This window comes from Blastococcus sp. SYSU DS0753 (genome assembly GCF_054051175.1).
The window spans coordinates 56,834-113,131 of the sequence record NZ_JBJHAT010000010.1 but is presented as its reverse complement, the minus strand read 5'-3'; the positions used below and the strand labels follow the sequence as shown (position 1 = coordinate 113,131).

The window sequence follows — 56,298 nt, the reverse complement described above, 5'->3', positions numbered from 1 at the left end:
GGTTGTACGGCGTCCTCTACGCCTACTACGTCCGGCTCATCGCCCCCAACGACTTCGACTTCACGGCGGCCGTGGAGGGACTGGTCACCGCGGTGGTCGGGGGATCCACGATGTTCCTCGGGCCGCTGCTGGGCAGCGGGTTCCAGACGATCGTCCCCGAGCTCCAGCGGGCGGTCGGCGTGGAGGCCGGCTGGATCCGGCCGTTCCTCGCCAGCCTGCTCCTGCTGGTCGTCATCCTCTTCCTGCCCGGTGGCCTGGCCAGCCTGATCCCGCGCCGGACCCGGATGCCCTCCGGCGGGGACGACGACGACGCCACCGGCCTCGCTGCTCGCCGCCACCCGGCGGCCGGGGAGCCGGTGGTCACCCTCGCCGGCCTGGGCAAGGAGTACGGCGGGGTGCACGCCGTCCGGGGCGTGGACCTGGAGATCCGCGCCGGCGAGGTCGTCGGCCTGATCGGCCCCAACGGAGCCGGCAAGACGACGCTGGTGAACATGATCAGCGGGCTGGTCCCACCCAGCTCCGGCAGTGCGACGGTGCTCGGGACGACGATCGGCGCCACGCCGGTGCACCGGATCGCGGCAGCGGGCGTGAGCCGCACCTTCCAGCACTCGAAGCTGTTCAACCGGCTGTCGGCGCTGGAGAACGTGCTGGTCGGGGCGCACCTGGTCAGCCGGCCGACCTTCCTGCGGCGGCTGCTCTGGCTGCCGTCGGCGCGGCGGGACGAGCGGGCCGCGCTGCGCCAGGCGGCCCGCTGCCTGGAGCGCGTCGGGCTCACCGAGCTCGCCGCCAGCCGGGCGGAGGCGCTCTCCTACGGCGACCAGCGCAGGCTCGAGATCGCCCGTGCGCTCGCCTCCGATCCCTCCCTGCTGATCCTCGACGAGCCGGCCGCGGGGATGAACCGCGTCGAGGCGGAGCGGCTGTCCGAGCTGATCCGGTCGCTGGCGCGGGACGGGCTGACCATCCTGTTCATCGAGCACAACGTCGGCATGGTCCTGAAGACCTGCACCCGGGTCGTGGTCCTCAACTTCGGCGAGGTGATCGCCAGCGGCGCGCCGGACCAGGTCGCGGCCGACCCGGTGGTCATCGAGGCATACCTGGGCTCGGCCGGGGACGACGACGGTGGTGGCTCGATCGCCGATGGCACCCAGGTGGACCCGACCGCGGCAGGCGACGACGCCGTGCCACCGGACGCCGTCGCCAACGTGCGACCAGGCGCCGCCGGCACCCTGGACACGCCCGACACCACCCCGGGGGATGCGAGATGAGCGATCCGATCCTCGCCGTCGAGGACCTGCGGGTGACCTACGGACGGGTCGAGGCCGTCCGGGGCGTCAGCTTCCGAGCCGAGCGGGGCTCGCTGGTGACCCTCGTCGGGGCGAACGGGGCGGGCAAGTCCTCGGTCATCAACGCCGTCTCCGGCATGCTGCGGCCGGCAGGTGGGCGGATCACGTTCGAGGGCCAGGACATCACCCGCACCCCGGCGCACAAGCTGGTGGGGCGGGGCCTCGTGCAGGTGCCCGAGGGCCGGCAGATCCTCGCCACGCTCACCATCGAGGAGAACCTCCAGATGGGCACGTGGCACTCCGGGGCCAGCGGCGCGCGCTCCGTCGACGCGATGTACGACCGGTTCCCGGTGCTGGCCGAGCGCCGGGCGCTGCCGGCCGGAGCGCTCTCCGGCGGCGAGCAGCAGATGCTCGCCATCGCCCGTGCCCTGGTGGCCGGGCCGACGGTCATGCTCATGGACGAGCCGTCGATGGGGCTGGCGCCCAAGATCGTCGACGAGGTCTTCCGCGTCATCGAGGAGATCCGCGCCTCGGGCACCACGGTGGTGCTGGTGGAGCAGAACGCCCGCCGGGCGCTGCGCGCCGCCGACCACGGGTACGTGCTCCAGAGCGGGGAGGTGGTGCACTCGGGGCCGGCCGACGAGCTGCTCGCCGACGAGCGGATCGTGCAGGCGTACCTCGGGGTCGAGAGCGGCGGCTGACGGCCGACGCGCTGGAACGGCCCCCGTGCCGGGTCCCGCCGCGAGCGCAGCGAGTGGTGGGGAGCAGGTGACGTCCTGGAACGGCCCCCGTGCCGGGTCCCGCCGTGAGCGCAGCGAGTGGTGGGGAGCAGGTGACGTCCTGGAACGGCCCCCGTGCCGGGTCCCGCCGCGAGCGCAGCGAGTGGTGGGGAGCACGGGGGTCCTCCTAGGGTCGGGGCGTGACCGACTGCCTGTTCTGCCGCATGGTCGCCGGCGAGATCCCCGCCGACGTCGTCCACGAGACCGACCGGGTGCTCGCCTTCCGCGACATCAACCCGCAGGCCCCGACCCACGTGCTCGTCATCCCCAAGGAGCACCACGCGACTGTCGGTGCTCTGGTGACGGCCGACCCGGCCCTGCTCGGCGAGGTGGTCGCCGGGGCGCACGCGGTGGCCACCCGGGAGGGCCTGGTGACCGACGGCGGTGCCGCACCCGGCTACCGCCTCGTCACCAACACCGGTCCGCAGGCCGGGCAGAGCGTCCACCACGTCCACCTGCACGTCCTGGGTGGCCGCGACCTCGGCTGGCCGCCCGGCTGAGCAGCCGCCCTCCCGGACGGCCGTCGCTGCGGCCCGCGGGGTGGGCTGAGAGGGTGAGGGCATGGCCGATCCCACCGCACCCCTCCGCGTCGAGCGCGACGGTGACGTCGCCGTCGTCGTCCTGGACAACCCGCCGCTGAACCTGTTCGACGCCGCGACCTTCGACGCGATGGAGACGGTGGCGGGCGAGCTGGTCGCGCTGACCGATCCGTCCCGGGCCGACCGGGCCCGTGCGGTGCTGGTCGAGGCGCGCGGCAAGGTCGTCTCGGGCGGGGTGGACGTCACCTATTTCCGCGACATCGCCGAGGGGCCGGAGCCGGCGGAGCGCGGCGGTGAGCTGTGGGCCCGGCTGTTGCGCGTGGCCAACGCCTTCGAGGACCTGCCGGTGCCCACCGTCTTCGCCGCCCACGGGCTCTGCCTGACCGCGGCCTTCGAGCTGGCGCTCTCCTGCGACATCCTGCTGGCGGCGGAGAAGGCGTCGTTCGGGCTCGTGGAGATCGTCGTCGGGCTCACCCCGTCGATGGGCGGCCCGCAGCGGCTGGCCGAGCGGGCGGGGCCGGCCCGGGCCAAGGAGCTGATCTACACGGGGGAGCGCTACCCGGCCGCCGTCCTGGAGCGCTGGAACGTCGTCAACCGGGTGCTGCCCGACGAGGGCTTCGCCGAGGCGGCGCGGGAGTACGCCCGCCGCGTCGCGGCCGGCCCCACCGTGGCGCACGCGGCGACCAAGCGACTGGCCACCGTCGCCGTCCGCGAGGGCGCCCGCGCCGCCGACGCCCTGGTGCCGGAGATCTCCGGTCCGCTCTTCGCCACCGAGGACCTCCGCGGCGCCGTCGCCTCGTTCCTCACCGAGGGCCCGGGCAAGGCGACCTACCGGGGGCGCTGACCCCTTCGGGCGAGCCGGGGTTCGGGGGTCCGGGCGCGGGTAGAGTCGAACGGTCACCAGTGCGGGTCCCCCCGCACTTCGCCGTCGCAGGAAGGCAGGGTCGAGGGTTCTTGCCCGACACCTCCCCGAACGTCCCCGTGCCAGGTGCTCCCACGTCGCGTGAGGCCTCGGCGCAGGCCGCCACGGCGGACGGCACGCTCGTCGCTCCGTCCGCCGCGCCCGCCGGTACGCCGGCAGGCGCCGTCCCCCCGCCCGTGCGGGCCACCATCGCCGTGCCCGACGGCGTGTCCATGGTCTCCCTGCTCGGCTCGGGCGACGAGCTGCTCCGGCTCGTGGAGGCAGAGCTCGCCGCCGACGTGCACGTGCGCGGCAACGAGATCGCCGTCACCGGGCAGCCGGCCGACAACGCCTTCGCCGTCCGGGTCTTCGACGAGCTGATCGCCCTGCTCGGCACGGGCCAGGTGCTCCGGCCCGACTCGGTGCGCCGGGTCATCGGCATGCTCAAGGCCGGCGGCGCCGAGCGCCCCGCCGACGTGCTGAGCCTGGACATCATCAGCCGGCGCGGCCGCACCATCCGGCCGAAGACGCTGAACCAGAAGCGCTACGTCGACGCGATCGACGAGCACACGATCGTCTTCGGCATCGGCCCGGCGGGTACCGGCAAGACCTACCTGGCGATGGCCAAGGCGGTGCAGGCCCTCACGACCAAGCAGGTCAACCGGATCATCCTGACCCGCCCCGCCGTCGAAGCGGGTGAGCGGCTGGGCTACCTGCCCGGCACGCTCTCGGAGAAGATCGACCCCTACCTGCGGCCGCTGTACGACGCGCTGCACGACATGGTCGACCCGGAGTCGATCCCGCGGCTGATGCAGGCGGGCACGATCGAGGTCGCCCCGCTGGCCTACATGCGTGGCCGGACGCTGAACGACGCGTTCGTCATCCTCGACGAGGCCCAGAACACCACCGCCGAGCAGATGAAGATGTTCCTCACCCGGCTCGGCTTCGGTTCCAAGATCGTCGTCACCGGTGACGTCACGCAGGTCGACCTGCCCGGTGGTGCGCAGAGCGGGCTGAAGATCGTCCGCGAGATCCTCGACGGCATCGAGGACGTGCACTTCGCCAACCTGAGCAGCTCCGACGTCGTCCGCCACCGGCTGGTCGGCAACATCGTCGACGCGTACGAGCGCTGGGACGCGACCCGTCAGTCACCCACCAGCCGATCGGCCGCCGGCGCGCCACCGGTCCGCACCTCCCGACCGCGCCGGCAGGGGAGCTGACCGCCGTGCCCGTCGAGGTGTCCAACGAGTCCGAGATCGCCGTGGACGAGGCCGAGCTGGCCGGTGTCTGCCGCTTCGTGCTCGGCGAGATGAAGATCAACCAGATGGCCGAGCTCTCGGTGCTCTGCGTCGACCCCGACTACATGAGCAGCCTGCACGAGCGGTGGATGGGCGAGAAGGGCCCCACCGACGTGCTGGCCTTCCCGATGGACGAGTTCGACGGCGGCCGGCCCGACGACCCCGAGCCGGGGCCCGCGCTGCTCGGCGACATCGTGCTGTGCCCCGCGGTCGCCGTCCGTCAGGCCCGGGCCGCCGGGCACTCGATGGACGACGAGCTGGTGCTGCTGGCCACCCACGGCGTTCTCCACCTGTTGGGCTACGACCACATGGAGCCCGACGAGGAGAAGGAGATGTTCGGCCTCCAGACGAAGCTCATCGACGCCTGGCGGGCGGCCCCCCGTGAGCCGGTGACGGGCGCGCCGACGGGTCAGGAGACCGGTTCCCGATGAGTACCGGCGCGATCACCACCCTGGTGATCGCCATCTGCCTGGTTCCGCTCGCCGGCCTGTTCGGCGCGATGGAGGCGGCTCTCCAGCGGGTCTCCAAGGCCCGCGTCGAGGAGCTGCGCCGGGACGGGGTGAAGCGCGCGGCGGCGCTGGAGGAGATCGTCGCCGAGCGGGCGCGGCACGTCTCGCTGCTCCTGCTGCTGCGGATCGTCTGCGAGATGGTCTCCGCGGTCATCGTGGCGCTGCTCTTCTTCGACCTGTGGGACAGCACGCTGCAGGCGGTCCTGGCCGCCGCAGGGGTCATGACGGTGGTCAGCTACGTGCTCGTCGGCGTCGGGCCGCGCACCCTCGGCCGCCAGCACGCCTACGGGACGGCGCTGGCCTCCGCCGGGGTCGTCCGGCTGCTGGGCCGGGTGCTCGGGCCCGTGGCGAGCCTGCTGATCCTGGTCGGCAACGCGATCACCCCCGGGCGCGGCTTCCGGGACGGCCCGTTCTCCTCGGAGGTCGAGCTGCGCGAGCTGGTCGACATGGCCGAGGAGCGCGGTGTCGTCGAGTCCGGCGAGCGCAACATGATCCACTCGGTGTTCGAGCTGGGCGACACGATCGCCCGCGAGGTCATGGTCCCGCGCACCGACGTCGTCTGGATAGAGCGCACCAAGACGGTGCGCCAGGCGCTGGCGCTGGCGCTGCGCAGCGGCTTCAGCCGGATCCCGGTGATCGGCGAGAACGTCGACGACGTGGTCGGCGTGGTCTACCTCAAGGACCTGGTCCGCCGGTCGCAGAACCTGCCGGACCGCAGCGGGCCCAAGGTCGAGGAGCTCATGCGCCCGCCGACGTTCGTGCCGGAGTCCAAGCCGGTCGACGAGCTGCTGCGGGACATGCAGGCGCAGCGCATCCACATCGCGATCGTGGTCGACGAGTACGGCGGGTTCGCCGGCCTGGTCACCATCGAGGACATCCTGGAGGAGATCGTCGGGGAGATCGCCGACGAGCACGACGCCTTCCAGCGGCCGGAGATCGAGCAGCTGGAGGACGGCTCGGCGCGGGTCACCGCCCGGCTGCCGGTGCAGGACCTCGCCCAGGTGTTCCCCGGGGTGGAGCTGCCCGAGGACGACGACGTGGAGACCGTCGGCGGGCTGCTCGCCCGCGAGCTGGGGCGGGTGCCGATCGAGGGGGCGGCGGCCGAGGTCGGGGGACTGCGGCTGGTCGCCGAGAGCACCGGTGGGCGGCGCAACCGCATCGACACCCTGCTGGTCTGCCGGCTGCCCGAGCCGTCGGAGGACGGCGAGGAGGCCGCCGACGAGCAGCAGCCCTCGGGGGCCACCCGGGCGGAACAGCCGGCGGGCGTGGTGGAAGGCTGAGGAAGGACCCTCCCACCCCCCACTGCTCGCAGGCTCGCACCGGGCGCCTGTGAGAGGGCCGGACCGACCGGTAGGAGACTGATTCGGTGGCTGATCTGCACCCCGAGGACGCGAAGCTCGTCACGCTCGCCCGGTCGGCGCGGGCGCGCGCCGGTGCGACCGAGGGCGCCGCGGTGCGCGACACCGACGGCCGAACCTACGTCGCGGCGAGCGTGGCGCTGCCCTCCCTGACCCTCACCGCGCTCCAGGCCGCCGTCGCGGCCGCCGTCTCCAGCGGGGTCGAGGGGCTGGAGGCCGCCGTCGTCGTCTCCGCGGCCGAGGCCGTGGAGCCGGCCGGGCTGGCCGCCGTCCGCGACCTCGCCGCCGGCGCCCCCGTGCACCTGGCCGGCCCCGACGGCATCCTGCGCAGCTCGGTCTAGCGGGTCAGCGGGATCCCGAGCGCGTCGGCGAACGCCGCCGGGTCGCGCACCCACAGGGTGAGCGCCTGCTCGCCGTCGTCGCCCAGGTACCGGACGGCGATCCGGTTGCGCCCCGGCCACCACCCGCCGCGCTTCTCCGGCCGGGGCCAGTCCGCCGGAGCGGGGCCGACGCGTACCTCCTGCACCAGCGCGGACGGGACGACGGCTTCCGGATCGGTGCGGCTCCCGGCCACGTCGAACGACAGCCCGTGGTCGGAGACGGTCACCCGGCGGGTGTTCAGCAGGTACACCGCCAGGCCGGCGAGGAGCGCCAGCGGCAGCTCCTCGCGGACGGCCGGCCAGCCGCCGACCCAGCCGAACAGGCCGAGCCACAGGACGACGACGAGCACGGCGGCGCCGGCCGCGAACGGACCTCCGGGCCGGTACTGCCAGTAGCGCAGCGGCGCGGGGACGACGGTCGCCGAGCGCTTCGGGCCCCAGCCGGCCACGAACCGGTGGCCGCGCACCTGCTCGACGTGCAGCCGCCGGACGCGGTCCGCCGCCGCCCGGGGTGGGCGCGACCGGTTCCGCTGACGTCCTGGCACGCCCCCGATCATCCCAGCCGGCCGATCGTGCGCGTCCGCGGTGTGCCGGCCGGACGCTGGCAGGTTTCTTGCGCACGCAGTCGTTCCCGCCGCTTCCGCCGCGGGCGGGGAGCGCCGAGGGTCGACGGTGTGGCGACGCTGCTCTTCCTGCTCCTGCTGGTGCTCGTCCTGCGGTCGCTGGGGCAGCCGGCGGGCGGGGACCGCCGGGAGCCGGCGGACTCCTGGTCCGCGGCGGGCCGGCGGCTGGCCGGGGACGTCCTGGCGGGCGTGCGCGTCCTCGGCCGGCTCGACGCCGCCCGCCGTGACCGGATCGGCCGCCCCTGGTCCTGACGGGGCATCCCGGGGATCGCGGCGCCGCGCGTCGGACTCCGCCGCGCGGCGTTGTCGGTCGCCGGTGGGAGACTTGCCCGCGTGACCGACCCTGACCAGCCGTACCGCAGTGGCTTCGTCGCGCTGGTCGGGCGTCCCAACGCCGGCAAGACCACGCTGACCAACGCGATGGTCGGCGAGAAGGTCGGCATCGTCAGCAACCGCCCGCAGACCACCCGGCACGCCATCCGCGGCGTCGTCCACCGGCCCGGCGGCCAGGTCGTGCTGGTCGACACCCCGGGCCTGCACAAGCCCAAGAGCCTGCTCGGCCGCCGGCTCAACGACGTCGTCCGCGACACCCTCTCCGACGTCGACGTGGTCGTCTTCTGCGTCCCGGCCGACCAGCCCGTCGGCACCGGGGACCGGTTCATCGCCCGCCAGCTGCAGGAGGTGAAGGCCCCGATCGTGCTCGTGGTGACGAAGACCGACGCCACGGGCAAGAAGCAGGTCGCCGAGCAGCTCATGGCGGCCAGCCAGCTGGTCGAGGCCGCTGAGGTGGTGCCCGTGAGCGCGGTGAAGGGCGAACAGGTCGAGCTCCTGGAGGACCTGCTGATCGGCCTGCTGCCCGAGGGGCCGCCGCTGTACCCGGAGGAGCAGACCACCGACGAGGACACCGAGCGCCAGCTGGCCGAGCTGGTCCGGGAAGCCGCTCTGGAGAAGGTGTTCCAAGAGGTGCCGCACTCCCTGGCGGTGACGATCGAGGAGCTGCACCGCCGCCCCGACCCGAAGTCCCCCGGGCGCGAGCTGGTCGAGGTGCACGCTCTGCTGCACTGCGAGCGGCCCAGCCAGAAGCCCATGCTGCTGGGCAAGGGTGGCTCGATCATCAAGGCGATCGGCACCGAGGCCCGCCAGGGCATGGAGACGCTGCTGGACGCCCGCGTGCACCTGGAGCTGCACGTCACCGTCCTCGGGGAGTGGCAGGACGACCCGAAGAAGCTCAACCGGCTGGGGTACTGAGCATGAGCGCGCACACCCCGAAGGCGCTCTACCGGGACGAGGGCATCGTCCTGCGCACCCAGAAGCTGGGTGAGGCCGACCGGATCGTCACCGTGCTCACCCGCCGGCACGGCAAGGTGCGGGCGGTGGCCAAGGGCGTGCGCCGCACCAAGAGCAAGTTCGGTGCCCGCCTCGAGCCGTTCACCCACGTCGACCTGCAGCTCTACACCGGCCGCAACCTCGACATCGTCAGCCAGGCCGAGTCGATCCGGTCCTACGGCCAGGAGGTCGTGGCCGACTACCCGGCCTATACCGCCGGCACCGCCGTCCTGGAGACGGCCGACCGGCTCACCGCGGAGGAGAAGGAGCCCTCGCTGCGGCTGTTCCTGCTGGTGGTGGGCGCGCTGCGGGCGCTGGGGGAGCGGGCGCACCCCGCGCCGCTGGTGCTCGACGCGTTCCTGCTGCGGGCGATGTCGGTGGCCGGGTGGGAGCCCGCGCTCGCGGAGTGCGCCCGCTGCGGCGAGGCCGGACCGCACCGGCACTTCTCGGTGCCCGCCGGCGGCACCGTCTGCCCGGCCTGCCGGCCCACCGGCTCGGCGATGCCCAGCCCGGTCACCATCGAGCTGCTCGACGCGCTGCTCACCGGCGACTGGACCCGGGCCGAGGCCAGCCAGGGCATCAACCGGCGGGAGGGCAGCGGGCTGGTCGCCGCGCTGCTGCAGTGGCACCTGGAGCGCGGGCTGCGCTCGCTGCCGTTGGTGGACCGGACCGAGTCGGCGCCCCGCCGGGAGATGAGCCTGCTGCATGAGGCGTGAGGTGAAGGCGCCGAATCCGCACCCGTCCGGCGCGCGCCCGCCGCAGCTGCCGAAGGACAAGGTCCCGCGGCACATCGCACTCGTCATGGACGGCAACGGCCGGTGGGCCAAGCAGCGCGGGCTGCCCCGCACCGCCGGGCACGAGGCGGGGGAGTCCTCGCTCTTCGACTGCGTGGAGGGCGCGATCGAGCTGGGGGTGAAGGCGATCAGCGCCTACGCCTTCTCCACCGAGAACTGGCGGCGCAGCCCCGAGGAGGTCCGCTTCCTCATGGGCTTCAACCGCGACGTGATCCGCCGGCGCCGCGACGAGATGCACGAGCTCGGGGTGCGGGTGCGCTGGGCGGGGCGGCGTCCGCGGCTGTGGCGCAGCGTCATCAAGGAGCTCGAGATCGCCGAGGAGCTCACGCAGGACAACGACGTCCTGACCCTGACCATGTGCGTCAACTACGGCGGCCGCGCCGAGATCGCCGACGCCGCCGCGGCGATCGGCCGCGAGGTCGCGGCCGGGCGGCTCAACCCCGACAAGATCGACGAGTCCACCGTCGCCCGGTTCCTCGACGAGCCGGACATGGAGGACGTCGACCTGTTCGTGCGCAGCTCGGGGGAGAACCGCACCAGCAACTTCCTGCTGTGGCAGTCGGCCTACGCCGAGTTCGTCTTCCTCGACACGCTGTGGCCCGACTTCGACCGCCGGCACCTGTGGGCCGCGTGCGAGGAGTTCGCCTCCCGGCAGCGCCGATTCGGTTCCGCCTGACGCCATGCGGCCGTACCGTTTCCGCTCAGCCGGGCAGCCCGCCGGCCGCGGCGCCGAGCGGAAGCGGAGACGATGACCCACCCCTCGACCGGTGACCAGCCCGCCGGCCCACCCGACCCGGCCGGCCGGCCGGGACCCGGTCCGGCCGACGGCTCCGGGGCGACGGCCTGGACGCCGCCGACCGGGCCCTTCCCGGCCGCCCCGGTGCCGGGCGAGAGCGGCGGGTGGCCGCCGCCCTACGGGCACCAGCCCCCGGGCCAGCATCCGCCCCCGGGCCAGCAGCACTGGCACGGCGGGCCACCACCGTCCGGACCACCGCCCTACGGCCCGCCCCCGTACGGCGGGCCCGGCGTGCCGCCGGCCGACCGCCCGCGGAAGCGCACGCTGCTCCCGTGGCTGATCGGTGCCGCGGTGCTGCTGATCGCCGGTCTCGGCTTCCTGCTGGTCGTCCTGCTGCGCGGGGACGACGCCGAACGGCGCAGCGCCGAGCAGCCGGCGGGCGGGACCAGCGGGCCTGCCACGCAGCCGAGCCGGTCCCCGTCGGCGCCCCTCGGCGGAACGGGTCAGCTGCCCGGGGGCGCGCGGGGAGCCGAGCCCGTTCCCGGGCAGGAGGGCCGGTACGCCGGCTCGGGCGACGTCGCCCTCGCCTGGGTGGAGGCGATGGGCCAGGGCGACTTCCAGAACGCGTTCGACCTCTCCTGCGTGGAGGTCCAGGAGGGGGCGGTCGACGCCGCGGCCGGTGGTGACCCGGCGCAGGTGCTGGGTGACTACTTCTACCGCGTCACCCTCGGCGGCCAGGGCTTCACCAGCGGGACCTTCGACGGGGTCGAGCACCAGGCGGGGTCCGCCACCGACATGGCCTCGTTCACCCTGGAGCTCGACGACGGCGAACCCTTCCTCCTGCTGGTCCACGTCGGCGCCGACGGGACGGCCTGCGACTTCCGCTGACCGGCGGGGTGCCGACCCGGCGGGACGATGACGGAGGATGCCGGGCGTGGACCGGACGGGGGAGCGCGCATGTTCGCGGTGACACGGCTGCGGGTGGCCGCGGACGAGGCGGGCGCGCTCGCCGACGCGGTGGCCGGGCTGCTGGCGGCGCTCGCGGCCCGGCCCGGCTTCCGCGGCGGCGAGCTGGGCCGGGCCGCCGACGACCCGACCCTCTGGGCGCTGGTGACCCGCTGGGACGGGGTCGGCGCCTACCGGCGGGGTCTCTCCGCGGCCGAGGTCAAGGTCGCCGGAGCGCCGGTCTGGGTGCACGCTCTCGACGAGCCGGGCGCCTACCTCACCGACTGACGGGCAGCGCCTACGGTTCGGCCGTGGTCAGCCGCACCCGCACCGCCCGGTACGCCCGTCGGCGCAAGCGCCGCATGGACGCCGTCGAGCACGACCTCACCGATGCCCAGTGGGCTGCGCTGTCGCACGCCTGGGGCGGGTGCGCGTACTGCGGAGCCGCCGGGCCCCTGCAGCGCGACTGCGTGCTCCCGATCTCTCGGGGCGGGCGGTACACGTTCGGCAACGTCGTCCCGGCCTGCGGCCCCTGCAACGCCAGCAAGTGCAACGACGAGGTCACCGGCTGGCTGCGGCGCAAGCGGCTGGACGAGCGGGCCTTCCTCGTGCGGCACGCCGAGATCCGGGCCTCGCTCACGCTGCTGTTCTGCCCGGAGACGCCCGGGCGACCGGATGCGGCCACCGACTGAGAGCGCCGCACGACCGGCCAACTACCGTGGGCAGGTCAACCGCCGACCGCCAGCCGGATGGAGCCTCTCCGCGTGAGCACCGCCAAGCACGACGCCGCCCGCCTCGACAAGGTCGTCAACCTCTGCAAGCGACGGGGCTTCGTGTTCCCGTCCGGGGAGATCTACGGCGGCACGCGCTCCGCCTGGGACTACGGCCCGCTGGGCGTCGAGCTCAAGGAGAACATCAAGCGCCAGTGGTGGCGCACCGTCGTGCAGAGCCGCGACGACATCGTCGGCCTGGACTCCTCGGTGATCCTGCCGCGCCAGACGTGGGTCGCCTCCGGCCACGTCGGGGTCTTCACCGACCCGCTGACCGAGTGCCAGAGCTGCCACAAGCGGTTCCGCGCCGACCACCTCGAGGAGGAGTTCGAGGCGAAGAAGGGCCGGCTCCCGGAGAACGGGCTGGCCGACATCGCCTGCCCGAACTGCGGCACCAAGGGCGCGTGGACCGAGCCGCGCGACTTCAACATGATGCTCAAGACCTACCTCGGCCCGGTCGAGGACGAGTCGGGGCTGCACTACCTGCGCCCGGAGACCGCGCAGGGCATCTTCGTGAACTTCGCCAACGTCATGGGCGCCGCGCGCAAGAAGCCCCCGTTCGGCATCGGCCAGATCGGCAAGTCGTTCCGCAACGAGATCACCCCGGGCAACTTCATCTTCCGCACCCGCGAGTTCGAGCAGATGGAGATGGAGTTCTTCGTCGAGCCGGGCACCGACGAGGAGTGGCACCAGTACTGGATCGACGAGCGCACCCGCTGGTACACCGACCTGGGCATCTCCCCGGACAACCTGCGGCACTACGAGCACGCGAAGGAGAAGCTGTCGCACTACTCGAAGCGCACCGTCGACATCGAGTACCGCTTCGGCTTCCAGGGCTCGGAGTGGGGTGAGCTGGAGGGGATCGCGAACCGCACCGACTTCGACCTGTCCACGCACACCCAGCACTCGGGCACCGACCTGTCCTACTTCGACCAGGCCAGCAACACCCGCTGGACGCCGTACGTCATCGAGCCGGCGGCCGGGCTCACCCGCTCGCTCATGGCGTTCCTCGTCGAGGCCTACACCGAGGACGAGGCGCCGAACGCCAAGGGCGGCGTCGACACCCGCACGGTGCTCAAGCTCGACCCGCGCCTGGCGCCGGTGAAGGCCGCCGTCCTGCCGCTGTCGCGCAACGCCGACCTCTCGCCCAAGGCCCGCGACCTGGCCGCTGCGCTGCGGCGGAACTGGAACGTGGACTTCGACGACGCCGGCGCCATCGGCCGTCGGTACCGGCGCCAGGACGAGGTCGGGACGCCGTTCTGCCTCACCGTCGACTTCGACACCCTCGAGGACCAGGCCGTGACCATCCGGGAGCGCGACTCGATGAGCCAGGAGCGCGTCGCGCTGGACCAGGTCGAGTCCTACCTCGCGGCCCGGCTCCCCGGCTGCTGACCGACGCCGGAGGCCCCCTCACCCCGCGACCCAGTAGGAGGAGTTCCCCGTGTTCGAGACCAGCCTGCTCATCGGTGACGAGAAGCGGACGGCCACCAGCGGCCGGACCTTCGACCGCGCCAACCCCGTGAGCGGCGAGGCCGTGACGCGCTCGCCGGCCGCCGGGGTGGAGGACGCCGTCCGGGCCGTCGACGCCGCGGCATCGGCGTTCCAGAAGTGGGCGGCGACGACGCCGGGCGAGCGCCGGCGGCTGCTGCTGAAGGCTGCCGACCTCCTCGAGGCGAACACCGACCGCTTCGTCGAGCGGATGGCCGCCGAGTGCGGCGCGACCGCGGGCTGGGGGCACTTCAACGTCCACCTCGCCGCGGGCATGCTGCGGGAGGCCGCGGGTCTCACCACGCACGTGGGCGGGCAGGTGATCCCCTCGGACGTCCCCGGCAGCCTGAGCATGGGCATCCGCCAGCCGGCGGGCGTGGTGATCGGCATCGCGCCGTGGAACGCGCCGGTCATCCTGTCGACCCGCGCGGTGGCCTTCCCGCTCGCCGCCGGCAACACCGTCGTCCTCAAGTGCTCGGAGCTCTCGCCGGCCACGCACATGCTGCTCGGGGAGATCCTGATCGAGGCCGGCCTCGGCGACGGCGTCGTCAACGTCATCACCGTGGCCCCGGAGGACGCCGCCGAGGTGACCGAGGCGATGGTGGCCCACCCGGCGGTCCGCCGGCTCAACTTCACCGGCTCCACCCGGGTCGGCCGCATCATCGGCGAGGTCTGCGCGCGCCACCTCGTGCCGGCGCTGCTCGAGCTGGGGGGCAAGAACCCGCTCCTGGTCCTCGACGACGCCGACATCGACGCCGCCGTCCAGGGGGCGACCTTCGGCGGCTTCGTCAACCAGGGCCACGTCTGCATGTCGACCGACAAGATCATCGTCGACGAGTCGATCGCCGAGGAGTTCGTCGCGAAGCTGGTCGCCCGGGTGGAGTCGCTGCCGATCGGCGACCCGCGCACGGGCGACGTCGTCCTCGGCTCGGTCATCGGCACGAGCACCGTCGAGCACATCCAGCGACTGGTGGACGACGCCGTCGCCAAGGGCGCGAAGGTGCTGACCAAGGGCGAGCCGCAGGGCACGATCATGCCCGGCGTGGTGCTCGACCACGTCACGCCGGACATGGAGATCTTCCACGAGGAGATCTTCGGCCCGGCCGTCACGATCACCCGGGTCGCGAGCGAGGAGGAGGCGGTCGCCGCGGCCAACGACAGCGCCTACGGGCTGTCGGCCGCCGTCTTCACACGCGACGCCGCACGCGGGTTCCAGGTCGCCCGGCGGATCGAGTCCGGCATCTGCCACATCAACGCGCCCACCGTGCACGACGAGGCGCAGATGCCCTTCGGTGGTGTGAAGGACAGTGGGTACGGGCGGTTCGGTGGGCTCGCCGGCATCGAGGCATTCACCGAGCTGCGCTGGATCAGCATGCAGGTGGAGCCGCGCGTCTACCCGTTCTGAGCTCGTGTCGTCCCACCGGTGAAGCCGGTCGGCCGTGCGGCGGGTCAACCCGCACGGCCGACCGGTGCGCCGCGCCACGGCGCGGCTTCCGGGGCGCCGGTGCGGCTCAACCCGGTCGGCCGACGCCGTCCTCGACCCGGGCGAGCCATCCGTCGTCCCCAGCGTCGTGACCGCGCGCGCGGCCCGCGGGCCGCGGCACCGCCAGGAACTCCCGCACCTCGGGGCCGGGGACGGCGAGCAGCCGCCGTGCCGACCGGTCCAGTCGTCGACGCCCCCCGTTGAGGTCCTCGTACAAGACTCGGAGGAACCGCACCCCGACCGAGCGGAGCAGATCCTCCCGGCGCTTCTCCTCCCACAGCTCCTGCTCCGCGGTGCGGCCGAACTGCGGTCGGCGGTACTTGATCCGGCCGTCGAACTCCACCGCCACCGCGGCCCCGGGGTACCAGCCGTCGACCACCTTCACCAGCTGACCGTCGACACGCAGCTCCACCTGCGGTACGAACGGCGGCAGCCCGAGCGCGGCGAACGTCAGCCGGCCGCAGGTCTCCAGCCACGACTCGGCCCGGCCGTCGGCGAGGCCCAGCGCGCGGCCGGCACGCGGGATCCCGGGCACGTTCACCTGCCGGTCGATGACGCGGCGCACGTCGTCGTGGGTCGTCAGGCCGCGCAGCAGGGCGGCGTCGACGGCGGCGACGGCGTGGATCTCCGGCCAGGCCCTGGCGACGTCGACCAGCGTGCGTGCCACCGTCGTCACCCGGTAGGCGCCGCGGACGGTGACGTCGTCGTCGGGCAGCGCAGCCCGGGTCATCAGCCAGCCGCGTCCCCGGCGCCAGTGGTGCGGATCGGTCAGGTGCACGGCGACCGGAGCCGGGAACGGGCGGGGCAGCCCCCACACCCAGGCCGCGCTGTCCCGGCTGAGGACGGCGGACGGTCGGGCCAGGGCGGTCGTGACGGCCAGCGCCTCCAGGCCCGGTCGACGATCGGTGCGCTCCACCTCGGCGAGGTCCGCGGCGCTGACGAAGACACCGGTGCGCAGTCGCACCCACGCGCCCGTGCGGGTCGCCGTCCGGACTTCGCGCTCGGTCACGCCCCGAGCGGCGAGGTCGGCGGTGGTGAAGATGCCCAGGCGCCGCCGTGCGGGTTCGTCGACGGCGAGCGGGACGTGCAGGTGCGTGGTCACGGGACGACCGTCGGGCAGCCAGCCATGTCCGGGACGCGCCCTGCCCGATCTGTGGACCGGCGCCGGCCTGGGGACGGCGTGCGGCTCGAGTCGCGCCGCCGACCGTCGACCCGGGTCGTGGCGCGGCTGGACGGGCGACCAGGCGGCTCGAGCCTGCTGGCGGCTCACCCGGCCGGGCGGCGGAGGTCCGAGTGACGGCGGTCGCCGCCTACTCTGGGTACCGTGACCGCCACGCTCGAGCCGACGACGACGGCGCCCCTGCCGCCGCTGCGGCTGGGTGCGCTGACCGTCGACCCCGCCGTCGTCCTCGCGCCCATGGCCGGCATCACCAACCCGGCCTTCCGCACGCTGTGCCGTGAGTTCGGGGCCGGCCTCTACGTCTGCGAGATGATCACCACGCGGGCGCTGGTCGAGCGGAACGACAAGACGCTGCGGATGATCCGCGCGACCGCCGACGAGAAGGACGCCTTCTCCGTCCAGCTGTACGGCGTCGACCCGGCGACCGTCGGCCGCGCCGTGGAGATGCTCGTCGACGAGGGCGTCGCCGGCACCCGGCCGGCGCACATCGACCTGAACTTCGGCTGCCCGGTGCCGAAGGTGACCCGCAAGGGCGGCGGCTCGGCGCTGCCGTGGCACCGCGTGCTGCTGCGGGACATCGTCCGGGAGGCCGTGCGCGCCGCGAAGGACGTGCCGGTCACCATCAAGACCCGCATCGGCATCGACGCGGACCACGTCACCTACCTCGACGCCGGCCGCATCGCCCAGGACGAGGGCGCCGCGGCGATCACGCTGCACGGCCGGACCGCCGACCAGCTCTACAGCGGCACCGCCGACTGGGCACCGATCGCGCGGCTCGTAGAGGCCGTCGACATCCCGGTGCTCGGCAACGGCGACATCTGGGAGGCCGACGACGCGCTGCGCATGGTCGCCGAGACCGGCTGCGCCGGCGTCGTGATCGGCCGCGGCTGCCTGGGGCGGCCCTGGCTGTTCGGCGACCTCGCCGCCGCCTTCGCGGGGCAGGCGCGGCGAGCGCTGCCGACGTTCCGCGAGGTCGCGGCGATCATGCACCGGCACGCCACGCTGCTGGCCGAGGAGCACGGCGAGCGCCACGGCTGCAGCGACTTCCGCAAGCACGTCGCCTGGTACCTCAAGGGCTTCTCCGTGGGCGGGGACGTGCGCCGGGCGCTGGCGATGGTCAGCAGCCTCGACGAGCTGGCCGGGCTGCTCTCGGGCATCCCCGACCAGCCGTACCCGACCGCCGTCCTCGGTGCGCCGCGCGGCCGGACGAGCACCCCCCGCCCCGTCGCCCTTCCCGAGGGCTGGCTCGCCGACCGGGACGACCCCCGCCCACCCGTGGGCGCAGAACTGGAGACGAGCGGCGGATGACGCAGGGCCCCTTCCTCTACGACGACGACCCCGCGCCGCTGCACACCGGCACGCCGCGCGCCCGGCAGGGCTGGCTGATCGGCGGCCTGGTGGGCACCGTGGTGGTGGCCGTCGGCATGGTCGGCGTCCTGTACCTGGTCCGGGGCGGGCCCGCCGACCAGGCCACCGAGGTCACCGGGGTGTTCCTGGCGGCGCTCGCGAACGGGGACACCGAGACGGCGTACGGGCTGCTGTGCGAGGACGAGCGCGGTCGGCTGGACGGCACCGGCATGGAGGCCGAGTACTCGCGCCCGGGGGACGCCGAGATCGTCGAGGTCGAGGACGACCCGGGCGAGGGCGCCCGGGTGCAGCAGGTGACCGTCCGCTGGGACGACGGCGGATCGGCACAGCTCGCCGTGGTCAACGAGGACGGCCCGCGCATCTGCGGGATCGACTGACCCCGACCGGCGCCACCGCGGCCAGGGCTCGCGCCGGCTGCTCTTGTACGCCAGGATCGACGGACGTCGGCGGGGTGGACGTTTAGGACGTCTGCTCCGCGCGGCATTGTCTCCTCTGGCGGATCGGCCCCGGAGGGCTGACGGATGCGGAGGTACGGGTGGCTGACGGGAAGTGGGTCTACGACTTCAGCGAGGGCAGCAGGGACCAGAAGGACCTGCTCGGCGGCAAGGGCGCCAACCTGGCCGAGATGACCAACCTGGGCCTGCCCGTGCCGCCCGGCTTCACCATCACCACGGACGCCTGCCGGTACTACCTGGAGCACGGGAGCACCCCGCCGGAGCTGGACGAGCAGGTCAGCGGGCACCTGGCGGCGCTGGAGAAGTCGATGGGGAAGACCCTCGGCGATCCGGTCGACCCGCTGCTGGTGTCGGTCCGGTCCGGTGCCGCGGCGAGCATGCCGGGGATGATGGAGACGGTCCTGAACGTCGGCCTCAACGACGACTCCGTCCAGGGTCTGGCGGCGCAGTCGGGGAGCGAGCGCTTCGCCTGGGACTCCTACCGCCGGCTGATCCAGATGTTCGGCAAGACCGTGCTGGGCATCGACGGCGCACTCTTCGACGACGCCCTCGACGCGGCCAAGGAGGAGCAGGGCACCGATCTGGACCTGGATCTCGACGCCGAGCACCTGCGCGACGTCGTCGTCCGGTTCAAGGCCATCGTGCGCGAGCACACCGGCCAGGACTTCCCGCAGGACCCGCGGGAGCAGATGGATCTCGCGATCAACGCCGTCTTCGACTCCTGGAACTCCGACCGGGCGATCATCTACCGCCGTCGCGAGCGCATCCCCAGCGACGCCGGCACCGCCGTGAACGTCTGCGCCATGGTGTTCGGCAACCTGGGCATGGACTCCGGCACCGGCGTGGCGTTCACCCGCGACCCGGGCAGCGGCGAGCAGGGCGTGTACGGGGACTACCTGCAGAACGCGCAGGGGGAGGACGTCGTCGCCGGCATCCGCAACACCGTGCCGCTGGCGGACCTGGAGACCATAGACAAGGGCGCCTACGACGAGCTGATGGCAACGATGTCGCGGTTGGAGTCGCACTACCGCGACCTCTGCGACATCGAGTTCACCATCGAGCGCAACAAGCTCTGGATGCTGCAGACCCGTGTCGGCAAGCGGACGGCGGGGGCGGCGTTCCGCATCGCGACCCAGCTGGTCGACGAGGGGCTCATCGACATGGACGAGGCGGTCCGCCGGGTCACCGGTGACCAGCTCGCCCAGCTGATGTTCCCGCGGTTCGTCTCCGGGGGCGACGCCCAGCAGCTGACGCAGGGCATGAACGCCTCGCCCGGTGCGGCCGTCGGCCGGGCCGTGTTCAGCTCCGAGGCAGCGGCGCAGTGGGCCGACCGTGGTGAGAAGGTCGTCCTGGTCCGCCGGGAGACCAACCCCGACGACCTCTCCGGCATGATCGCCGCCGAGGGGGTGCTGACCAGCCGCGGTGGCAAGACCTCGCACGCCGCCGTCGTCGCCCGGGGCATGGGCAAGACCTGCGTCTGCGGCGCCGAGGAGCTGCGGGTCGACACCAGGGCGAAGGAGTTCACCGCGCCCGACGGCACCGTCGTCCGCGAGGGCGACGTCATCTCCATCGACGGCTCCACCGGCAAGGTGTGGCTCGGCGAGGTGCCGGTGGAGCCCTCGTCGGTGGTCCGCTACTTCGAGGGCGAGCTCGACCCGGAGCACGACGACGCCGACGACCTGGTGAGGAGCGTCCACCGGATCCTGACCCACGCCGACGAGAAGCGGCGGCTCGACGTCCGCACCAACGCCGACACCCCCGAGGACTCCGCCCGTGCCCGGCGGTTCGGCGCCCAGGGGATCGGCCTGTGCCGGACCGAGCACATGTTCCTCGGCAGCGACCGCCGGAAGCTGGTCGAGAAGCTGATCCTGGCCGACGGCGACGAGGAACGGCAGGCCGCCCTGGACGCCCTGGAGCCGCTGCAGAAGCAGGACTTCCTGGAGATCTTCGAGGCGATGGACGGGCTGCCGGTCACCGTTCGGCTGCTGGACCCTCCGCTGCACGAGTTCCTCCCCGACCTCACCGAGCTGTCGGTACGGGTCGCGCTGGCCGAGGAGCGCGGCGAACCCGACGAGGGCAATCTGCGGCTGCTGACCGCGGTCCGCCGCCTGCACGAGTCCAACCCGATGCTGGGCCTGCGGGGGGTGCGGCTCGGTCTGGTGGTGCCCGGGCTGTTCGCCATGCAGGTGCGGGCCATCGCCGAGGCCGCCTGCGAGCGGAAGCAGGCCGGGGGCGATCCGCGGCCGGAGATCATGATCCCGCTGGTGGGGGCGGTGCAGGAGCTGGAGGCCATCCGCGAGGAGTCCGAGCGGGTGCTCGCCGAGGTCTGCGAGGAGTGCGGCATCGACCTGCGGCCGCTGATCGGCACCATGATCGAGGTGCCCCGCGCGGCGCTGACCGCCGCCGAGATCGCCGAGCACGCCGAGTTCTTCTCGTTCGGCACCAACGACCTCACCCAGATGACGTGGGGCTTCTCCCGCGACGACGTCGAGGCCGCGTTCTTCCACCAGTACCTGGACAAGGGGATCTTCGGCATCTCGCCGTTCGAGTCGCTGGACCGGGACGGCGTCGGCCGGCTGGTGCGGATCGGCGCCGAGAGCGGCCGGGCGGCCCGGCCCGACCTCAAGCTCGGCATCTGCGGCGAGCACGGCGGCGACCCCGACTCGGTGCACTTCTTCCACGAGGTCGGCCTGGACTACGTCTCCTGCTCGCCGTTCCGGGTGCCGGTGGCGCGGCTGGAGGCCGGGCGCGCCGCGCTCGGCGGAGGACGCGCGGGCGCCTGAGAGAGGAACCCGGAGCCCCTACGCCTCGCGAGCTCGGCCCGGGGGGCCCCTGCACGGCGGCTGCGGTGCAGGGGCCCGGGCCCGCCGTCAGCCGTCGCAGGCGAGCCCGCGACGCAGCGCCGCCAGGTTGGCCGCCATGAGCTCGGGATAGGTCTCCTCCGCCTGCACCCGCTCGACCGGGTGCAGCACGTCGGTGGCCAGCCCCAGGTCGCCCGCGAGGGTCCGGGCGACGCGGTCCCCGGCGGTGGCCTCGAAGAAGATCGTCCGGGCGCCGGTGCCGGTGACCTCCTCCGCGACCTGCCGCAACCGGCTGGGCGAGGGCTCGACGTGCGGGTCCAGCCCCGCCACCCCGACCTGCCGCAGGCCGTACCGGTCGGCGAGGTAGCCGAACGCCTCGTGCGAGGCGAGCAGGGTGGCCCCGCGACAGGGCGCGAGGGTGTCGGCGTACTCCCGGTCGATCTCCTGGAGCGCGGCCGCCAGCCGTTCGGCGCCTTCTCGGTAGGCGTCGGCGTGACCGGGGTCCGCCTCGGCGAACTCGCCCGCGAGGCGGTGACCGAGGTCGGCGAGGCGGGTGGGGTCGAGCCAGAAGTGCGGATCGGCACCCCGGTCCGCCAGGGCGGCGGCGTCGACGACGTCCTCGGGGCGCTCCTGCTCGAGGACGGCGTCGACCGCCGGCTGCAGGCCGCCCGACTGGTGGACCACGACGTCGGCCTCGCCGAGGACCGCGACGTCCCGGGGCGCCGGTTCCAGCCGGTGGCTGTCCCCGCCGGGTGGGACCAGGTTGGTGACCTCCACGTGCGGTCCGCCTACCTCCTCGCTCACGTACGCGAGGGGGTAGGAGGTGACCACGACGTCCAGCCGTGCGTCGTCGGCGCCGTTCGCCGCGTCCCCGCAGCCGGCCAGGGCGGTGAGCAGGCCGGCCGCGACGAGGCCGGCCGGCAGGGCCGCCGGCCGGATCACTCGCCCTGCTCGTCGTGCTCGTGGTCCTCCTCGTGCGCGCCGTGCGCCTCGACGTCCCCGGAGACGCCGGCGAGCTCGTTGGGCGTGACCTCCAGCTGCGCCGACTTCCACACCTCGCCGCCCTCGACGTCGACGGCGTGGATCTCCCGGGTGGCGGGCTCGGTCACGTAGGCGATGCCGTCGACCACGAAGACCTGCGGGTGCGGGTCCTGCCAGTTCTCCGACTCCTCCCACGGCCCGGTGACCGGGATGGAGTCCGTGACGGTGCCGGACACCGGGTCGATGACCTGCAGCGCGCCGTCGTAGGTCAGGACCAGCCCCTCGCCGTTCGGCCCGCGGCCGAAGGAGCGGTACCAGTACGGCGCCGGCAGGTCGACCAGGCGCAGCTGCGCGGTGGTGGTGTCGATCAGCGCCACGGTGCTGGAGCGGTCCTCCGCGCTGCGCTCGTAGTCACCGAGCACGATCGGCGAGTTCTCGGTGCCGAACTGGTTGCCGATGCGGCCGTACTCGTCCGGGCTCTCGATCTTCACCAGCTCGCCGCCGGCGTACAGGACGGCGCCGTCCTGGCAGCCGATGACGACCGCCTCGTCGGCGGCCACCGTCTCGCCGTGCACGGCGGGGCAGTCGTCCCGGGCGGCGATCTCGTCCCCGTCCGCGTCGAGGATGCGCACCCCGGAGCGCTCCTCCTCCGTGCCGTCGGAGACGAGCATCGTGCCGTCCTCGAGCTCCACCGCGACGCCGTGGTGGGCCGCCGGCGTGGCGAACTCGCGCACCTCGCGGTCCGGGTCGGCGAGGTCGGCGCTGTCGAACGCGGTGACCTCCCCGGTGCCGTCGTCGAACAGCACGGTCCGCCCGGCGTGGGCGACGACGTGCCCGGGCTTCTCGGCGGGGAGGACGACGTCGGTCAGCTCCGGGTCGGCGGCGTAGTAGTGCTCGTGGTCGCCGTGCGGCTCGGCCCAGGCGCCGCCGTCGAGCAGGCGGAAGCCCTGCTGGGTCGACACGAGGAAGTGTCGGCCGTCGCCGGCGGCGTTGAGCCGGTTGAAGCCCTCGAGCGGCTCGTCGGCGAGCACCTCGAGCGTCTCGCCGTGCAGGACCAGGAGGCCGCCGTCGTAGGTCAGGGCCAGGCGCGGCGAGCTGGCGCCCAGCTCCGCCGGTCCGGATGCGGTCGGCGCGCTGCTGGCCGACGCCGGCCCACCGCCGTCGGTCGACGCGCAGCCGGTGGCCAGGGCGAGGGGTACGGCGGCCGCCAGGGCGGCGGCGCGGAGGGAGGGGAGGGGAGGCACGGGTGCTCCTGTCGTTCGGGGATCGGACGACGTGACCGTACCCATAACGAGAATCATTCTCATATAGGGGGGGTGTGTGGACGCGCCTCCCCGTGGTGCGGTCGCGGGGCGCCGGCAGCGCGGCGAGCCGCCGGCGCGACGCGAGGCGGCGCGCCGGTGCCCCGTCCCGGGCCGCCGCGCGCCGTCGTCCCCGCGTGGTACCCATGACGGGTGGGTGTGCGGAGTCTGCTGTCGCGGGTGGTCGGGGCCGGGGTCCTGGCCGCCGTGCTGCTGGTGGCCTCCACGGCGCTCGCCATCTGGTGGACGGCGCGGCAGGACGCCCGGCCGCAGTCCGACGCGATCGTGGTGCTGGGCTCGGCCCAGTACAACGGCGTCCCGTCGTCGATCTTCGCGGCCCGGCTGGAGCACGCGCGGGCCCTGTACGAGCAGGGCGTCGCACCGGTGATCGTGACCGTCGGCGGGAAGGCGGCCGGCGACCAGTTCACCGAGGCGGAGGCCGGGCGCGACTACCTCGCGGCGGCCGGGGTGCCCACCGAGTCGCTGCTCGCGGTGCCCGAGGGTGTGGACACCCTGGAGAGCATGCGCGTGGTCGGCGCGGCGTTCGACGAGCGCGACTGGGAGCGTGCCGTGCTGGTCACCGACCCCTGGCACGCGATGCGCGCCGAGCGGATGGCCGAGGACGCGGGGATCGAGGCGGAGAGCTCACCGACCCGCCAGGGCCCGGCGGTGCAGACCCGCGCCACCCAGTTCCGCTACATCCTGCGGGAGACTGCTGCCTACCTGCTCTACCGCGTGACCGGTGAGAGCATCGCCGGCGCGCCCGGCATCGGCTGAGGGAGGAACGGTGCTCGAACTGGGCAGGGCCGGTACGCAGGGCGCGCCGAAGGGCGTCCTGCCGGTGCTGCGCGACGGCCGGGTCGTGGCGACGCTGCGCCCCGCGACGTGGACGGAGGCCGCCACGGTGGCGGTCGACGGCGACACCTGGGAGTACGCCCGGCGCAAGCGCGAGCTCACCGGTCACCGGTCGGGTGACCCGGAGGGCACCGCCCGGCTGCGTGCCCGGCAGACGTCGAGCTGGAGGGGCACCTGGGCGATCGACCTGGAGGGGGCGACGGTCGAGGTGCGGCCCGCCTCCCGCTGGAAGGGGACCCACCGGTTCCTGCTGCACGGGCGTCAGGTGGCGGAGAGCGGCACCACGCCGGGCTGGACCCCGCGGCCCGCGATCACCCTCGACGGCGCCCTGCCGCTGGACCAGCAGCTGTTCCTGCTGTGGTGGGAGCACGTGATCCGCCGGCGGGTCACGGCAGCGGCGGCGGTCGCCTGATGGCCGGCCGGGGGCGCATTCGCGCCGCGGACATCGCGCTGGTGCGCGACCGCAGCAAGATCGACGAGATCGTCGGCGAGCACCTGCAGCTCAAGCGCGCCGGTGGCGGGAGCCTCAAGGGGCTGTGCCCGTTCCACGACGAGAAGTCGCCGTCGTTCCAGGTGACGCCGAGCCGCGGGCTCTACCACTGCTTCGGTTGCGGGGTCGGTGGCGACGTCATCCGCTTCGTCCAGGAGATCGACCACCTGTCGTTCACCGAGGCCGTCGAGCTGCTGGCCAACCGCGCCAACATCGAGCTGAAGTACGAGGACGACGGCGGCCGCCCCACCGCGGGCCCCGACCGGGCCTCGGTCGGGCAGCGGGCGCGGCTGGTCGCGGCCAACACCGCGGCGGCCGCCTTCTACGCCGAGCAGCTCGGCACGCCGGAGGCCGCGCCCGCCCGGCAGTTCCTCGCCGACCGCGCCTTCGACCGGCAGGCGGCGCTGGACTTCGGCTGCGGCTACGCACCCGGCGGCTGGGACGGGCTCACCCGCCACCTGCGAGCCAAGGGCTTCAGCCAGCAGGAGCTGGTCATGGCCGGGCTGGCGAAGGAGTCCTCCCGGGGCACCCTGATCGACCGCTTCCACCGCCGGCTGGTGTGGCCGATCCGCGACATCACCGGCGACGTCATCGGCTTCGGTGCCCGCAAGCTGATGGACGACGACCCCGGCCCCAAGTACCTCAACACCCCGGAGACACCGCTCTACAAGAAGAGCTCGGTGCTCTACGGCATCGACCGCGCCAAGCGTGACATCGCCAAGCGGCACCAGGCGGTCGTCGTCGAGGGCTACACCGACGTCATGGCCTGCCACCTGGCCGGGGTGACGACGGCGGTGGCCTCGTGCGGTACCGCCTTCGGCGCCGAGCACATCGGGGTGCTGCGGCGGCTGCTGATGGACCAGGACGAGTTCCGCGGGGAGGTGGTCTACACCTTCGACGGCGACGCGGCCGGCCAGGCGGCGGCGATGAAGACCTTCGCCGAGGACCAGCGCTTCGTCGGTCAGACGTTCGTCGCGGTCGAGTCGGAGGGGCGTGACCCGTGCGAGCTGCGGCAGGAGCACGGCGACGCCGCCGTCCGCGACCTGGTTGCCCGCCGCACCCCGCTGATCGCCTTCGTGCTCAAGACCACGCTGGCCGGCTACGACCTGGACACCGTGGAGGGCCGGGTCGCCGCCCTGGAGAAGACCGTGCCGCTGGTGGCCCAGATCAAGGACCACGCGCTGCGCCCCGCCTACGCCCGCGAACTCGCCGGGATGATCGGCAACACCGACGAGGCAGAGGTGCTCGAGCGCGTGCGCCGGGCGACCGGTGACGGGGGAGGAGCGCCCTCCCGGGGCCGCCCCCGCGCGCCCCAGCGCACCCCCGACGACGCCGCGGTCGCCGTGGAGCGGGAGGCGGTGAAGGCCGCGTTGCAGGCGCCCGAGCTCGCCGGCCCCGAGTTCGACGCCATCCCCCCGAACGCCTACACCGACCCCGACTACGCCGCCGTGGTGGCCGCCATCGCCGCGGCTGGGGGTGTGGCTGCCGTGACCGTCACCGGGCCGGCCTGGCTGGACGAGGTCGCCGCGCACTGCGAGCGGGAGAGCGCCCGCGCCCTGCTCACGGCGCTGGCGGTGGAGCCGATGCGCTCGGTGAGCGGCGAGTGCGACGCCGGCTACGTCAACGCGCTCCTCGCGCGGGTGCAGGAGATGGCGACCGTCCGCGAGATCACCGCCCTGAAGGGCCGGCTGCAACGGACGAACCCGGTCGACTCCGGCGACGAGTACATGAAGGCCTTCAAGCAGCTGATGGATCTCGAGCAGCTGGCGATCTCGCTGCGCAAGCGTGCGATGGGCGGCCTGGCATGAGCCTGCTGGCCGAGCTGCGGCGCCGGTTCGCCCGCCCGCCGGAGGAGGTGCGGGCCGCGGTGGCCGACCCCGACGAGCGGGTGCTCGCCTGGGGCGTGCTCGCCCGCGGGGCCGGCTGGCTGGTGGCCACCTCCCGCGGTCTGCGGGTGATCGGCCCGGCCGCCGGGGACACGGTGCTGCCGTGGCACGAGGTGGGGCACGCCCGCTGGGCCGCGACCGCCGACGGCGGCGGTTCCTTCACGGTCACGCCGCTCGCCGAGGTGGAGCCGGGTGTGCAGTCGCGGCTGCCGGTGGTGCGGCACGTGCTCGCGGACGCCGGCGACCTCCCCGCGGTCGTGCGGCGCCGGGTGGACCAGACCATCGTCACCAGCCGGCGCGTACCGCTGCCGGACCGGGGAGGGCTGCTGCTGGTCGCCCGCCGGGTGCCCGGTCAGGCCGTCCGGGAGTGGACCGTGGTGTTCGACGACGACGCCGACCGCGACGACCCGGGTGCCAGGGAGACCGCACGGCAGAAGCTCGCCGAGGTGCTGGCCGCCGAGCTGCCGGACTGAGCCGGCGCGCGGATCAGCGAGGGGCCTCGCTGCCCAGCTGGGCCTTCAGCGTGGAGACGGCGTCGTCGGCCTTGGCCTGCGCCATGCCCGCGAGGCTCTGCAGGCGCGGGTCGTCCTTGGCCTGCTCCCAGGCGCGCCGGAGCTGCTCGTAGCGCTCGCGGCCGGCCCGCGACCCGAGGACGTAGCCAGCCCCGAATCCGGCGAGGAACGACAGCTTGGCCACGGAAACCTCCAGAGTGAACATGCGGTGAACGACGGCCACCGTACCTGTGGTGCACAACGCTTCGCCCCTCGTGAGCCGCGTGCGGGGGGCGTCGGCGCGTGGGGTACTCTCGTCGGGCCAGCGGTTCGCACCGCTGATCCCCCGTAGCTCAATTGGCAGAGCATGCGACTGTTAATCGCAGGGTTATTGGTTCGAGTCCAATCGGGGGAGCAGACACGAGCCCGTGACCGGCCCGCCCGCCGGTCGCGGGCTTCGATCGTTCCCGGTCCGTCGGCTTCCCCGAGGCTGCACCGTCGGGCAGAGCCGGTCAGGCCGATGTCGGACGGAGCGACGCGTCCGCGTCACGCACCGAGCTCGTCGCCCGCCGCAAGGCCGCTACGAGCGGTGAGGGGTCGGTGGCTCGGGTGCAGAGGGCCAGCATGGCTGACTCCGCATCGAGGACCGGGAGGAACGCCACCTCGGGATGGCGGTAGCTTGCGGCCACGAACTCCCCGGTGATCGCGATGGCCTGCCTGGATGCGACCACCTCGAGCAGTGCATCCATGGTGCGGACGGAGGGGCCGTAGCGGACGGCGACTCCGCTGGGGCGTGGATCGCAGGCCCACCAACGCACCCACGCGGGGTCGGCGTCCTCGTCGGTCACATGGGGTTCGCCGTCGAGGTCCCGGAGTTCCACGGCCGGGCGCACTGCGAGCGGGTGCAGGGCCGGGAGGGCCACGACCCGCTTCTCCAGGTGTACCGGGTCGAAGCGCAGGCCTCGGGTATCCGAGAACGGCAGTCGCACCAGCGAGGCGTCGACGACGCCCTCTCGTACGGAGCTGACTTGCTGGGCCCATGGAAGTTCCACGAGGTCGACGGACACCTCCGGCACTTCGCGGGCCAGCTGGTCGAGCAGTTGACGGATCCGCCAACCCGCCGGCGCGGTCATGAAGCCCAGCCGTAGCGTGCTTGCCTGTCGGCGGCGGTGGGCCATCACGGCGGCGACGGCCCGGTCGGCGGCGGCGAGTGCCTCCCGCGCCTCGGCCAGGAAGCCCTCCCCGGCCGGCGTCGGGCGCACCGGGTGGGCGGAGCGGTCCAGCAACGGGACGCCGAGCGCCCGCTCGAGCTTGCGCACCGATTGGCTGAGCGCGGGCGCGCTGAGGTAGAGCCGCTCGGCCGCACGACCGAAGTGCCCGTCGTCGACGACGGCGACGAGGTGGCGCACGAGGTGCAGGTTGAGGTCCACGGTGACTCCTCCTGCCGACACAGTAGTGGCCCAGCTCACGTCGAGGCCGGTTCTGACCTGCGCTGTTAACCGATCGCTTTCGATGGCGGCCCATCTGCGTCATGGACCGATGCGAGCGGCGCGGCCCAGGATCCCCCCCACCTAGACCGCTGCACCCGAGGAGATCCAGTGAGCCGCTACGAGGACGCGCTGTCCGCCCATGCACGCGAGTTGGAGAAGCTCGTCTCCACCATCGACAACCCCCACCACCGGGCGATCCTGAAGAACTACCGGATGCACGGGTTGCTGGAGGTCTCCGGCCGGTACAAGGAGCTGCTGGCGCCGGACATGACCGTCGAGCACCCCCACTACCGCCTCCACGAGGGCGGGCAGTCGATCATCCTCGACGGAATGCCCGAGGTCACCGCCTTCTACGAGTCGCTCGCGGCGGCGAACGCCCTGGTGATGTGGGTGGGCGAGAACGACCTCGCGGTCAACGACCACGGGTTCTCCGGTGAGGTCGAGTTCTACGGGTTCGTGCCCGCCCCCATGCTCGGGGAGAGCGCGTTCTCGAACGTGCGGCCCGGGGACGACCCCGGTGAGATGTACCTGCTCAAGCGCACCCTTGCCTTCGTCTGGCCCTACGATGCGCGCGCCCGGATGATCGGCGAGCACGTGTACGAGGACGGCGCCTCCCGAGAGGTCATCGAGCCGGACCCGGCCGACGTCATCACCGCCGAGCGGGCTCGCGAGCTGCTTGCCCCGGAGATCGACAAGGTGCTGCCGTAGACCTCGCGCCGGTGCCCGGCACCGCTCCGGGCGGTCGCCGGACGTCCTCGTCGGGGGCCGCCACCGCGGTGTGGTGGTCCCCGACGAGGCGCTGGTGGGAGGGTGCCTGCGGTGGTGCGGGTCCGCACCGCGACGATGGACTGAGAGGGATGACCGTGCCGACCGACCCCTTCGCCGCCTTCCGGGCGGCCGTCGAGAACCGCGACGTCGATGCCGCGGTGCGGCTGTTCACCGACGACTGCGTCTTCCTGTCGCCGATCGTCCACGAGCCCTACCGCGGCACCGGACCGCTGCGCGCGATCCTCACCGGCGTCATGTCGGTCTTCGAGGACTTCCGCTACACCGCCTCCTACGCGGGCGACGACGGGCACGTCCTCGCCTTCGACACCAGGGTCGGCGGCCGCGTCCTCCAGGGCGTGGACGTCCTGCGCGGCCGCGACGGCGTGCTCACCGAGCTGACCGTGATGGTCCGGCCCTACTCGGCCGCGACCGCGCTCCGCGAGCGGATGGCCGCCCTGCTCGCCTGAGCGTGGCGGGCCGCACCGGGCGCCCCCGTAGGGTGCGACACCGCGCGCCTGGACACCAGCCGCGAGCAGCCGGTGCAGGTGAGGAGGAGGACGCCGTGACGATCGGGCCGGACCGTGAGGCCGCTCGCGACGAGGACCGGCCGCCGGTCACGATCTTCGGCCCGGACTTCCCGTTCGCGTTCGACGACTGGATCACGCACCCGGTCGGCATCGGCGAGATCCCACCCGAGCGGCACGGCGAGGAGGTCGCCATCGTCGGTGCGGGGATCTCCGGTCTGGTCGCCGCCTACGAGCTCATGAAGCTCGGGCTCAAGCCGGTCCTCTACGAGTCGTCGCAGATGGGCGGCCGGCTGCGGTCGGCGCGGTTCGAGGGCGCCCCCGCGGAGATCGTCGCCGAGCTGGGCGGCATGCGGTTCCCCGTGTCGTCGACCGCCTTCTACCGCTACGTCGACCTGCTCGGCCTGGAGACCAGGCCGTTCCCCAACCCGCTGACGTCGGCGTCGGGCAGCACGGTCATCGACATCGAGGGCGAGACGCACTACGCCGAGTCGTCCGAGGCGCTGCCGCCGCTGTTCCGGGAGGTCGCGGCGGCGTGGGCCGACGCTCTCGGGACCGTGGGGTTCGACGAGATCCAGGACGCGATCCGGGCGCGCGACGTCACGAAGCTGAAGTCGCTCTGGGACGAGCTCGTGCCGCAGTGGGACGACCGCACCTTCTACGACTTCATCGCGAGCTCCGAGGCGTTCTCCCGGCTGTCTTTCCACCACCGGGAGGTCTTCGGGCAGGTGGGGTTCGGCACCGGCGGGTGGGACTCCGACTTCCCGAACTCGATGCTCGAGATCTTCCGCGTCGTGATGACGAACTGCGACGAGGACCAGCGCTTCGTCGTGGGTGGCGTGGAGCAGGTGCCGTGGGGGCTGTGGAACCACGCGCCGTCCCAGCTCGCCCACTGGCCGGCCGGGACGACGCTGGCGGAGCTGCACTCCGGCGGGCCGCGCGCCGGCGTCGCCGCGATCGCCCGGGACGCGGACGGGCGCTTCGCCGTCACGGACGCCTGGGGCCACGTCCGCCGCTACCCCGCGGTGCTCGTCACCTGCCAGAGCTGGCTGCTGACGACGCAGATCGACTGCGACGAGAGCCTCTTCTCCCAGAAGATGTGGACGGCGCTGGACCGCACCCGGTACATGCAGTCGTCGAAGACCTTCGTGATGGTCGACCGGCCCTTCTGGAAGGACAAGGATCCGAGGACCGGCCGCGACGTCATGAGCATGACGCTCACCGACCGGCTGACCCGCGGCACGTACCTGTTCGACCACGGCGACGACCAGCCCGGCGTCATCTGCCTGACGTACTCGTGGATGAGCGACGCGCTGAAGATGCTGCCCTACCCGGTGGACCAGCGGGTGCGCCTCGCGCTCGGCGCGCTGAGGAAGATCTACCCCGACGTCGACATCGCCCAGCACATCATCGGTGACCCCATCACCGTCTCGTGGGAGGCGGACGCGAACTTCCTCGGCGCCTTCAAGGGCGCCCTGCCCGGGCACTACCGGTACAACCAGCGGATGTACGCGCACTTCGTGCAGGACGACCTCCCGCCCGAGCAGCGAGGGATCTTCCTGGCGGGTGACGACGTGTCGTGGACGCCGGCCTGGGTCGAGGGCGCGGTGCAGACCTCCCTCAACGCGGTCTGGGGCATCATGCGGCACTTCGGCGGCGGCACCCACGAGCAGAACCCGGGCCCCGGCGACGTGTTCGCCGAGATCGGCCCCATCGCCCTGCCGGACTAGGTGTGCTGCCCGGGGACGTCAGTCCCGGTCAGGCGGTGCCACCGTCGTCCAGGCAGCTGGGCCAGCCGGAAGCCCCGCATGTCAGGGGGCTCTCCTCCGGAGACCCGTCTCCAGGCTGATCTCCGCGAGACGCTCGTGCACGACGGCGAGTCCGTACGCCACGCTTCCCGTGAGCGTCACGAGCGCCATCAGGATCATCGCTGGGCCCGGATCACCCTGGTGGGCGAGCAGCACCTGGGTCGGAGCCTGCAGCGCGGCGGTCGTGCATCCCACCCACGTGAGCACCCAGGCGGTGCGGGGTCGGAGAGCTCCTCGCCTCACGAGCGGAACCACCCACCCGACCAGCGCGAGCAGTCCGGTCACGGCGAGGACGGTCCGCTGGGACAGGGCATCCATGCCTCGGGGACCGCTCGCCCCGGGGCCGAACAGACCCCAGCAGGTCATGGCCATACCGAAGGGCACCATGCTCAGGGCACCGACGGCGATGGCCCAGCCTCGCGGACGAGGCGGGGGGTAGCTGAGAACGCGCCCCCACCGACCGAGGGTGTAACACCAGGCGAGGACTGCGATGCCGATGGCGAGCAGGCCGAATCCGCCGTACGTCAGCGCGAACACCCACGGGCTCAGATGGTCCATCCCGTCGGTGTGCAGCTCGCCTGTCCCCACCACCTGCAGCGCACCGCCCAGGGGGAGCCCGACGAGGATCGGAGCCAGCAGGCCGGTCGCTCCGCCCGCGAGCGCCACCACGATCCACCCGGGGACGCGCCGCCCCCACGGACGGACCAGCGCGATCGCCAAACCGACGGCCATCATCTCGAGCAGGATGGTGACGACGTTGCCGACGACCACGCGGGTGCTGTGGAGCTCTGCTGCCCCGGCGGAGCTCTCCACTCCGACCGTGCTGCCGGTGAGCCACAGGATCTTCAGCGCCGTGTACGGCGCGACCGCGGCCACGACCAGGCACAGAGCGATGCGCTGAGCACGGGGATGCATGTCCGGCCTCCGGCTACCTGCCGCGGCGCTCGACCACGGCGTGGACGTGATCGGACGACCAGGCAGGCGCGGTCGTCCGGTCTGACCGGCTGGATCACCGCTGCGCGGCGAGCCAGTCGTCGAAGGTCGTGGGTGCGATGCGCGCGCCGTCCGCGGGGAGGAGCACCTCGCCGGCCATCTCGGGGCCGAACACCGTCGACCAGCTGGGGCGGAGCTTCACCTGACGGCCCAGCGCGTCGTTAGTGCGGCGGACCATGTCGACCAGGTCCTGTGGTTCCGGTCCGGCGACGTCGACGTAACGTCCCTTCGGCTCACCGACCGCCAGCTCCACGAGGATGCTCGCCACGTCGTCGGGTGCCACGGGCTGCAGCAGGAGCGGTGCCACGGTGGCGTCCCCGTCCTTCTCCGTCCAGCCGGCGACCATGGCCGGGAAGTCGTGGAACTGGGTCGCCGGCACGATCGTCCACGGCACGGGACCTTCCTCCACGAGGCGCTCCTGGAGTCGCTTGCCTGCGTAGTGGGCGTTCCCCTGGACGCGGTGCAGGCCGGCGATCGAGAGCAGCACGTGGTGTCGCACACCGGCGCGATCCTCGGCCGCCAGGAGATTGCGGGTGGCCGAGCCGAAGTAGGTGAGCGCTTCGTCCACCTCGGTGGCTGCCGAGTTGGTGACGTCCACGACGGCCTGCACCCCGGTCAGGGCCTCGTCGAGGCCCTCGCCGGTGAGCAGGTCGACCCCGGACGACCGACTGACGCGGACGGCCTCGTGGCCGGCGTCCTCCAGCACCCTCACGACCCTGGCGCCGATGTTGCCCGTGGCGCCGGCAACCGCGACCCGCATGATTCCTCCCTCGTTCTCCGGGCTCGGCGGGACCCTATCTCGGAGGAAACATCTCCGCAATGTCCTGTTACGCTCCCCCCGTGAGGCTGCCGGCGAGCACGGAATGGCTCCTGCACTGCGCGACGACGCTCGCGCAGCTCGAGCGGGGCGCCTCCGCGACGGCCGCGCAACTGGCCGAGTACTACGACCTCCCGCCGGCCTCGCTGGCCAAGCAGCTCCAGTCGCTGGTCAAGGCGGGCGTCCTGCGCGCGAGCACCGGCCCCCGGGGTGGGTTCGAGCTGGCGAGACCGGCGGAGCAGATCACCTTGCTCGACGTCGTCGAGGCCGTCGACGGAGCGGTCTCCCCGTACGTCTGCCGGGAGATCCGACGGCGCGGGACCGGGGCTCTGCCCCCCGAGGAGTGTGCCCGCGCCTGCGTCCTCGCGGTGAAGATGGCCGAGGCCCACTCCGCGTGGCGGGAGAGCCTCGCGTCCTGCAGCCTCGCCGACATCATCGCCTCGCTGCCGGCCTCCGCGCCGGCGCGGACCCGACACCGCATGCGGCGCGGTTCCTGACCCGGCCCGTGGTCGGTTGTGGCGGCGGCCGACGCTGCCGACCCGGACATCGTGCGCGTGCGCGCGGACGGGTGGGTGACCGCTGCCCCCTGGGGCGCAGGAGGTCGTCGCCGACGTCGGGAGCGCTCAGCCCGGATCGACGGGCCCCCGGGTTCGGGTGGCGAGCCGGTGGGCCACCGATTCGATCCGTTCCCGGCCCTCCAGCCGGGCGAGCAGGTGCTCCGGCATCGCCCGGGCGCCGGCGAAGGCGCCGGCGATCGATCCGGCCATCGCCGCGATGGTGTCGGTGTCCCCACCCATCCGCACGGCGAAGGTGACGGCAGCCACCGGGTCCTCGAGCCGGGGGAGTGCGGCGCACAGAGCGGCCCCCACCGCCTCGTGGGCCGTGATGCCGTTCCCGGTCGTCGCCGCCGCCTGCTCGGGCCCGGTCGCCCGGGCAGCCGATGCGGCCGCGGCCACGGCGCCTTCCAGCTCAGCGGTCGCGAGGTGCCGGCGGCACGCCGCCAGCACCTCGTCGACCGGCGGTGGCGCTCCCCGGGGAGCGGCGAGCAGGTGGTGGACCGTCACCGCGATCGCGACGGCACCGTCCCGCCCGACGGGATGGGCGTGGGTGATCTCCGCGCTCCGCCTCGCCACCTCCGCCACCCGCGCCGGTCCGCCGCTCAGCGTGCCCACCGGCGCGGCCCGCATCGCGCCGCCGTTGCCCAGCGAGCCGGAGCCGTCGAACGACTCCCGGGCCACCGGGCGCCAGTCCCGACCGGCCAGCGCGGCGGCGAAGATCCGCGGGGGGTTGCCCCCGTATCCGCGCCACGGTTCCCGATCCCAGGTCCGGGCGAAGGCCAGCGCCAGGGCGTCCTGGTCGAGGTCGTCCGGACCGAGATCCGCGAGGTGATCGGCGAGCGCCACCTGCAGGGCCGTGTCGTCGGTCCAGCGCAGCACCCCGTCGGAGGTGAGCGACCGGTGGAGTTCGTCGGCCGGCACCCGGGCTGAGCCTTCGAACCGGGCACCGACGGCGTCCCCGACGGCGCCCCCGAGCAGCAGGCCGAGGACCCGGTCCTCCCAGGGCGCCGGCGCGGCGCCCGGCTGCGGGCGTGACCGAGCTGCCATTCCTCGGCCTCCGTGTGCTGACGCCGGGGCTGACCTCCTGCTCAGGCGTCGATGACGATCGGGATGATCAGCGGGCTGCGCCGGTAGCTCCGGTCCGCCCACCGGCCGACGGCCCGCGCGATCAGCTGTTCCAGCTGCACGGCTCCGCCGACCCCCTCCTCGGCCGCCTTGGCCAGCGCCTTCTCGATCAGGGGCACGACCTCGTCGAACGTCGTCTCGTCGTGCACGAAGCCTCGGGCCAGGAAGTCCGGCTCCTCGGCCAGCGCGCCGGTGTCGGCGTCCACGATGGCCACGACGGTGATGACGCCCTCCTGGGCCAGCGTGCGCCGGTCGCGCAGGTGGGCCTCCGTGGCGCCTCCGACGGTGGCGCCGTCGACGTAGACGTTGCCGGCGGGCACCTTCCCGGTGATGCGCACCTTGCCGTCGAGCAGGTCGACGGCGACGCCGTCCTCGGCGATGACCACGCCCCGCGGGTGGACCCCGGTCCGCACCGCGATGTCGCCGTTGGCCTTGAGGTGCCGCCACTCGCCGTGCACCGGCATGACGTTGCGCGGCCGCACGAGGTTGTAGACGTAGGAGAGCTCGCCCGCGCTGGCGTGCCCGGAGACGTGCACCTTGGCGTTGCCCTTGTGCACGACGTTGGCGCCCCACCGGGTGAGCTCGTTGATGACGCGGTAGACGGCGTTCTCGTTGCCGGGGATGAGCGAGCTGGCCAGCAGCACCGTGTCGCCCTCGGTGATCCGGATGACGTGGTCGCGGTTGGCCATGCGGGACAGCGCCGCCATCGGCTCGCCCTGCGACCCGGTGCAGACCAGGCACACCTTCTCCGGGGGGAGCTTCTCGAGCTCCTTCATGTCGACCAGCAGGCCGGGCGGCACGGTGAGGTAGCCGAGGTCCTTGGCGATGCCCATGTTGCGGACCATGGAGCGGCCGACGAAGGCGACCTTGCGGCCGTGGGCGTGGGCGGCGTCCAGGACCTGCTGGATGCGGTGCACGTGGCTGGCGAAGCTGGAGACGATCACCCGCCGGGGCGCGGTCCGGAACACCGTCTCCATCGCCGGGGTGAGCTCGGCCTCGGACGTCGTGAAGCCCGGCACGTCGGCGTTGGTGGAGTCGGTGAGGAAGAGGTCCACGCCCTCCTCGCCGAGCCGGGCGAACGCGCGCAGGTCGGTGATCCGCCGGTCGAGCGGGAACTGGTCCATCTTGAAGTCACCGGTGTGCAGGACCAGGCCGGCGCCGGTGCGGACCGCCACGGCGAGGCTGTCCGGGATGGAGTGGTTGACGGCGACGAACTCGCAGTCGAAGGGCCCGAACGAGGCCCGGTCCCCCTCGCGCACCTGGCGGGTGACCGGCCGGACCCGGTGCTCCTTCAGCTTGGCCTCGATGAACGCCAGGGTGAGGCGGGAGCCGACCAGGGGGATGTCGGGACGCTCGCGCAGCAGGTAGGGGACACCGCCGATGTGGTCCTCGTGACCGTGGGTCAGCACGATCGCCTCCACCTCGTCGAGGCGGTCCCGGATGGCGGTGAAGTCGGGGAGGATCACGTCGACCCCGGGCTGGTGCTCCTCGGGGAACAGCACTCCGCAGTCGACGATCAGCAGCCGGCCGGCGTGCTCCAGCACGGTCATGTTGCGACCGATCTCCCCGAGACCACCCAGGGCCACGACCCGCAGGCCGCCTTCGGGCAGCGGAGGGGGGAGGCGGAGCTCAGGGTGCGCGCGACTCATGCCCTCACGCTACGGGCGACCCCGGTCGTCGTGCGTGCCGCGTCCCCGTCGACCGGTCCGGGGTCGTCTCCCCGCACGCGCGGGCAGGGCCGGAGGGGTGGTCGGCGCGACGGTTCCCGGTCACGAGCCCGCGTCGTTCCCGGCGGGTGGCACCGTGGCCCCGGCCCAGTCCGGGCGGCGCAGCGGGAGCCGGTTCTCCCCGCCCGGTTTCACCGCCAGCACCTGGTTCACCCCGACGCGGTGCCGTTCGAAGGCCAGGGCCGAGCCCGCGAGGTACAGCCGCCACACCCGGGCCCGGCCGGGGGAGGCGAGCCGGACGGCCTCGTCCCAGTGGTCCTCGAGGTTGCGCACCCAGGCCCGGCAGGTGAGCGCGTAGTGCCGGCGCAGCGCCTCGACGTCGCACACCTCGAAGCCGGCCTCCTCCAGCACCTGGACGTGCGTGGCCAGCGGCTGGAGCTCCCCGTCGGGAAAGACGTACCGCGTGAGGAACGAGCCCGGGTCGGGGCGGTCGGGGCCGGCCGCGGGGCCGCGCGCGATCGCGTGGTTGAGCAGCCGGCCGCCGGGGCGCAGCAGCTCGTGCAGCCCGGACGCGTACGCCGGCAGCTGGGCGCGGCCCACGTGCTCGGCCATCCCGACCGAGGCGATCGCGTCGAACGGCCCGTCGGCGACCTCGCGGTAGTCCTGCAGCCGGACCTCGACGCGGTCGGCGAGCCCGGCGTCGGCGATCCGCCGGCGGGCCAGGTCGGCCTGGGCCTCGGAGATCGTCACGGCGACCACCGAGACGCCGTAGCGGGACGCCGCGTGCAGGGCGAGCGAGCCCCAGCCGCAGCCGACGTCGAGCAGCCGCATGCCCGGCTCGAGCCCGAGCTTGCGGCAGACCAGGTCGAGCTTCGCCTCCTGCGCCTCCTCCAGCGTCGCACCGGGGTCGGGGAAGTAGGCGCAGCTGTAGACCAGCGAAGGCCCCAGCAGCAGGCGGTAGAAGTCGTTGCCGACGTCGTAGTGGTGGCTGATCGCCTTCCGGTCCCGCGACAGCGAGTGACGGATGCCGCGCACGCGGGACTCTTCTGCCGGCGGCGCGGGCGGCGGTCCCAGCACCCCGAGCCGGAGCAGCGGGCCGGCCAGCCGGGCCAGCGCCCGCCGGTCCAGGCGCAGCTCCGGCCGGGCGGGCAGGTCGTCGGGAAAGCTCAGCACGGCGTAGAGGTCGCCCTCGACGTCGAGGTCGCCGCTGACGTAGGCCCGGGCGAGCCCGAGCTCGCCCGGCGCGTGGACGAGGCGGCGCAGGGCACGTCGGTGGCGCACGACCAGCGTGGGTGCTCCGTCGACGACGGTCTCGGAGCCGTCCCAGCAGCGCACCGACAGGGGCAGCGGGGCCCCCAGGAGGAGGGTTCCCAGCTCCTCGACCAGCTGACTCGCGCCTCGTCGTGCCATGCCCCGACCCTGGCAGAAGGACCACCGGCACCGCGAGCGTTCTCACCCGCCCGCGCCACCGGTTCTCCGGGCGTCGTGTCGAACGGGTAACGGAGGCTGGGCCCGGTCCGCTCCAGGGGTGCAGGCTGGTGGGTGGCCGGCAGCCGGTCCGAGCGGCGTCGGCACACCGGCCGAGGGGAAGGAGGAGGCATGCGCAGCCACCAGGGAACGCGGCCCGGGAGGAGAGCGGTCGTCCCCGGGACCGTGCTGACCCTCGCCCTGGCGGTGGGGGGCTTGACCGGCTGCGGGAACGAGGCGCCGGAGCCGTCGACCGACCCGGGAGCCGCGGAGGAGCTGGAGGAGCTGCGGGACGACATCACCGCCCTCCGCGAGCGCGTCAGGGCGCTGGAGGAGCGGTCGCGCCCGTCGTCGGAGCCGACTCCGCCACCGTCCGACGACGGCGGCGCGGACTCCGGCGACGGCGCGACGCCCGGAACGGAGGCGCCACCGCGGCCGGTCGAGGACCCCGCCGGCGTGTTCCAGGATCCGGCAGCCCTGATCGGTCGGGACGTCACCGTGGTGGCCGAGGTCTCCGACATCGTCGCCGTCAGCGAGGTGGGGGCGGCCTTCCGGCTCGCCGACGGGGCGGGCAACACCGTCGGCGTGATCACGGCCACCCCGCCGGGCGACCTGGAGGTGGGAGACGTCCAGCGGGTGACCGGCACGGTCGGCCGGGTCTCCCGAGACCGCTTCGAGGCCGTCTTCGGCATCGCCGCCGACGTGCTGATCGACGACCCCGAGGCCTTCTTCACCGACCTCGGGGGCGAGATCGCCATCGCGGCGCGGGACGTCGAGGCCGTGCCGCAGCCCGCCGGCTGAAGCGCCCGGCGCCCGCCGGCGAGATCAGCGAGCGCCCGACGCCGGCTGCCGGGGGAGGGCGGCCGGTGGGGGAGCCGGGGGTGCGACCGGGTGCTCGCGCAGGTAACCGAGGACCCGGTAGGCGACGGCCACCAGCGGAACGGCCAGCAGCGCACCGGGCAGCCCCCACAGCATCGTGCCCGCGGTCACCGCGACGAGGATGACGGCGGGGTGCAGCCGGAGCGTCCGCCCGACGATGATCGGTTGCAGGATGTTCCCCTCGACCTGCTGCACCACCAGGACGGCGATCAGCACGATCACGGCGTCGGCGAAGCCGTTGGTCACGAGGGTGACGAGCACCGCCACGGCCCCGCTCACCGTCGCCCCGAACAGCGGGACGAAGGCGCCGATGAAGGTCAGCAGGGTCAGGGACGCCCACAGCGGGACGCCCAGGACCAGCAGCGCGGCACCGATGCCCACCGCGTCGATGAGCGCCACGATGATGATCCCGCGCACGTACTGCGACAGCACCGTCCACGCCGAACGCCCCGCGCCGTCGATCTGGGCGCGCCGCCGGTCGGGGGCGAGCCGCAGCGCCCAGGCCCACATCGATGCGCCGTCCTTGAGCAGGAAGAACGTCAGGAAGAGCACCAGGAGGACGGCGGCCAGGCCGTAGAGCGCCATGCTGGCCGCGGCCGTCGGTTCGGGCGCGAACTGGTAGATGCGGTCCACCACGGCGTTGCGGGCCTCGGTGACCTGCTGGGGATCCAGGCCCAGCGGCCCTTCGATCAGCCAGACCCGGATGCGGTCGATCCCCGCGGCCAGCGGCCGGGTGAGGTTCCGCAGCTGGTCGGCGGCACGGAACCCGATGAGGAAGCCGACGCCGACCAGGACGCCCAGCAGGAACAGGACCGACAGCAGCGCGGCGAGCGCACGGGGGAGTCCCCGGCAGAGCCACCGGGCGATCGGTTCCACGATGGCGGTCAGCAGCAGTGCGACGGCGATGGCCACCGTCAGGAGCGGCAGCCGCAGCAGGAACCAGAACAGCAGCCAGCCGATCCCGGCCAGCGCGAGCAGGGCAGCGCTGATGACGAGGGTCCGCACCGCCCACGCCGGTGCGGTGGGCAGCGCGGCGGGGACGTGACCGCTGCCCGCCCGCGCGTCGGCCGGGACCGCGGGCGCGTCGGGAGGGTTCCTCGGCATCTCGCCCGACCCTCGTCTCGACCACCGTCTCACCGAAGCCATCCCGTCCGCACCGTGCGTCCTCCGATCCATGGGTGCCCGTCCCGCGGTTCTCGCCCCGGCACCGGGCGCCGGGCACGTGCGCATCTTCGGCCACCAGGGCGCTGGCGGCCGGTCGAGCGGGCTGATCAGCCGTCCTGGCTGCTGGTGCCGCACGTCGACGCGGCCCGCGGGGACGGCCGCCGAGCCCTCCTCCTCGGACCACCCCCGCCGGCTCTGTTGCGATCGCCTTGCAGCTCTGTGTCAGACGGGGCGACGCCCGTGCCGGCCGGCACCCGGGAGGGCAATCCGACGACGCGCCACCCGATGCAGTCGCCGCCCGTACCGCCGGAGGAAGCCATGTCCCAGCCCGTCCTGTCGCGCCCCGTCGGGTCCCCACCCTCCACCAGGAGCATCGCCGCCATCGACGGGGACCTGCACTGCTGCCGCGGCATCCGGCGGGACGCGGAACGCGAACTCGCCGAGGTGCGGCGGCGTCAGGAGGAGCTCGCCGATCTGGAGGCCACGTTGCTGGTCACGATCGACAGCCGGTCACGGATGGTCGACCACCTCCTCGACGAGCGTCTGCGGGCGGTCGCCGTCGCGGCGGGGCGCGGGTAGCTCCCGCGCCTGACGGTGTCGATCCGTTGACGGTCCCCGGGGGCGCGGTTCAGCCGCAGCGTTCCCGGACACCCCGTCGGCGACCGACGTGCGGATCGAGAGGAGCGTTGCGTGCCTGCCGGACGTGCGGTGGACGGGGTGGCCCCGGCCGGGGTGCGATCGGGGGAGCGCGGCCGTCGGGCCGCGAGCGCCGCCACGGAGGCGAGCCCCCGGCGGGTGCTCGAGGCGCTGGTCGGCGTTCCGTTCACCGAGGGGAACCGGGTCGACATCCTGAAGGACGGCGACGAGACGTTCCCGGCGCTGCTGGCGGCCATCGCCGCGGCGCGGCGGACCGTCGACCTCCTGTGGTTCTCCTGGCGCGGCGGTGAGATCTCCCACCAGATGGCCGGGGCGCTCGCCGACCGGGCCCGGGACGGCGTCCGGGTGCGGATCATGCTCGACGGTTACGGGGCCAAGCACATCGACCGGGCCGACCTCCGGGTGCTGCGGGAGGCCGGGTGCACCGTCTTCTTCTACCGGCCGCTCCACACCGCACGCGTCAGCGTCTTCAACCTGCGCACGCACCGGCGGGTGCTGCTCTGCGACGAGACGGTGGCGTTCACCGGCGGCACCGGGGTGGACACGACGTGGACCGGGGACGGGCGGCACCCGGGGAGCTGGCGGGACACCGCCGTCCGCGTCGAGGGCCCCGCGGTCGCGGGTCTGCGGTCGGCGTTCCTCCAGACGTGGATGCAGGCCCAGGTCCGGCTCCCCGGGGGGCTGGTGTCCGACGACGACCGGTTCCCCGAGCTCGCCCCGGCAGGCGGCACGGCGGTCCAGGTCATCCGGCCGCCGTCCCAGCCGGGCTGGAGCGAGGCCGCCGTGGCCGTCGCCGCGCTGCTGCGGTCGGCGCGCCGGCGCGTCCGTGTCACCACCCCCTACATCCGGCTGCCGCGCTGGCTCCGCGGGCTGGTGGTCGCCACCGCCGAGCGGGGCGTCCACGTGCAGGTGCTGGTCGCCGGACCCCGCGTCGAGCGGCCGTCGGTACACCTGCAGGGGGAGCTGGACTTCCAGCCGCTGCTCGACGCCGGGGTCGAGATCTGGCGGTACCAGCCGTCGCTGCTGCACGCGAAGGTCGTCACGGTCGACGGCGCGGTCGCGATGCTGGGCACGGCGAACCTCGACACCCGGTCCCTCGCGCTGAACGAGCAGGTGTGCCTGGTGGCCGACGATCCGTCGGTGGCCGCCCTGCTGGATGTGCACTTCGACGAGGACGTGGGCCGCAGCGAGCGCGTCGACCCGGTGCAGTGGCGCGCGCGGAGCCTGCGGAGGCGGGCCCTGGAGGTGGCGTCCGACGTCGTCGGCCGGCCGCTGCGCGGCTGGGGAGCGATCGGGCTCGCCGGCCGCCGTCCCTGATCCGCTGCGGGACGTGCCGATGGCGCGGGGCAGTGCGGACTCAGCCCTCCTCCCGCCGGAGGTCGAAGAAGACCACCTGCGGGGGCGCGTTGATCCGCACCGGTACGACGCTGAAGCCGAGCCCGCACGTGACGAAGAGGCGGTTGCCCTCCGCCCCGTAGCCCTGCCTTCCCCACGCGTCGGCCACGATCTTCTCCTCCGCGGTCACCTCCAACCAGGACCAGTGGTCGGAGAAGGGCGGGGCGATCTGGCCGCAGTGGGTGTGCCCGGCCACGGCCAGCGGAGCGGAGCCCGCCGGCAGCTCGGGAAAGCTCAGCGGGTTGTGCATCAGCACCAGCCGCGCCGCATCCTCCGGAACCCCGGCCAGGGCCGCCTCGGCATCGGCGAGACCGGGTCGCACCGGGCCGATGCCCACCAGGTACAGCGGCTGGGCGCCGTCGGGCCCGGGGATCGTCAGCGCCTCGTTCTTCAGCACCGGGATGCCGGCGTCCTCCAGGGCGCGGGTCATCTCGTCGGCTCCGCCGGCGTGGTAGTCGTGGTTGCCGAGGACCGCGTAGGTCGGGATCCCGGCGTCCACGAGCGGGGCGAGGATCTCCATGACCGCGTCCACCTCGGCCCCGGAGGGCTGTCCTCGCCGTAGATGAAGTCTCCGCCGAGCAGGACGACGTCCGGCTGCTCCTCGACGATCCGGTCGACGGCGCGCTCCACCATGCCGACGTTGGCCAGCCACATGCCGATCTGCAGGTCGGCGACGAGCGCCACCTCGGTGCCGGTCCACTCGTGGCCGAGCCGCGGGAGCGCCACGTCCTCGCGTTCGGTGTCGAGGATCAGCCGCGGCTCGACGAACGTGCCGTACGCGAGGAGGGTGAGGAGCAGACCGGTCACCGCGAGCGCCGTCCAGGTCAGCCACCGTTTCACCTGGCGTCCCCTCCTCGTTCTCGCGGCCTCCCGGCTCCGTGGACCGTGCCGGCCGATGGGGGCGGGACGCGCCGGCGCCGGGACTACCCGCCCCTGTCCCGGCGATACCGGGCGTCACGGGACCGCAACGACCCCGGGCTGAGGGTTCGTGACGGTTCGGCGTCGATCTCGGCCACGGCGGTGTCCGGTGACGGCAACCGGGACATCGGGCGGGGGTGGTGGACGACGCGGCGCGCGCAGCAGGAGCCCCGGGTGGCACCCGGCCGTCGAGCCGCGGCGGCGCCGCAGCGGCCGGCCTGGCCGCGGTCGCCGTCGCGCTCGGCGTGGAGGAACTGGCCGCGGGGGCGATCCCCCGGGCGCCCTCGCTGATCATCGCGGTGGGCGACACGGTCATCGACAGCGTGCCCGGGTGGCTGGAGCAGTGGGCCATCGCCACCCTCGGCACGGCGGACAAGCCGGTGCTGATCGGGGGCATCCTGGTCGTGTCCGCACTCCTCGGGGCCGGCCTGGGGCTGCTCGCCCGGCGGCGGTTCGCCCTGGCCGCCGGCGGCATCGCCCTGTTCGCGGCCCTGGGCGTCGTGGTCGCACTGACCGACGACCGCACCCCGGGGCTCCTCAGCGCGCTCGTCGGCGCGATCGGCGCCGCCGCCGGCGTCGCCGTGCTCTACGTGCTGCTGCGGGCGCTGCCCAGCCGGGCACTGCTCGCGGAGCCGAGAGCCGGCGCAGACGGCGCACCGGTCCTCAGCTCGCTCGACCGCCGTCGCTTCCTGGCCGTCACCGGCGGCGCCACCCTGCTCGGCGTCCTCGCCGGCGTCGGCGGCTACCTGCTGTCCGGGCGCGAGCGCCTCGACAGCCTGCGCGCCGCCATCCGGCTCCCCGTGCCGGCGCGGCCGGCCGGGCCGGTTCCCGCCGAGGCGGACCTGGAGATCCCGGGGCTCACCCCGCTCTTCACCCCGAACGCGGAGTTCTACCGGATCGACACGGCGCTGCGCGTGCCCACCGTCGACCCCGACGACTGGCGGCTGGAGATCCGCGGGATGGTCGACCGGCCGTTCAGCCTGACCTACGCCGAGCTGATGGCGCTCCCGCAGATCGAGGCCGACGTGACGCTGGTCTGCGTCTCCAACGAGGTGGGCGGGGACCTCGTCGGCAACGCCCGCTGGCAGGGCGTTCCGCTCCGGGCGCTGCTGGACCGGGCCGGTCTGCAGCAGGGGGCCACCCAGCTCGTCGGCCGCTCCGTCGACGGCTTCACCGCGGGCTTCCCGGTGCTCACCGCCCTCGACGTCGAGGAGGCCATGGTCGCCGTCGCCATGAACGGCGAGCCGCTGCCCGCCGAGCACGGCTTCCCCGCCCGGCTCGTGGTGCCCGGCCTCTACGGCTACGTGTCGGCGACCAAGTGGCTCTCGGCCATCGAGCTCACCGACTGGGGCGTCGACGGCTACTGGATCCCCCGCGGCTGGGCCAAGGAGGGGCCGGTCAAGACGCAGGCGCGCATCGACGTGCCACGCTCCGGTGCCGCGGTGGAGCCCGGGCGGCGGCCGATCGCCGGTGTCGCCTGGGCACCGACCCGTGGGATCGAGCGGGTCGAGGTCCGGATCGACGACGGGCCCTGGCAGCAGGCCGAGCTCGCCGAGTCGCTCGACGTCGACTGCTGGCGGCAGTGGTACCTGCCGTGGGACGCGACGCCCGGCCGGCACCGCATCGCCGCCCGGGCGACCGACGGAGGCGGTGAGGTGCAGACCGACCAGCGGGCCCCGGTCGCGCCGGACGGTGCCGCCGGCTACCCGGTGATCGAGGTGGCCGTCGACGGCTGAGCCGCCGCGTCCTGGCGACCGGCGACCCGCTGGGCCCACCGGGACACCTGGTCGACCACGACGTCGGGGTTGGTCAGGGGGAGCATGTGGCCGGCGCCGGGGACCGTGACGAGCTCGCCGTCGGGCAGCTCGGACAGCAGTTCGTCGATCTCATCCTGGGGGACCTCGGGGTCCCGGCTGCCGTGCACCAGGAGCGTGGGCACCCGCAGGGACGGCGCCAGCTCCACGCCGTTGTGCGAGAGGCTGGCCAGGGTGGTGCCGGCCAGCGCGAGCGGCCGGGTGCTCAGGAAGTCGTCACGGACCCGCTCGACGAGCTCGACCGGCTCGCCCGGGGCGAAGGCGAAGCGCCGGATGGCCCGGTCGGACACGGTGCGCACCGGCCGGATCCGCCGGCCCAGCCGCGCGCCGGTGCGCAGCAGCGAGAACCAGGTCGACCGCAGCTGTGCCTGTGCCCGCCGGGGGAGGCGCCGCGCCGGGAACCCGGGAGCGGTCACGCCCGAGCCACCCGAGCCGACGAACACCACCCCGCCGATGCGTTCGTCACCGGAGCGGTCCACGTGGGAAAGCAGGATGCCGCCACCGAGGCTGTGCGCCACGACCACCGCGGCGCCCCCCTCGGGCACGACGGCGCCGAGCACCGCGGAGAGGTCCTGGGCGTGCGCGGCGAGGCCGTAGCTTCCCGAGCGCGCGTCCCCGCTCTGCGCGTGCCCGCGCAGGTCGTACCCGACGACGCGGTAGCGCGCGGCGAGCCGCTCGGGCACCTCCCCCCAGGAGTCGGTCGACATCCCCAACCCGTGCACGAGGACCAGGAGGGGGGCGTCCTCGGCTCCCCAGGAGTGGAGGGCCAGGCGGGTGCCGTCGAAGGAGGTCACGTCGGTCATGCGGCAGGAGTACCCCGGGACCGCCAGGGGAGGTGTGTCGATGTGATGACGATCCGGTCGTGCACAACCGGCTTTGGCGTCGCCGGACGCCTGCGGGGCCGAGCCACGTCGGCGGATGCGGGGAGGGCCCGCGGTGGATGCCCGGCGTGGTGGACGGCTCTACCCCGGACCGGAGCGCGACAGGGTCAAGCCGCCTCGCGGTTCCGTGACGGCGACCGAGCGGCCCGCCGGCTCACCGGCCATCCGGGACCGGGGGTAGCGCACCTCGTCCGCCACCCCGCGCAGGAGCAGGCGGCAGCACACCAGCACCCACACGGTGCCGAGGACCAGCCCGGCGAGCACGTCGGTCGGGTAGTGCGCCGCGGTGTAGATGCGGGCCAGCGCGACCGCCGGGGCCACCAGGACGGGCACGGCGAGCGCCGCCCACCGCCACCGGCCGCGGCCGAGGGTGATGACGAGCGCGGCAAGTGCCCCGTAGAGCGCCACCGCGGCGGCCACGTGGCCCGACGGCCAGCTCGCCTGGGTCACCAGACCCGACGTCAGGTCGGCCACCGGCGGCCGGGCGCGTTCCACGGTGCGCGAGACGACGAAGTAGATGCCGAGCTCCCCGAGCACGGTGACGAGGACGAAGAGCACCGGCCGCCGGCTGCCGGTGATCGCGAGCGACACGACGGCGAGGGTGAGGGACACCGCGATGAACGCGGGTGTCCCCGCCAGCCGCTCGACCGTGGTGGCGACGTCGGTCCAGGTGGGGGTGCGCAGCTCGACGACGGTGCGGACGACCTCCCGGTCGAACCGGCCGAGGGGGCTGTCGCCGAGCACCGCGGTGACCAGCAGCCCCAGCGCGATCAGCACCAGGGAGAGCGCGGTGGCAGCGCCCATCAGCCGGAGCGCCGTGCGACGACCGTCCGGTAGCGCGGACTGGCCGGAGGTGGCCAGGTGCGGCACCTCGTGGGGGTCGACGTCCAGGGGGTCCGGCGCCGCCGCCGTCCGCCGGCGGTGGTCGTGCTGCCAGCCGCGGAAGGCCGCCGTCGTGACCGCCAGCAGCCCCGCCCCCAGGAACCACCCGGCGAGGACGTCGGTGACGAAGTGGACACCGAGGGCCAGCCGGGTGAAGCCCACGGCGAGGGTCAGCAGCAACGCCGCGGCCACGACCCACGGCCGCGCGCGGCGGCGCACCGCGGGCAGGACGAGCAGCGCCAGCATCCCGAAGGTCACCAGCGAGAGCGTCGCGTGGCCGCTGGGGTAGCTGGCGTTGGAGGGCAGCTCGTTGACCGGGCTCGCCACGACCGGCCGCGCGCGGCCGATGAGCGCCTTGGTCAGCGGTACCAGGATCGCCATGCCGACGCCGGTGGTCACGACGAAAGCGGCCAGCCGGCGCTGACCCCGGATCAGCAGGAAGGCGGTGGTCAGCGTGAACAGCAGGATCACCGCCGCGTTGCTGCCGAGGTCGGTGACCGCCTGGAGCACCCGGACCAGCGCGGGGGAGTCGCTCACCACCGCGTTGAGGTCGGCGGCCACCTCGCCGTCCAGCGAGGCCAGCGGCGACCACTCCTGCTGCACCAGCAGCAGGAGCAGCAGGAACGGCACGGCGCCGACCAGCAGCGCGGCCCACCCCAGCAGGGCGCGGACGCCGAACCGGCCGACCCCGTCGGCGGCCTCGGCGCGCGGGCGGGAGGGGCGGTGCTGCTCGGCGTCCCGGTCCATGGCAGGGATCGCTACCCGGCGTTCCCCACGGGGCAACGGGGGTCGACCCGACGATCCTGTGACGGCCCGGTCGGCTGCCACCGGTCGGCGCTCCCGCGCCGCCGCCGGTCGTCCCCAGCCGGAGGGCGTCGAGCAGGAGGTGCTGCTGCTCGCCGCAACGCCCCCTCACGCCTACCGGGGCTTTCGTCCGGAAACCGTCATGAGGTCGACGGGCGGGACCGGGGGTAGGGGACGGCCGTGGAGCTCCTCCTCGCCTTCGCGCTGCTGCTGTTCGCCGCTGTGCTCTTCTCCGGGCTGGCGAACCGGACCGTGCTCTCCACCGCCGTCCTCCTCCTGCTCCCCGGGTTCGTCCTCGACGCCGGGGTGCCCGGGGCAGACGCGATGTTCCACCTCGTGGCGCTGGTCGTCCTCGCCTCGATCCTGGCGCACTCGTCGACCGACGTCCCCATCGCGCACGCCTTCGCCCGCGCCCAGGGGCGACCGGAGCCACCTCCCCCGCAGCCGGTCGTGGGGGAGGCGACGAGCCCGGTTGCCGGCCCCGGTGCGGGCGGAGCGGGGGCGGGGTGACCGCCACCCGCGACCACGAGCTGGCGAGGGGGGTCGGCCGGGCGTTCGGTGGGGCGCTGCTGTTCGCCCTGCCGTTGATGATGACGATGGAGCTGTGGCGGCTGGCACACACCGTCGAGCGGTACCGGCTGGCGCTGCTGGTGGCCGCGACCGTCGCCCTGGTGATCGCCCTCTCCCGGTACTTCGGCACCGGGCCCGGCGGCGTCGGCGTGGGGGGTTACCTGGCCGACGCCGGCGTCGCCCTCCTGGTCGCCGCGGGAGCGACGGCGCTGGTGCTCGGGGTGCTGGGCGTCATCGACCCGATCCAGAACTGGGAGGACGCGTTCTCCGTGGTCGCGATCGAGGCCCTGCCGGCTGCCGTCGGCGCGTCGTACGCCCGGAGCCAGCTGGGGCTCGGCAGCCGGCGGCGGGAGCCGGGCCACTACGGGCACGAGGTCTTCCTCATGCTCGCCGGTGCGGTGGTCTTCGCCGCGAACATCGCGCCGACCGAGGAGGTCGTCCTCATGGCCGCGAGGACCAGCACCCTCGGCACCCTGGCCCTGGTCGTCCTGAGCCTGGCCGTGATGCACGGCTTCGTCTATGCCGTCGGCTTCAGCGGGCAGGAACGGTCCACCGGCGGGTTCGTTCGGTCGTTCCTCACCCTGACGGTGGTCGGGTACGCCGTGGCGCTGCTGGTCGCCGGCTACGTGCTCTGGACGTTCGGCCGGTTCGACGGCGCGGGGCCCGCCGTCGTCGTCGGCCAGTGCGTCGTGCTGGCCTTCCCGGCCAGCATCGGAGCCGCGGCAGCGCGGCTCATCCTGTGAGTGGGAGGGGATCGAATGGCGGAGTCCGGGGACCGGAGCGCCCGGCAGGAGCGGACGACGGCGGGGGAGTACGTCCTGGGTGCCCTGGGCGGTCTGCTGGTCGTGGCCCTGCTGGGGTTCCTGGCTCAGCAGGCGGTGACCGGACGGGGTGCGGACCCCGCCCTCTCGGTCACCGTGACGGCGGTCGAGCCACGGGGGGACGGCTACGCCGTCCACTTCCGGGTCGAGAACAGCGGTGGCCGGACCGCCGCGCAGGTGCAGGTGTCGGGTGCCCTCTCCCGGGACGGCCGGGAGGCGGAGCAGGCCTCCGCCGTCGTCGACTACGTGCCGCCGGACAGCCGGCGCGACGGCGCGCTGCTGTTTTCCGAGGATCCTCGCGACGGCCGGCTCGAGCTCCGGCCGTCGGGCTACGCCGCCCCCTGACGCCGCCCCTCAGCGCTGGGCGAGATAGGCCGACGCGGTCTGCCGCAGCCGGTCGTGCACGCCGTCGGCGACGGTGACGCCGTCGCGGCCCAGGTACCGCTTGGCCAGCTTGGCGACCATCGTGTAGTTGGTGTCCACGACGTTGCCGGTCGGCGCGAGGCCGGCCTGGCTTACCAGCTGGTAGGCGTCGAGGGTGTCCCAGCCGGTCAGCTCGGCGGCCCAGGTCACCAGGTCGTGCTGGCTCACCCGGTAGGCGTCCTCCAGCGGGCGGGCGGAGCCGGTGGACATGAGGAAGTCGTCGGTCTCCAGCCGCGGCCACGGCGTGGCCGCGCCCTTGACCAGGTCGACGACGACGACGGTGCGCATCGCCGCCTCCACCGCGGTGCCGCAGACCTCGCCCTCGCCCTGGCGGCAGTGGCCGTCCCCGATCGCCAGCTGCGCGCCGGGCACGTTGACGCCGAAGTACGCCGTCGTCCCCGCGCGCAGCTCGGGGGTGTCCATGTTCCCGCCGTGTGCGCCCGGCGTGATGCTGGCGAACACCTCGCCGCCGGCCGGTGCGACGCCGACCGTCCCGTGCATCGGGTCGAGCGGCAGCTCCACCTCCGGGCCGCCGCGGCGCGGGCGGAACAGGCAGATGCCCCGCTCCCGGTCGACCTCGTAGACCCACACGACCTCCTCGAGGGGGTCGTGCAGCATCGCCGTGCTGTGCGTCGCGGTCAGCGCGCCGAAGTGCGGGAACGTCGTGGACACGGCCCGGTCGCGGGCCGGCGCGATCTCCACGAAGTGGACGGCGACGGTGTCACCGGGCTCGGCGCCCTCCACGTGGATCGGGCCGGTGACCGGGTTCAGCTGCGAGAAGTCGCAGACCCGGCTGGGCAGGTCGTCGGGGCCGGTCACCCGGCCGCCGAAGCAGTCCTCTGTGGTCAGCTCGACGACGGTGCCCGGCCGCACCCGCAGCAGTGGCTCGACGGGGCCGCCGAAGCTGTAGCGGTACTGGTCGCGGGTGGGGTCGAGTCGGACGACCTCGAGGCTCACGGGTTCCTCCTCCGTGGGAGTCCGGCCGGGGCCGGTGCAGCGGGACGGGCGGCGGGTGGGGTGGGCACCGGGAGCGCCGGCCCCGCCCGGGGGAATCATCCGGCCCGGTGCCCGGATCGGCGCGCCACCGTGCGAGGGTTGTGCCGGCGGGAGGCGGAGCACCTGAGGGAGGTCGCAGGCATGACCTGGCCCCGGCCGGTCCCCGTGATCGGCGATCGCACCCATGCCGCCGAGCGGGCCGCGGACCCGGCGGGCTGGGCCCTCGACCCCGGCACGGTCGAGGCGCTGCACACGGTCATCGGGGCGCGGCGGGACATCCGCCGCTACCGCCCCGACCCGGTGCCCCCGGAGCTGCTGCGGTCGGTCCTGGAGGCCGGTCACCGGGCGCCGTCGGTGGGGCACTCGCAGCCCTGGCGCTTCGTCGTCGTCACCGAGCAGACCACCCGCGACCGCGCGGCGGTGCTCGCCGACCGCGAGCGGCTGCGCCAGGCCGAGCTGCTCACCCCCGACCGCCGGGCCCGGCTGCTCGACCTGCAGCTGGAGGGCGTCCGCGAGGCGCCGCTGGGCGTCGTCGTCGCCTGCGACCGCCGCACCCACGCCACCGGCGTGCTGGGCCGTGCGACCTTCCCGGACGCCGACCTGTGGAGCTGCGCCTGCGCCATCCAGAACATGTGGCTGGCCGCCCGCGCCGCCGGCCTCGGCATGGGCTGGGTGACGCTCTTCCAGCCGGCCGACCTGGCCGAGCTGCTGCACCTGCCCGACGGCGTGCAGACCCTCGGCTGGCTGTGCCTGGGCTGGCCCGACGAGCGGCCGCCCGAGCCCGGCCTCGTGCGGCACGGCTGGTCCACCCGCGCCGCGCTGGACGACGTCGTCCTGTACGAGCGGTGGCCGGCCGACGACAGCCCGGCCGCTCCGGTCAGCCACCTCGCCGGGCCGCGGCCGGAGGCCGTGGTGGCCGCGCGCGACACCGGAGACGACCTGCTCGCCGTGCCCGGGTCGCTCGGGGTGCTCGACCGCGCGGCCGACCGCGTGCTGGCCCTGCCCGGACCCGTGCCCGCCACCGGCACGCTCGTGGTCGTGGCCGGTGACCACCCCGTCGCCGGCGCGCACGCCGTCTCCGCCTACCCGCTCACCGTGACCGCCGACGTGCTGGCCGCGACCCGCAGCGGTGAGTCGCTCGGTGCGACGACCGCCCGGCAGGCGGGGTTGCGGGTCCGCGCCCACCACGCGGTCTCGCCGGAGGCCCAGGGCGACCTGCTGACCGCGGACGCCCTCACCCCGGCCGTCGCCGAGGCGCTGGTCGAGGAGGGGCGGGCGCTGGGGCACGAGCTCGCCGCCGACGGCCTGGTCTGCCTCGGTGAGGTCGGCATCGGCAACACCACGGTGGCGGCCGCGCTCGCCTGCGGCCTGCTCGGCCTGGACCCCGACGACGCCGTCGGCCTGGGGGCGGGCGCCGACGCGGCCATGCTCGACCGCAAGCGGGCCGTCGTCCGCGGCGCCCTGGACCGCGCGCGGACCGAGCACGGCCCGGCGCTCGACGAGCCGCTGACGGCCCTGGCGGCGCTCGGTGGGCCGGAGCTGGCCGTCCTCACCGGGATCACGCTCGGCGCGGCGGCGGCCGGGGTGCCGGTGGTCCTCGACGGGCTGGTCACCTCGGTCGCGGCCGTCGTCGCGGTGCGCCTGGAGCCGGCCGCGCAGCCGGCGCTGGTCGCCGGCCAGCGCAGCCGCGAGCGCGGGCACGCCGCGGTGCTCACCGAGCTGGGGCTCGAGCCGCTGCTCGACCTGCGCCTGCGCGCGGGGGAGGGCATCGGCGCCGTGCTCGCCGCGCAGCTGCTGCTCACCGCGCTGCGCGCCCGGCACACCGCCGGGCGGGTCCGGTGATCCCGCGGCGACCGCGCCGCGTGCTGGTGCTCGGCGGGGCGCGCTCGGGCAAGTCGCGGTACGCCGAGCAGCTGCTGACGCGCGCCAGGGGCGTCGAGTACGTGGCCTGCGGACTGCCGGCCGACGGCGGTGACCCCGAGTGGGCCGACCGCGTGGCCCTGCACCGCGACCGCCGCCCGGCGTCCTGGCGCACCGTCGAGACCGTCGACCTCGTCGGGGTGCTGGGGGAGCCGGGGCCGCCGCTGCTCGTGGACTGCCTCTCCACCTGGCTGGCCCGGGTCATGGACGACTGCGGCGTCTGGACCGCGGCCGAGGGCGCCGATGCGCGGCTGGCCACCGCGGTCGACGACGTCGTGGACGCCTGGTCCGGCACCCGCCGCCGGGTGGTCGCGGTGAGCAACGAGGTCGGGTCCGGAGTCGTCCCGGCCACCGCCTCGGGCCGCCGCTATCGCGACGAGCTCGGCATCCTCAACGCCCGCGTCGCCGCCGCCTCCCAGCGGGTCTGGCTGGTCACCGCCGGGCTCCCGCAGCGGCTGCGGTGAGCGCGGCACCGCGGTGGGTGGCGGGCAGCGGGGGGCTGCTCGCCGCGCTGGGCCTGTTCAGCGTGCTGCCCGTGCCGGAACGGGCGCGCACCCCGGGGGCGGGCGTGCTGCGCTGGCTGCCGGTGGTCGGCCTGGTGCTGGGCGGGCTCGCCTCCCTCCCCGGGCTGGCCGTCTGGCGCGGTGGCGCGGAGGGGTCGCCGCTGCTGGCCGCGGCGCTGGTCGTCGTGGCGCTCGCCCTGCTCACGCGGGGGCTGCACCTGGACGCGACCGCCGACCTCGCCGACGGCCTCGGCAGCGGGCGACCGGCCGAGCAGGCGCTGGCCATCATGCGGCGCCCGGAGGTGGGCGCCTTCGCCGTCGCGGCGATCGCCTGCACCGTGCTGGTGCAGGTCGCCGCGCTGGCGGCCGTCCTCGGCGGGGCCACACGGGGTGAGGGCGTGCTCGCCGTCGTCCTCGCGACGGTCACCGGCCGGGTGGCGGTGCTGCACGCGGCGGCGCGGCGACCGGCAGCGGGGTCCTCGCTGGGGGTGCTGGTGGCCGGCGCGGGTTCGGCTGCGGTGCGGGTGGTCGCGACCGCGGTGCTGGTCGTCGCGGTGGCCGCGGCGGTGCCGGCGACGGGCGGATCCGCCGCGGAGGCGGCGTGGTCGGTCGCCGCGGTCGCGGTGGCGCTCACCGCGACCGGTCTGCTGACCCGGCACGCGGACCGGCGGCTCGGCGGGGTCAACGGTGACGTGTTCGGCGCCCTGGTGGAGGTCGGCACGACGGTGGCGCTGGTCGTGCTGGCCGCCGGGGAGGCGTGGACCTGAGCCGCCGGGCAGGTCGTCCGAGGGCCGGCGGGCGCCTCAGGTGTGCGCGTCGGCGCGGGCCGACCGCGCCCAGCGCCGCGGGCTGACCCCGGTCCAGCGCCGGAAGGCGTGGACGAAGGCCGAGGCCTCCGAGTAGCCGATGCGCTCGGCGACCTGCTCGACGCTCAGCCCCACGGTGACGAGCAGCTCCTCGGCGAGGTGCCGCCGGGTCTGGTCCACGACGGCGCGGAAGCTCGTCCCCTCCTCCTCGAGGTGGCGGCGCAGCGTCCGCACGCTCATGTGCAGCTCGGCGGCGACGGCCTCCTGGCCGGGCATCTCCTGCGGGCGGCGGAGCAGCAGGTCGCGGACCTGACCGCTCAGCCCGCGGCGGGAGACCCGTCGCTCGAGCAGCTCCCGGCACTGCGCCTCGCACAGGGCGGCGGTCAGGGGCGCCGCCTGCGGCAGCGGCTGGTCGAGCAGCGCGGCGTCGAAGACCAGGACCGAGCGGGCGGCGCCGAACCGCGGCGGCACCCCGAACGCGGCGTGGTACGGCGCCGGGTCGGCGGGCTGCGGCAGCCGCAGCTCCACGCGCAGGGGGACGACGGGGCGGCCCAGGGACTCGCGCCACAGCTGCAGCGCGGCCGACGCGTCGCGCAGCAGGACGAACCGGCGCACCGGCTCGGGCAGCTCGAGGTCGTCGAAGAAGAGGGCGAGCTCGCCGTGGTGCTCCTGGGCGCTGACCCGGGTGAGCGCGTAGGTCAGGTCGAGGAAGCGCATCGAGACCTCGTGCCCCTCGCGCAGCGTGCGGCTGGAGAGGAGGGCGAAGCCCCAGATGCCGTACGTGGCCAGGCGGTAGCGCACCCCGGCAGCCAGGCCGCCGTGCTCGGGCAGCTCGGCGGCCAGCGCGGCGACCAGCCGGACCTCCTGCTCGGCGGTGATCTCGGCAGCCGGGTCGTCCAGGGCCGCCGCCGGGATGCCGGCGGCCCCGAGGAGGCGGCCGCGCGGCAGCCCGTGCTCCTCGGCCAGCGCGCACAGCAGCGCCGCGCTGCCCGTGCCCCGGGCCGCGGCGTGGACGGGGTTGGCCGATTTCATCAAGGTGCGGCCGATTGTGTCATGGCTCACAGCGGCTCCGCGTCGTTACGTTCGCGAGTGATACCGGTCACGCACGAAGGGGAGTACGGGCATGACGGCGATCGCGGAACAGCCGGTGACGACGGGGACGACCGAGCACGTGGACGTGCTGATCGTCGGCGCGGGGATCTCGGGGATCGGGGCGGCGCACCACCTCCGGGAGCGCTTCCCGGACCGGAGCTTCGTCATCCTGGACGCCCTCGACAGCCGGGGTGGCACGTGGTGGACGCACCGCTATCCCGGCGTCCGCTCCGACAGCGACCTCTTCACCTTCGGGTACCGGTTCAAGCCGTGGCGGGGTGCCTCGATCGCGACGTCGGAGGAGATCCTGTCCTACCTGGACGAGGTCATCGACGAGGACCGGCTGGGCGAGCGCATCCGGTACCGGCACCGGGTCACGACCGCGTCCTGGTCGTCCGCGGAGCGCCGGTGGACCGTCCAGGTCACGCGTGAGGACACCGGCGAGCAGCTCGCCCTCACGACCGACTTCCTGTGGATGTGCCAGGGCTACTACGACCACGACCGGCCCTACCGGCCGCAGTGGCCGGGCATGGACCGGTTCCGCGGGGCGGTCGTGCACCCGCAGCAGTGGCCGGCCGACCTGGACACCACCGGCAAGCGCGTCGTCGTCATCGGCTCCGGGGCCACCGCGGCCACGCTGGTGCCGGCGCTGGCCGACACCGCCGCGCACGTGACGATGCTCCAGCGCTCCCCGACGTTCTTCTTCGCCCGGCCCAAGACCCACGAGCTGGCCGAGACCCTGCGCGCTCTGGACGTGCCGGACGAGTGGACGCACGAGATCCTCCGGCGGGCCTACATCGCGGAGGGCGACGAGATCACCCGGCTCTCCTTCGAGGCGCCGGACGAGCTGCGGGAGCTGCTCATCGAGTCGATGCGCCCGCAGCTGCCCGAGGGGTTCGACATCGACAAGCACTTCAACCCGAGCTACCGGCCCTGGCAGCAGCGGCTGGCGCTGCTCCCCGACGGCGACATGTTCACCGCCATCCGGGAAGGGCGCGCCTCGGTCGTCACCGACACGATCGAGACGTTCACCGAGACGGGGATCCGGACGTCGTCGGGGGAGGAGCTCGAGGCGGACGTCGTCGTCACCGCGACCGGCTTCGACCTGAGCCTCTTCGGCGGCATCGCGTTCACCGTCGACGGCGAGCCGGTCGACTTCACCCAGCGGGTCACCTGGCGCGGCACGATGATCAGCGGTGTGCCGAACATGGCCTACGTGTTCGGCTACTTCCGCGCCAGCTGGACGCTGCGCGCGGACCTGGTCAGCGAGCTCGTCTGCCGGCTGCTCGCCCACATGCAGGAGCGCGGGGCCACCGTGGTCGTCCCGACCCTGCGCCCCGAGGACGCCGACATGCCGCTGCGTCCGTGGGCCGACCCCGAGAACTTCAACTCCGGCTACGTCATGCGCTCGGCGGGCCGCATGTTCAAGCAGGGCGACCGCGAGCCCTGGACCCACCTGCTGGAGTACGCGGAGGAACGGACGGCGCTGCCCGCCGTCGACCTCGACGACTCGTCCCTCGTCTACCGCTGACCGCCC

Annotated in this window: 57 protein-coding genes and 1 tRNA gene (1 of these 58 running past the window's edge); 40 read left to right on the top strand and 18 right to left on the bottom strand. The window is 74.1% G+C overall.

Translation table 11 applies throughout. From position 1 onward, the window contains the following. The 8 genes from ACI799_RS10540 to ACI799_RS10505 all read left to right on the top strand — a co-directional run. Positions 1-1,265: the 3' portion of a branched-chain amino acid ABC transporter ATP-binding protein/permease gene (locus tag ACI799_RS10540; protein ID WP_456613033.1), read on the top strand. It extends 556 nt beyond the left edge of the window; 1,265 of the gene's 1,821 nt are visible here — the last part of the coding sequence; its start codon lies beyond the left edge, outside the window; it ends in the stop codon at positions 1,263-1,265. Next, positions 1,262-1,984 (top strand): ABC transporter ATP-binding protein, encoded by a 723-nt coding sequence (locus ACI799_RS10535; protein ID WP_456591302.1) that lies wholly within the window; start codon positions 1,262-1,264, stop codon positions 1,982-1,984. Before ACI799_RS10540 ends, ACI799_RS10535 begins: the two co-directional genes overlap by 4 nt. Before the next feature lie 218 nt (positions 1,985-2,202). After that, positions 2,203-2,562 carry a histidine triad nucleotide-binding protein gene (locus tag ACI799_RS10530; RefSeq protein ID WP_456588904.1) on the top strand — a complete coding sequence of 120 codons (360 nt, stop codon included), beginning with the start codon at positions 2,203-2,205 and terminating at the stop codon, positions 2,560-2,562. Positions 2,563-2,623: 61 nt separating this feature from the next. Beyond that, entirely contained in the window at positions 2,624-3,445 is an 822-nt protein-coding gene (locus ACI799_RS10525; protein ID WP_456599127.1) for an enoyl-CoA hydratase/isomerase family protein, read from the top strand. Positions 3,446-3,717: 272 nt separating this feature from the next. Further along, on the top strand, positions 3,718-4,722 hold the full coding sequence (locus ACI799_RS10520) for a PhoH family protein (protein WP_456598201.1): 1,005 nt from the start codon (positions 3,718-3,720) through the stop codon (positions 4,720-4,722). 5 nt (positions 4,723-4,727) lie between these two features. After that, the gene (gene ybeY / locus ACI799_RS10515) at positions 4,728-5,231 is read left to right on the top strand and encodes an rRNA maturation RNase YbeY (RefSeq protein ID WP_456588907.1); all 504 of its coding nucleotides are present in this window, start codon (positions 4,728-4,730) and stop codon (positions 5,229-5,231) included. After that, positions 5,228-6,589 carry a hemolysin family protein gene (locus ACI799_RS10510; protein WP_456588908.1) on the top strand — a complete coding sequence of 454 codons (1,362 nt, stop codon included), beginning with the start codon at positions 5,228-5,230 and terminating at the stop codon, positions 6,587-6,589. Before ybeY ends, ACI799_RS10510 begins: the two co-directional genes overlap by 4 nt. A gap of 86 nt (positions 6,590-6,675) precedes the next feature. Beyond that, positions 6,676-7,008, top strand: coding sequence for a cytidine deaminase (locus ACI799_RS10505; RefSeq protein WP_456588909.1), 333 nt, complete (start codon positions 6,676-6,678; stop codon positions 7,006-7,008). On the opposite strand, the gene ACI799_RS10500 is transcribed toward ACI799_RS10505, so the two are convergent. After that, positions 7,005-7,592 (bottom strand): hypothetical protein, encoded by a 588-nt coding sequence (locus ACI799_RS10500; RefSeq protein ID WP_456613032.1) that lies wholly within the window; start codon positions 7,590-7,592, stop codon positions 7,005-7,007. The genes ACI799_RS10505 and ACI799_RS10500 overlap by 4 nt on opposite strands. Positions 7,593-7,721: 129 nt before the next feature. Between ACI799_RS10500 and ACI799_RS10495 the strand changes: the two genes are divergently transcribed. The 9 genes from ACI799_RS10495 (at position 7,722) to ACI799_RS10455 (ending at position 15,134) form a co-directional block, all read left to right on the top strand. Further along, positions 7,722-7,922, top strand: coding sequence for a hypothetical protein (locus ACI799_RS10495; protein ID WP_456613031.1), 201 nt, complete (start codon positions 7,722-7,724; stop codon positions 7,920-7,922). A gap of 81 nt (positions 7,923-8,003) precedes the next feature. Next, complete coding sequence (gene era / locus ACI799_RS10490) at positions 8,004-8,918, top strand: GTPase Era (protein WP_456588912.1); 915 nt, start codon at positions 8,004-8,006, stop codon at positions 8,916-8,918. 2 nt (positions 8,919-8,920) lie between these two features. Then, complete coding sequence (gene recO / locus ACI799_RS10485) at positions 8,921-9,712, top strand: DNA repair protein RecO (protein ID WP_456588913.1); 792 nt, start codon at positions 8,921-8,923, stop codon at positions 9,710-9,712. Beyond that, entirely contained in the window at positions 9,702-10,466 is a 765-nt protein-coding gene (locus tag ACI799_RS10480) for an isoprenyl transferase (RefSeq protein ID WP_456588914.1), read from the top strand. Before recO ends, ACI799_RS10480 begins: the two co-directional genes overlap by 11 nt. Before the next feature lie 72 nt (positions 10,467-10,538). Continuing rightward, positions 10,539-11,414: a hypothetical protein gene (locus ACI799_RS10475; RefSeq protein WP_456613030.1), complete on the top strand. Its 876-nt coding sequence runs from the start codon at positions 10,539-10,541 to the stop codon at positions 11,412-11,414. Positions 11,415-11,483: 69 nt separating this feature from the next. Further along, positions 11,484-11,759 carry an antibiotic biosynthesis monooxygenase gene (locus ACI799_RS10470; RefSeq protein ID WP_456588916.1) on the top strand — a complete coding sequence of 92 codons (276 nt, stop codon included), beginning with the start codon at positions 11,484-11,486 and terminating at the stop codon, positions 11,757-11,759. A gap of 23 nt (positions 11,760-11,782) precedes the next feature. Then, positions 11,783-12,163, top strand: a complete 381-nt coding sequence (locus tag ACI799_RS10465) for an HNH endonuclease (protein ID WP_456588917.1) — start codon at positions 11,783-11,785, stop codon at positions 12,161-12,163. A gap of 72 nt (positions 12,164-12,235) precedes the next feature. Next, positions 12,236-13,633, top strand: coding sequence for a glycine--tRNA ligase (locus ACI799_RS10460; protein WP_456588918.1), 1,398 nt, complete (start codon positions 12,236-12,238; stop codon positions 13,631-13,633). Between the two features lie 49 nt (positions 13,634-13,682). Beyond that, complete coding sequence (locus ACI799_RS10455) at positions 13,683-15,134, top strand: aldehyde dehydrogenase (protein ID WP_456613029.1); 1,452 nt, start codon at positions 13,683-13,685, stop codon at positions 15,132-15,134. A 106-nt stretch (positions 15,135-15,240) separates the two neighbouring features. Here the strand turns inward: ACI799_RS10455 and ACI799_RS10450 are convergent, their stop codons facing one another. Then, complete coding sequence (locus tag ACI799_RS10450) at positions 15,241-16,314, bottom strand: type IV toxin-antitoxin system AbiEi family antitoxin domain-containing protein (RefSeq protein WP_456599130.1); 1,074 nt, start codon at positions 16,312-16,314, stop codon at positions 15,241-15,243. A 222-nt stretch (positions 16,315-16,536) separates the two neighbouring features. On the opposite strand from ACI799_RS10450, the gene dusB reads away from it, so the two are divergent. From dusB to ppdK, 3 genes are all read left to right on the top strand, one after another. Further along, complete coding sequence (gene dusB, locus ACI799_RS10445; protein ID WP_456613028.1) at positions 16,537-17,700, top strand: tRNA dihydrouridine synthase DusB; 1,164 nt, start codon at positions 16,537-16,539, stop codon at positions 17,698-17,700. Further along, on the top strand, positions 17,697-18,137 hold the full coding sequence (locus ACI799_RS10440) for an Rv0361 family membrane protein (RefSeq protein WP_456588922.1): 441 nt from the start codon (positions 17,697-17,699) through the stop codon (positions 18,135-18,137). The genes dusB and ACI799_RS10440 overlap by 4 nt, the downstream gene beginning before the upstream one ends. A 158-nt stretch (positions 18,138-18,295) precedes the next feature. Continuing rightward, positions 18,296-20,998, top strand: coding sequence for a pyruvate, phosphate dikinase (gene ppdK, locus ACI799_RS10435; RefSeq protein WP_456613027.1), 2,703 nt, complete (start codon positions 18,296-18,298; stop codon positions 20,996-20,998). Positions 20,999-21,085: 87 nt separating this feature from the next. Here ppdK and ACI799_RS10430 read toward each other — a convergent pair whose 3' ends face one another. Together ACI799_RS10430 and aztD are read right to left on the bottom strand one after the other, a co-directional pair. After that, on the bottom strand, positions 21,086-21,958 hold the full coding sequence (locus tag ACI799_RS10430) for a metal ABC transporter substrate-binding protein (protein WP_456613026.1): 873 nt from the start codon (positions 21,956-21,958) through the stop codon (positions 21,086-21,088). After that, positions 21,955-23,241, bottom strand: coding sequence for a zinc metallochaperone AztD (gene aztD / locus ACI799_RS10425; RefSeq protein ID WP_456588925.1), 1,287 nt, complete (start codon positions 23,239-23,241; stop codon positions 21,955-21,957). Before aztD ends, ACI799_RS10430 begins: the two co-directional genes overlap by 4 nt. 210 nt (positions 23,242-23,451) lie before the next feature. Between aztD and ACI799_RS10420 the strand changes: the two genes are divergently transcribed. Genes ACI799_RS10420 through ACI799_RS10405 form a run of 4 tightly spaced genes read left to right on the top strand, consistent with a single transcriptional unit; the run spans position 23,452 to position 27,002 of the window. Then, on the top strand, positions 23,452-24,075 hold the full coding sequence (locus ACI799_RS10420) for a YdcF family protein (protein WP_456613025.1): 624 nt from the start codon (positions 23,452-23,454) through the stop codon (positions 24,073-24,075). 10 nt (positions 24,076-24,085) lie between these two features. Further along, the gene (locus ACI799_RS10415; protein WP_456588927.1) at positions 24,086-24,565 is read left to right on the top strand and encodes a hypothetical protein; all 480 of its coding nucleotides are present in this window, start codon (positions 24,086-24,088) and stop codon (positions 24,563-24,565) included. Continuing rightward, a complete protein-coding gene (dnaG, locus tag ACI799_RS10410) occupies positions 24,565-26,451 on the top strand; it encodes a DNA primase (protein WP_456599135.1) in 1,887 nt (628 codons plus the stop codon). The genes ACI799_RS10415 and dnaG overlap by 1 nt, the downstream gene beginning before the upstream one ends. Continuing rightward, positions 26,448-27,002, top strand: a complete 555-nt coding sequence (locus ACI799_RS10405) for a hypothetical protein (protein ID WP_456588929.1) — start codon at positions 26,448-26,450, stop codon at positions 27,000-27,002. The genes dnaG and ACI799_RS10405 overlap by 4 nt, the downstream gene beginning before the upstream one ends. Positions 27,003-27,015: 13 nt before the next feature. On the opposite strand, the gene ACI799_RS10400 is transcribed toward ACI799_RS10405, so the two are convergent. Next, positions 27,016-27,225 (bottom strand): hypothetical protein, encoded by a 210-nt coding sequence (locus ACI799_RS10400; protein WP_456588930.1) that lies wholly within the window; start codon positions 27,223-27,225, stop codon positions 27,016-27,018. Between the two features lie 137 nt (positions 27,226-27,362). On the opposite strand from ACI799_RS10400, the gene ACI799_RS10395 reads away from it, so the two are divergent. Further along, positions 27,363-27,435 (top strand) — tRNA-Asn (locus ACI799_RS10395). 97 nt (positions 27,436-27,532) lie between these two features. Here ACI799_RS10395 and ACI799_RS10390 read toward each other — a convergent pair. Further along, positions 27,533-28,450, bottom strand: coding sequence for a LysR family transcriptional regulator (locus ACI799_RS10390; RefSeq protein WP_456599136.1), 918 nt, complete (start codon positions 28,448-28,450; stop codon positions 27,533-27,535). Between the two features lie 168 nt (positions 28,451-28,618). Here ACI799_RS10390 and ACI799_RS10385 point away from each other — a divergent pair, with 168 nt between their 5' ends. From ACI799_RS10385 to ACI799_RS10375, 3 genes are all read left to right on the top strand, one after another. Next, positions 28,619-29,218 carry a hypothetical protein gene (locus ACI799_RS10385; protein WP_456599137.1) on the top strand — a complete coding sequence of 200 codons (600 nt, stop codon included), beginning with the start codon at positions 28,619-28,621 and terminating at the stop codon, positions 29,216-29,218. 149 nt (positions 29,219-29,367) lie between these two features. After that, positions 29,368-29,745, top strand: a complete 378-nt coding sequence (locus ACI799_RS10380) for a nuclear transport factor 2 family protein (RefSeq protein WP_456599138.1) — start codon at positions 29,368-29,370, stop codon at positions 29,743-29,745. A 95-nt stretch (positions 29,746-29,840) separates the two neighbouring features. Then, positions 29,841-31,532, top strand: coding sequence for a flavin monoamine oxidase family protein (locus tag ACI799_RS10375; RefSeq protein WP_456613024.1), 1,692 nt, complete (start codon positions 29,841-29,843; stop codon positions 31,530-31,532). Between the two features lie 81 nt (positions 31,533-31,613). On the opposite strand, the gene ACI799_RS10370 is transcribed toward ACI799_RS10375, so the two are convergent. Further along, positions 31,614-32,525 (bottom strand): hypothetical protein, encoded by a 912-nt coding sequence (locus tag ACI799_RS10370; RefSeq protein ID WP_456613023.1) that lies wholly within the window; start codon positions 32,523-32,525, stop codon positions 31,614-31,616. A gap of 94 nt (positions 32,526-32,619) precedes the next feature. After that, entirely contained in the window at positions 32,620-33,363 is a 744-nt protein-coding gene (locus tag ACI799_RS10365; RefSeq protein ID WP_456613022.1) for an SDR family oxidoreductase, read from the bottom strand. Between the two features lie 80 nt (positions 33,364-33,443). Between ACI799_RS10365 and ACI799_RS10360 the strand changes: the two genes are divergently transcribed. Further along, entirely contained in the window at positions 33,444-33,917 is a 474-nt protein-coding gene (locus ACI799_RS10360; protein ID WP_456588939.1) for an RrF2 family transcriptional regulator, read from the top strand. 126 nt (positions 33,918-34,043) lie between these two features. Here the strand turns inward: ACI799_RS10360 and ACI799_RS10355 are convergent, their stop codons facing one another. The 3 genes from ACI799_RS10355 to ACI799_RS10345 form a co-directional block, all read right to left on the bottom strand. Next, complete coding sequence (locus ACI799_RS10355) at positions 34,044-35,024, bottom strand: ADP-ribosylglycohydrolase family protein (RefSeq protein ID WP_456599142.1); 981 nt, start codon at positions 35,022-35,024, stop codon at positions 34,044-34,046. 41 nt (positions 35,025-35,065) lie between these two features. Further along, entirely contained in the window at positions 35,066-36,751 is a 1,686-nt protein-coding gene (locus ACI799_RS10350) for a ribonuclease J (protein ID WP_456588941.1), read from the bottom strand. A 120-nt stretch (positions 36,752-36,871) separates the two neighbouring features. Beyond that, positions 36,872-38,179, bottom strand: a complete 1,308-nt coding sequence (locus ACI799_RS10345; RefSeq protein WP_456613021.1) for a class I SAM-dependent methyltransferase — start codon at positions 38,177-38,179, stop codon at positions 36,872-36,874. Positions 38,180-38,368: 189 nt separating this feature from the next. On the opposite strand from ACI799_RS10345, the gene ACI799_RS10340 reads away from it, so the two are divergent. Beyond that, complete coding sequence (locus ACI799_RS10340) at positions 38,369-39,037, top strand: hypothetical protein (RefSeq protein ID WP_456613020.1); 669 nt, start codon at positions 38,369-38,371, stop codon at positions 39,035-39,037. Between the two features lie 24 nt (positions 39,038-39,061). Here ACI799_RS10340 and ACI799_RS10335 read toward each other — a convergent pair whose 3' ends face one another. Further along, positions 39,062-40,219: an AI-2E family transporter gene (locus tag ACI799_RS10335; protein ID WP_456613019.1), complete on the bottom strand. Its 1,158-nt coding sequence runs from the start codon at positions 40,217-40,219 to the stop codon at positions 39,062-39,064. Between the two features lie 378 nt (positions 40,220-40,597). Here ACI799_RS10335 and ACI799_RS10330 point away from each other — a divergent pair, with 378 nt between their 5' ends. Together ACI799_RS10330 and ACI799_RS10325 are read left to right on the top strand one after the other, a co-directional pair. After that, a complete protein-coding gene (locus ACI799_RS10330) occupies positions 40,598-40,858 on the top strand; it encodes a hypothetical protein (RefSeq protein ID WP_456588945.1) in 261 nt (86 codons plus the stop codon). 111 nt (positions 40,859-40,969) lie between these two features. Next, positions 40,970-42,253 carry a phospholipase D-like domain-containing protein gene (locus tag ACI799_RS10325; protein ID WP_456613018.1) on the top strand — a complete coding sequence of 428 codons (1,284 nt, stop codon included), beginning with the start codon at positions 40,970-40,972 and terminating at the stop codon, positions 42,251-42,253. Positions 42,254-42,293: 40 nt separating this feature from the next. Here ACI799_RS10325 and ACI799_RS10320 read toward each other — a convergent pair whose 3' ends face one another. Both ACI799_RS10320 and ACI799_RS10315 read right to left on the bottom strand, forming a co-directional pair. Further along, positions 42,294-42,851, bottom strand: a complete 558-nt coding sequence (locus ACI799_RS10320; RefSeq protein WP_456613017.1) for a metallophosphoesterase — start codon at positions 42,849-42,851, stop codon at positions 42,294-42,296. Beyond that, positions 42,758-43,171 (bottom strand): hypothetical protein, encoded by a 414-nt coding sequence (locus ACI799_RS10315; protein ID WP_456613016.1) that lies wholly within the window; start codon positions 43,169-43,171, stop codon positions 42,758-42,760. Before ACI799_RS10315 ends, ACI799_RS10320 begins: the two co-directional genes overlap by 94 nt. Before the next feature lie 218 nt (positions 43,172-43,389). Here ACI799_RS10315 and ACI799_RS10310 point away from each other — a divergent pair, with 218 nt between their 5' ends. Next, on the top strand, positions 43,390-44,985 hold the full coding sequence (locus tag ACI799_RS10310; RefSeq protein ID WP_456613015.1) for a sulfite oxidase: 1,596 nt from the start codon (positions 43,390-43,392) through the stop codon (positions 44,983-44,985). Here ACI799_RS10310 and ACI799_RS10305 read toward each other — a convergent pair. Both ACI799_RS10305 and ACI799_RS10300 read right to left on the bottom strand, forming a co-directional pair. Next, positions 44,952-45,866: an alpha/beta fold hydrolase gene (locus ACI799_RS10305; protein ID WP_456588949.1), complete on the bottom strand. Its 915-nt coding sequence runs from the start codon at positions 45,864-45,866 to the stop codon at positions 44,952-44,954. The two genes, ACI799_RS10310 and ACI799_RS10305, sit on opposite strands and share 34 nt — an antisense overlap. Before the next feature lie 159 nt (positions 45,867-46,025). Then, a complete protein-coding gene (locus tag ACI799_RS10300; RefSeq protein ID WP_456613014.1) occupies positions 46,026-47,573 on the bottom strand; it encodes a phosphatase PAP2 family protein in 1,548 nt (515 codons plus the stop codon). Positions 47,574-47,810: 237 nt separating this feature from the next. On the opposite strand from ACI799_RS10300, the gene ACI799_RS10295 reads away from it, so the two are divergent. From ACI799_RS10295 to ACI799_RS10285, 3 genes are read left to right on the top strand one after another with little or no spacing between them, the layout of a single operon-like run. Continuing rightward, positions 47,811-48,140: a hypothetical protein gene (locus tag ACI799_RS10295; RefSeq protein WP_456613013.1), complete on the top strand. Its 330-nt coding sequence runs from the start codon at positions 47,811-47,813 to the stop codon at positions 48,138-48,140. Then, positions 48,137-48,943: a TIGR02587 family membrane protein gene (locus tag ACI799_RS10290; protein ID WP_456598393.1), complete on the top strand. Its 807-nt coding sequence runs from the start codon at positions 48,137-48,139 to the stop codon at positions 48,941-48,943. The genes ACI799_RS10295 and ACI799_RS10290 overlap by 4 nt, the downstream gene beginning before the upstream one ends. A 15-nt stretch (positions 48,944-48,958) precedes the next feature. Further along, a complete protein-coding gene (locus ACI799_RS10285) occupies positions 48,959-49,366 on the top strand; it encodes a TIGR02588 family protein (protein ID WP_456588953.1) in 408 nt (135 codons plus the stop codon). Positions 49,367-49,375: 9 nt separating this feature from the next. Here the strand turns inward: ACI799_RS10285 and ACI799_RS10280 are convergent, their stop codons facing one another. After that, positions 49,376-50,401 (bottom strand): acetamidase/formamidase family protein, encoded by a 1,026-nt coding sequence (locus tag ACI799_RS10280; RefSeq protein WP_456599151.1) that lies wholly within the window; start codon positions 50,399-50,401, stop codon positions 49,376-49,378. 180 nt (positions 50,402-50,581) lie between these two features. On the opposite strand from ACI799_RS10280, the gene bluB reads away from it, so the two are divergent. Genes bluB through ACI799_RS10265 form a run of 3 tightly spaced genes read left to right on the top strand, consistent with a single transcriptional unit; the run spans position 50,582 to position 53,630 of the window. Beyond that, complete coding sequence (gene bluB, locus ACI799_RS10275) at positions 50,582-52,282, top strand: 5,6-dimethylbenzimidazole synthase (RefSeq protein ID WP_456599152.1); 1,701 nt, start codon at positions 50,582-50,584, stop codon at positions 52,280-52,282. Then, complete coding sequence (locus tag ACI799_RS10270) at positions 52,279-52,824, top strand: bifunctional adenosylcobinamide kinase/adenosylcobinamide-phosphate guanylyltransferase (protein WP_456588956.1); 546 nt, start codon at positions 52,279-52,281, stop codon at positions 52,822-52,824. The genes bluB and ACI799_RS10270 overlap by 4 nt, the downstream gene beginning before the upstream one ends. After that, positions 52,821-53,630 (top strand): adenosylcobinamide-GDP ribazoletransferase, encoded by an 810-nt coding sequence (locus ACI799_RS10265; RefSeq protein WP_456613012.1) that lies wholly within the window; start codon positions 52,821-52,823, stop codon positions 53,628-53,630. Before ACI799_RS10270 ends, ACI799_RS10265 begins: the two co-directional genes overlap by 4 nt. 36 nt (positions 53,631-53,666) lie before the next feature. Here ACI799_RS10265 and ACI799_RS10260 read toward each other — a convergent pair whose 3' ends face one another. After that, complete coding sequence (locus ACI799_RS10260; protein ID WP_456613011.1) at positions 53,667-54,731, bottom strand: AraC family transcriptional regulator; 1,065 nt, start codon at positions 54,729-54,731, stop codon at positions 53,667-53,669. Positions 54,732-54,792: 61 nt separating this feature from the next. On the opposite strand from ACI799_RS10260, the gene ACI799_RS10255 reads away from it, so the two are divergent. Next, a complete protein-coding gene (locus ACI799_RS10255) occupies positions 54,793-56,292 on the top strand; it encodes a flavin-containing monooxygenase (RefSeq protein WP_456588959.1) in 1,500 nt (499 codons plus the stop codon). Positions 56,293-56,298 lie beyond the last annotated feature (6 nt).

Bases quoted from the DNA above. Each gene is read 5' to 3' on its own strand.
- ACI799_RS10300 (WP_456613014.1), bottom strand. From the start codon at position 47,573: ATGGACCGGGACGCCGAGCAGCACCGCCCCTCCCGCCCGCGCGCCGAG.
- ACI799_RS10405 (WP_456588929.1), top strand. From the start codon at position 26,448: ATGAGCCTGCTGGCCGAGCTGCGGCGCCGGTTCGCCCGCCCGCCGGAG.
- ACI799_RS10510 (WP_456588908.1), top strand. From the start codon at position 5,228: ATGAGTACCGGCGCGATCACCACCCTGGTGATCGCCATCTGCCTGGTT.
- ACI799_RS10365 (WP_456613022.1), bottom strand. From the start codon at position 33,363: ATGCGGGTCGCGGTTGCCGGCGCCACGGGCAACATCGGCGCCAGGGTC.
- ACI799_RS10355 (WP_456599142.1), bottom strand. From the start codon at position 35,024: ATGGCAGCTCGGTCACGCCCGCAGCCGGGCGCCGCGCCGGCGCCCTGG.
- ACI799_RS10285 (WP_456588953.1), top strand. From the start codon at position 48,959: ATGGCGGAGTCCGGGGACCGGAGCGCCCGGCAGGAGCGGACGACGGCG.
- ACI799_RS10335 (WP_456613019.1), bottom strand. From the start codon at position 40,219: ATGCCGAGGAACCCTCCCGACGCGCCCGCGGTCCCGGCCGACGCGCGG.
- ACI799_RS10440 (WP_456588922.1), top strand. From the start codon at position 17,697: ATGACGCAGGGCCCCTTCCTCTACGACGACGACCCCGCGCCGCTGCAC.
- ACI799_RS10350 (WP_456588941.1), bottom strand. From the start codon at position 36,751: ATGAGTCGCGCGCACCCTGAGCTCCGCCTCCCCCCTCCGCTGCCCGAA.
- ACI799_RS10345 (WP_456613021.1), bottom strand. From the start codon at position 38,179: ATGGCACGACGAGGCGCGAGTCAGCTGGTCGAGGAGCTGGGAACCCTC.
- ACI799_RS10370 (WP_456613023.1), bottom strand. From the start codon at position 32,525: ATGCATCCCCGTGCTCAGCGCATCGCTCTGTGCCTGGTCGTGGCCGCG.
- dnaG (WP_456599135.1), top strand. From the start codon at position 24,565: ATGGCCGGCCGGGGGCGCATTCGCGCCGCGGACATCGCGCTGGTGCGC.
- ACI799_RS10340 (WP_456613020.1), top strand. From the start codon at position 38,369: ATGCGCAGCCACCAGGGAACGCGGCCCGGGAGGAGAGCGGTCGTCCCC.
- ACI799_RS10255 (WP_456588959.1), top strand. From the start codon at position 54,793: ATGACGGCGATCGCGGAACAGCCGGTGACGACGGGGACGACCGAGCAC.
- ACI799_RS10470 (WP_456588916.1), top strand. From the start codon at position 11,484: ATGTTCGCGGTGACACGGCTGCGGGTGGCCGCGGACGAGGCGGGCGCG.
- ACI799_RS10475 (WP_456613030.1), top strand. From the start codon at position 10,539: ATGACCCACCCCTCGACCGGTGACCAGCCCGCCGGCCCACCCGACCCG.
- ACI799_RS10380 (WP_456599138.1), top strand. From the start codon at position 29,368: ATGACCGTGCCGACCGACCCCTTCGCCGCCTTCCGGGCGGCCGTCGAG.
- ACI799_RS10535 (WP_456591302.1), top strand. From the start codon at position 1,262: ATGAGCGATCCGATCCTCGCCGTCGAGGACCTGCGGGTGACCTACGGA.
- recO (WP_456588913.1), top strand. From the start codon at position 8,921: ATGAGCGCGCACACCCCGAAGGCGCTCTACCGGGACGAGGGCATCGTC.
- ACI799_RS10480 (WP_456588914.1), top strand. From the start codon at position 9,702: ATGAGGCGTGAGGTGAAGGCGCCGAATCCGCACCCGTCCGGCGCGCGC.
- ACI799_RS10525 (WP_456599127.1), top strand. From the start codon at position 2,624: ATGGCCGATCCCACCGCACCCCTCCGCGTCGAGCGCGACGGTGACGTC.
- ACI799_RS10330 (WP_456588945.1), top strand. From the start codon at position 40,598: ATGTCCCAGCCCGTCCTGTCGCGCCCCGTCGGGTCCCCACCCTCCACC.
- ACI799_RS10305 (WP_456588949.1), bottom strand. From the start codon at position 45,866: ATGACCGACGTGACCTCCTTCGACGGCACCCGCCTGGCCCTCCACTCC.
- bluB (WP_456599152.1), top strand. From the start codon at position 50,582: ATGACCTGGCCCCGGCCGGTCCCCGTGATCGGCGATCGCACCCATGCC.
- ACI799_RS10320 (WP_456613017.1), bottom strand. From the start codon at position 42,851: ATGGAGATCCTCGCCCCGCTCGTGGACGCCGGGATCCCGACCTACGCG.